The 56489-nt window shown below is 69.4% G+C and carries 47 protein-coding genes and 2 pseudogenes (2 of these 49 running past the window's edge); 26 read left to right on the forward strand and 23 right to left on the reverse strand.

The genetic code is table 11. The annotated features are described in order from the left end of the window. The 4 genes from ACWGJM_RS00775 to ACWGJM_RS00790 all read left to right on the forward strand — a co-directional run. Positions 1–64, forward strand: the 3' portion of a protein-coding gene (locus ACWGJM_RS00775) for a type I restriction-modification system subunit M (protein WP_453409495.1). 1946 nt of this gene lie to the left of the window's left edge; the window shows 64 of its 2010 coding nt (coding positions 1947–2010); its start codon lies off the left edge, out of view; it ends in the stop codon at positions 62–64. Continuing rightward, positions 61–1311 carry a restriction endonuclease subunit S gene (locus ACWGJM_RS00780; protein ID WP_453409496.1) on the forward strand — a complete coding sequence of 417 codons (1251 nt, stop codon included), beginning with the start codon at positions 61–63 and terminating at the stop codon, positions 1309–1311. The genes ACWGJM_RS00775 and ACWGJM_RS00780 overlap by 4 nt, the downstream gene beginning before the upstream one ends. A 2-nt stretch (positions 1312–1313) precedes the next feature. After that, complete coding sequence (locus ACWGJM_RS00785; protein ID WP_453409497.1) at positions 1314–4511, forward strand: type I restriction endonuclease subunit R; 3198 nt, start codon at positions 1314–1316, stop codon at positions 4509–4511. A 111-nt stretch (positions 4512–4622) separates the two neighbouring features. Continuing rightward, the gene (locus ACWGJM_RS00790) at positions 4623–5291 is read left to right on the forward strand and encodes a hypothetical protein (RefSeq protein ID WP_453409498.1); all 669 of its coding nucleotides are present in this window, start codon (positions 4623–4625) and stop codon (positions 5289–5291) included. An 80-nt stretch (positions 5292–5371) separates the two neighbouring features. Here the strand turns inward: ACWGJM_RS00790 and ACWGJM_RS00795 are convergent, their stop codons facing one another. Then, entirely contained in the window at positions 5372–5572 is a 201-nt protein-coding gene (locus ACWGJM_RS00795; RefSeq protein WP_453409499.1) for a DUF397 domain-containing protein, read from the reverse strand. A gap of 8 nt (positions 5573–5580) precedes the next feature. After that, positions 5581–6447, reverse strand: coding sequence for a helix-turn-helix domain-containing protein (locus ACWGJM_RS00800; protein ID WP_453409500.1), 867 nt, complete (start codon positions 6445–6447; stop codon positions 5581–5583). Between the two features lie 227 nt (positions 6448–6674). On the opposite strand from ACWGJM_RS00800, the gene ACWGJM_RS00805 reads away from it, so the two are divergent. Continuing rightward, positions 6675–7067: an ATP-binding protein gene (locus tag ACWGJM_RS00805; RefSeq protein ID WP_453409501.1), complete on the forward strand. Its 393-nt coding sequence runs from the start codon at positions 6675–6677 to the stop codon at positions 7065–7067. A gap of 139 nt (positions 7068–7206) precedes the next feature. Beyond that, entirely contained in the window at positions 7207–8793 is a 1587-nt protein-coding gene (locus ACWGJM_RS00810; RefSeq protein ID WP_453409502.1) for a serine/threonine-protein kinase, read from the forward strand. A 57-nt stretch (positions 8794–8850) separates the two neighbouring features. On the opposite strand, the gene ACWGJM_RS00815 is transcribed toward ACWGJM_RS00810, so the two are convergent. The 3 genes from ACWGJM_RS00815 to ACWGJM_RS00825 all read right to left on the reverse strand — a co-directional run bounded on the left by ACWGJM_RS00815 (position 8851) and on the right by ACWGJM_RS00825 (position 13617). Then, positions 8851–10524, reverse strand: a complete 1674-nt coding sequence (locus ACWGJM_RS00815) for a DUF262 domain-containing protein (protein WP_453409503.1) — start codon at positions 10522–10524, stop codon at positions 8851–8853. 593 nt (positions 10525–11117) lie between these two features. After that, complete coding sequence (locus ACWGJM_RS00820) at positions 11118–12107, reverse strand: BsuBI/PstI family type II restriction endonuclease (protein WP_453409504.1); 990 nt, start codon at positions 12105–12107, stop codon at positions 11118–11120. After that, a complete protein-coding gene (locus tag ACWGJM_RS00825; protein WP_453409505.1) occupies positions 12067–13617 on the reverse strand; it encodes an Eco57I restriction-modification methylase domain-containing protein in 1551 nt (516 codons plus the stop codon). The genes ACWGJM_RS00820 and ACWGJM_RS00825 overlap by 41 nt, the downstream gene beginning before the upstream one ends. 741 nt (positions 13618–14358) lie before the next feature. Between ACWGJM_RS00825 and ACWGJM_RS00830 the strand changes: the two genes are divergently transcribed. Together ACWGJM_RS00830 and ACWGJM_RS00835 are read left to right on the forward strand one after the other, a co-directional pair. Beyond that, the gene (locus ACWGJM_RS00830) at positions 14359–14580 is read left to right on the forward strand and encodes a hypothetical protein (protein ID WP_453409506.1); all 222 of its coding nucleotides are present in this window, start codon (positions 14359–14361) and stop codon (positions 14578–14580) included. A 407-nt stretch (positions 14581–14987) separates the two neighbouring features. After that, positions 14988–15302 (forward strand): hypothetical protein, encoded by a 315-nt coding sequence (locus ACWGJM_RS00835; protein WP_453409507.1) that lies wholly within the window; start codon positions 14988–14990, stop codon positions 15300–15302. Between the two features lie 88 nt (positions 15303–15390). Here ACWGJM_RS00835 and ACWGJM_RS00840 read toward each other — a convergent pair. After that, positions 15391–16133 (reverse strand): annotated as a pseudogene (locus ACWGJM_RS00840) (maleylpyruvate isomerase family mycothiol-dependent enzyme). Between the two features lie 89 nt (positions 16134–16222). Between ACWGJM_RS00840 and ACWGJM_RS00845 the strand changes: the two are divergent. From ACWGJM_RS00845 to ACWGJM_RS00855, 3 genes are all read left to right on the forward strand, one after another. Continuing rightward, a complete protein-coding gene (locus ACWGJM_RS00845) occupies positions 16223–16471 on the forward strand; it encodes a hypothetical protein (protein ID WP_453409508.1) in 249 nt (82 codons plus the stop codon). 12 nt (positions 16472–16483) lie between these two features. After that, a complete protein-coding gene (locus ACWGJM_RS00850; protein ID WP_453409509.1) occupies positions 16484–17698 on the forward strand; it encodes an SPFH domain-containing protein in 1215 nt (404 codons plus the stop codon). Positions 17699–17956: 258 nt separating this feature from the next. Next, the gene (locus ACWGJM_RS00855; RefSeq protein WP_453409510.1) at positions 17957–19060 is read left to right on the forward strand and encodes a hypothetical protein; all 1104 of its coding nucleotides are present in this window, start codon (positions 17957–17959) and stop codon (positions 19058–19060) included. 16 nt (positions 19061–19076) lie between these two features. Here ACWGJM_RS00855 and ACWGJM_RS00860 read toward each other — a convergent pair whose 3' ends face one another. Both ACWGJM_RS00860 and ACWGJM_RS00865 read right to left on the reverse strand, forming a co-directional pair. Continuing rightward, the gene (locus tag ACWGJM_RS00860) at positions 19077–20165 is read right to left on the reverse strand and encodes a WD40 repeat domain-containing protein (RefSeq protein WP_453409511.1); all 1089 of its coding nucleotides are present in this window, start codon (positions 20163–20165) and stop codon (positions 19077–19079) included. Positions 20166–20293: 128 nt separating this feature from the next. Next, on the reverse strand, positions 20294–20773 hold the full coding sequence (locus tag ACWGJM_RS00865) for a hypothetical protein (protein ID WP_453409512.1): 480 nt from the start codon (positions 20771–20773) through the stop codon (positions 20294–20296). A gap of 202 nt (positions 20774–20975) precedes the next feature. On the opposite strand from ACWGJM_RS00865, the gene ACWGJM_RS00870 reads away from it, so the two are divergent. The 3 genes from ACWGJM_RS00870 to ACWGJM_RS00880 all read left to right on the forward strand — a co-directional run bounded on the left by ACWGJM_RS00870 (position 20976) and on the right by ACWGJM_RS00880 (position 24018). After that, positions 20976–22067 carry a chitinase gene (locus tag ACWGJM_RS00870; protein ID WP_453409513.1) on the forward strand — a complete coding sequence of 364 codons (1092 nt, stop codon included), beginning with the start codon at positions 20976–20978 and terminating at the stop codon, positions 22065–22067. 153 nt (positions 22068–22220) lie between these two features. Then, the gene (locus tag ACWGJM_RS00875) at positions 22221–23114 is read left to right on the forward strand and encodes an SCO2400 family protein (protein ID WP_453409514.1); all 894 of its coding nucleotides are present in this window, start codon (positions 22221–22223) and stop codon (positions 23112–23114) included. Positions 23115–23574: 460 nt separating this feature from the next. Then, on the forward strand, positions 23575–24018 hold the full coding sequence (locus ACWGJM_RS00880; protein WP_453409515.1) for a DUF4232 domain-containing protein: 444 nt from the start codon (positions 23575–23577) through the stop codon (positions 24016–24018). A gap of 36 nt (positions 24019–24054) precedes the next feature. On the opposite strand, the gene ACWGJM_RS00885 is transcribed toward ACWGJM_RS00880, so the two are convergent. After that, positions 24055–24543 carry a hypothetical protein gene (locus tag ACWGJM_RS00885; protein WP_453409516.1) on the reverse strand — a complete coding sequence of 163 codons (489 nt, stop codon included), beginning with the start codon at positions 24541–24543 and terminating at the stop codon, positions 24055–24057. Between the two features lie 144 nt (positions 24544–24687). Here ACWGJM_RS00885 and ACWGJM_RS00890 point away from each other — a divergent pair, with 144 nt between their 5' ends. Next, positions 24688–25632 (forward strand): slipin family protein, encoded by a 945-nt coding sequence (locus tag ACWGJM_RS00890; protein WP_453409517.1) that lies wholly within the window; start codon positions 24688–24690, stop codon positions 25630–25632. Here ACWGJM_RS00890 and ACWGJM_RS00895 read toward each other — a convergent pair. Continuing rightward, entirely contained in the window at positions 25586–26797 is a 1212-nt protein-coding gene (locus ACWGJM_RS00895; protein WP_453409518.1) for an MFS transporter, read from the reverse strand. The two genes, ACWGJM_RS00890 and ACWGJM_RS00895, sit on opposite strands and share 47 nt — an antisense overlap. 71 nt (positions 26798–26868) lie before the next feature. Here ACWGJM_RS00895 and ACWGJM_RS00900 point away from each other — a divergent pair, with 71 nt between their 5' ends. Together ACWGJM_RS00900 and ACWGJM_RS00905 are read left to right on the forward strand one after the other, a co-directional pair. Continuing rightward, positions 26869–27891, forward strand: coding sequence for an ArsR/SmtB family transcription factor (locus tag ACWGJM_RS00900; RefSeq protein WP_453409519.1), 1023 nt, complete (start codon positions 26869–26871; stop codon positions 27889–27891). Then, positions 27888–28394 (forward strand): glutathione peroxidase, encoded by a 507-nt coding sequence (locus ACWGJM_RS00905; RefSeq protein ID WP_453409520.1) that lies wholly within the window; start codon positions 27888–27890, stop codon positions 28392–28394. The genes ACWGJM_RS00900 and ACWGJM_RS00905 overlap by 4 nt, the downstream gene beginning before the upstream one ends. 184 nt (positions 28395–28578) lie before the next feature. On the opposite strand, the gene ACWGJM_RS00910 is transcribed toward ACWGJM_RS00905, so the two are convergent. The 3 genes from ACWGJM_RS00910 to ACWGJM_RS00920 all read right to left on the reverse strand — a co-directional run bounded on the left by ACWGJM_RS00910 (position 28579) and on the right by ACWGJM_RS00920 (position 30887). Then, positions 28579–28770, reverse strand: coding sequence for a DUF397 domain-containing protein (locus ACWGJM_RS00910; protein WP_361443038.1), 192 nt, complete (start codon positions 28768–28770; stop codon positions 28579–28581). A gap of 192 nt (positions 28771–28962) precedes the next feature. Then, positions 28963–29820, reverse strand: coding sequence for a helix-turn-helix domain-containing protein (locus ACWGJM_RS00915; RefSeq protein WP_361805318.1), 858 nt, complete (start codon positions 29818–29820; stop codon positions 28963–28965). Positions 29821–30131: 311 nt separating this feature from the next. Continuing rightward, a complete protein-coding gene (locus ACWGJM_RS00920; RefSeq protein ID WP_453409521.1) occupies positions 30132–30887 on the reverse strand; it encodes a GOLPH3/VPS74 family protein in 756 nt (251 codons plus the stop codon). Positions 30888–31124: 237 nt separating this feature from the next. On the opposite strand from ACWGJM_RS00920, the gene ACWGJM_RS00925 reads away from it, so the two are divergent. Next, positions 31125–33860, forward strand: a complete 2736-nt coding sequence (locus ACWGJM_RS00925) for a D-alanyl-D-alanine carboxypeptidase (RefSeq protein ID WP_453409522.1) — start codon at positions 31125–31127, stop codon at positions 33858–33860. A gap of 187 nt (positions 33861–34047) precedes the next feature. Then, entirely contained in the window at positions 34048–35916 is a 1869-nt protein-coding gene (locus tag ACWGJM_RS00930) for an MFS transporter (protein WP_453409523.1), read from the forward strand. Positions 35917–35981: 65 nt separating this feature from the next. On the opposite strand, the gene ACWGJM_RS00935 is transcribed toward ACWGJM_RS00930, so the two are convergent. After that, positions 35982–36821 (reverse strand): hypothetical protein, encoded by an 840-nt coding sequence (locus ACWGJM_RS00935; protein WP_453409524.1) that lies wholly within the window; start codon positions 36819–36821, stop codon positions 35982–35984. Positions 36822–36911: 90 nt separating this feature from the next. Here ACWGJM_RS00935 and ACWGJM_RS00940 point away from each other — a divergent pair, with 90 nt between their 5' ends. Continuing rightward, on the forward strand, positions 36912–37700 hold the full coding sequence (locus ACWGJM_RS00940; protein WP_453409525.1) for an SDR family oxidoreductase: 789 nt from the start codon (positions 36912–36914) through the stop codon (positions 37698–37700). Positions 37701–37927: 227 nt separating this feature from the next. Beyond that, positions 37928–39499 (forward strand): sodium:solute symporter family protein, encoded by a 1572-nt coding sequence (locus ACWGJM_RS00945; RefSeq protein ID WP_453409526.1) that lies wholly within the window; start codon positions 37928–37930, stop codon positions 39497–39499. 22 nt (positions 39500–39521) lie between these two features. Here ACWGJM_RS00945 and ACWGJM_RS00950 read toward each other — a convergent pair whose 3' ends face one another. From ACWGJM_RS00950 to ACWGJM_RS00960, 3 genes are all read right to left on the reverse strand, one after another. Next, a complete protein-coding gene (locus tag ACWGJM_RS00950; protein WP_453409527.1) occupies positions 39522–40640 on the reverse strand; it encodes an ADP-ribosylglycohydrolase family protein in 1119 nt (372 codons plus the stop codon). A 127-nt stretch (positions 40641–40767) separates the two neighbouring features. Next, positions 40768–40941 (reverse strand): hypothetical protein, encoded by a 174-nt coding sequence (locus tag ACWGJM_RS00955; RefSeq protein WP_453409528.1) that lies wholly within the window; start codon positions 40939–40941, stop codon positions 40768–40770. Between the two features lie 2 nt (positions 40942–40943). Beyond that, positions 40944–41750 (reverse strand): helix-turn-helix domain-containing protein, encoded by an 807-nt coding sequence (locus ACWGJM_RS00960; protein WP_453409529.1) that lies wholly within the window; start codon positions 41748–41750, stop codon positions 40944–40946. 487 nt (positions 41751–42237) lie between these two features. Here ACWGJM_RS00960 and ACWGJM_RS00965 point away from each other — a divergent pair, with 487 nt between their 5' ends. After that, positions 42238–43050, forward strand: a complete 813-nt coding sequence (locus ACWGJM_RS00965; protein ID WP_453409530.1) for a helix-turn-helix domain-containing protein — start codon at positions 42238–42240, stop codon at positions 43048–43050. After that, a complete protein-coding gene (locus ACWGJM_RS00970) occupies positions 43047–43238 on the forward strand; it encodes a DUF397 domain-containing protein (protein WP_453409531.1) in 192 nt (63 codons plus the stop codon). Before ACWGJM_RS00965 ends, ACWGJM_RS00970 begins: the two co-directional genes overlap by 4 nt. Here ACWGJM_RS00970 and ACWGJM_RS00975 read toward each other — a convergent pair. Continuing rightward, positions 43226–46537 carry a tetratricopeptide repeat protein gene (locus ACWGJM_RS00975; protein WP_453409532.1) on the reverse strand — a complete coding sequence of 1104 codons (3312 nt, stop codon included), beginning with the start codon at positions 46535–46537 and terminating at the stop codon, positions 43226–43228. The genes ACWGJM_RS00970 and ACWGJM_RS00975 overlap by 13 nt on opposite strands. A gap of 93 nt (positions 46538–46630) precedes the next feature. Between ACWGJM_RS00975 and ACWGJM_RS00980 the strand changes: the two genes are divergently transcribed. Next, on the forward strand, positions 46631–47128 hold the full coding sequence (locus ACWGJM_RS00980; protein WP_453409533.1) for a DUF2165 domain-containing protein: 498 nt from the start codon (positions 46631–46633) through the stop codon (positions 47126–47128). A 919-nt stretch (positions 47129–48047) separates the two neighbouring features. Here ACWGJM_RS00980 and ACWGJM_RS00985 read toward each other — a convergent pair. Then, positions 48048–48869: a hypothetical protein gene (locus ACWGJM_RS00985; RefSeq protein WP_453409534.1), complete on the reverse strand. Its 822-nt coding sequence runs from the start codon at positions 48867–48869 to the stop codon at positions 48048–48050. 468 nt (positions 48870–49337) lie between these two features. Here ACWGJM_RS00985 and ACWGJM_RS00990 point away from each other — a divergent pair. Beyond that, positions 49338–49604: pseudogene (locus tag ACWGJM_RS00990) on the forward strand (DUF2165 family protein); the annotation flags it as partial. Positions 49605–49667: 63 nt separating this feature from the next. Here ACWGJM_RS00990 and ACWGJM_RS00995 read toward each other — a convergent pair. The 4 genes from ACWGJM_RS00995 to ACWGJM_RS01010 all read right to left on the reverse strand — a co-directional run bounded on the left by ACWGJM_RS00995 (position 49668) and on the right by ACWGJM_RS01010 (position 54842). Continuing rightward, on the reverse strand, positions 49668–50798 hold the full coding sequence (locus ACWGJM_RS00995; protein WP_453409535.1) for an FAD-dependent oxidoreductase: 1131 nt from the start codon (positions 50796–50798) through the stop codon (positions 49668–49670). 133 nt (positions 50799–50931) lie between these two features. After that, a complete protein-coding gene (locus ACWGJM_RS01000) occupies positions 50932–53517 on the reverse strand; it encodes a bifunctional FO biosynthesis protein CofGH (RefSeq protein ID WP_453409536.1) in 2586 nt (861 codons plus the stop codon). Positions 53518–53585: 68 nt separating this feature from the next. After that, positions 53586–53792 carry a hypothetical protein gene (locus tag ACWGJM_RS01005; RefSeq protein ID WP_453409537.1) on the reverse strand — a complete coding sequence of 69 codons (207 nt, stop codon included), beginning with the start codon at positions 53790–53792 and terminating at the stop codon, positions 53586–53588. A gap of 183 nt (positions 53793–53975) precedes the next feature. Continuing rightward, positions 53976–54842 carry an LLM class F420-dependent oxidoreductase gene (locus tag ACWGJM_RS01010; RefSeq protein WP_453409538.1) on the reverse strand — a complete coding sequence of 289 codons (867 nt, stop codon included), beginning with the start codon at positions 54840–54842 and terminating at the stop codon, positions 53976–53978. A gap of 142 nt (positions 54843–54984) precedes the next feature. Between ACWGJM_RS01010 and ACWGJM_RS01015 the strand changes: the two genes are divergently transcribed. Further along, on the forward strand, positions 54985–56489 hold the 5' portion of the coding sequence (locus ACWGJM_RS01015) for a CehA/McbA family metallohydrolase (RefSeq protein WP_453409539.1). Its footprint extends 37 nt past the window's final position; the window shows 1505 of its 1542 coding nt (coding positions 1–1505); it begins with the start codon at positions 54985–54987; its stop codon lies beyond the right edge, outside the window.

Below are 56489 nucleotides of genomic sequence, written 5' to 3' on the forward strand. Positions count from 1 at the left end.
CGACGCGGAGCTGAAGTCGCTGGAGGCGGAGATTCAGGCGCTTCTTAACGAGGTGACCGAGTGACCGCGTACGTTCCGCTCAAGAGGGTGGCCCGAATTCGCTACGGATTGGGACAGCCTCCTCCGCTTTCGGAGGAGGGCATCCCGATCATCCGGGCAACCAACGTGTTCCGAGGAAAGATCAGCGCCGACAACCTGCTTCGCGCTCATCTTCAGGACCTGCCATTGGACCGAGCCCCGCTGCTGCACGAGGGAGAAATACTGGTCGTCCGGAGCGGGGCGTACACCGGCGACTCGGCCCGTATCACCAGTGAATGGGCTGGCAGCGCTCCAGGATATGATCTGCGAGTGACGCCGCAGGCGGTGAACTCACGCTTTGCGGCTCACGCGCTACTGAGTACAGCCACACTCGATCAAATCAAGTTGGCGAGTACCAGGGCGGCCCAACCTCACCTGAACGCAGAAGAGCTGGGCGAGGTTAAATTGTGGCTGCCGTCGACGGAGGAGCAGCGCCGCATCGCCGACTTCCTCGACGCCGAGACCGCCCGCATCGACCAGCTCACTTCAATGCGAGACCGGCAATCAAAATTGTTGGATGACCGCCGACGGAGTCAACTCTCCGAGCTTGTTGAAAGCCTCACCCAACGATTCGGCTCTATTCGCCTACGACACGTGACGATGAGGATTGAGCAGGGCTGGTCTCCCCAATGTGAAGACCGCCTCGCGGAACACGGTGAATGGGGCGTCGTGAAGGCTGGTTGCGTCAACTCTGGGCGGTTCGATCCGACCCAGCACAAGGCGCTTCCCGCTGACCTGGAACCGCGCCGGGAGTACTTGCTCAGACAAGGCGATTTGCTTATGTCGCGCGCGAGTGGTTCCACCGACCTCATTGGTAGTGTCGGCGTCGTTCGAGAAATCAGCGACAACCTGCTGCTCTGCGACAAGGTATATCGGATCAGATTGGACTGGACGAGGGCGCGAGCTGACTTCGTGGCTCACGTACTGCGCGGTCACCAGGCTCGGGAGCACATCAAGAACGGAATTTCCGGAGCCGAAGGTATGGCCAACAACCTCCCGACGAGCGTCGTCAAAGACTTGCTCCTGCCGAAGGTACCCGTGAGCAAACAGGCTTCCATCTCGGACTCCCTTCATCAGAGCGCCGAGTCAGTTGCACGTGCCCGAGAGTCACTGCATCGCTCGATTCAGACCCTCACCGAACGCCGCCAGGCCCTCATCACCGCCGCCGTAACCGGCCAATTCGACGTAACCACCGCCAGCGGGCGTAACGTAACGGACGGAGTGAGCGCGTAGCCATGAGCCCGATCCACACGGAGTCCGCCTTCGGTGATGCCATCGTCGCCGCCATGGTCGAGCGCGGCTGGCGCGAGGCGCGCCCGCAGGACTATCGGGCCGATCTCGGCCTCGACACCAACGAGTTGTTCACCTTCATCGGGGCGACCCAGCCCGACGAGTGGAGCGAGCTACTCACCGTCTACGGCGGCGACCCGAACGAGGCGCAGCGCGGGTTCGCCGGTCGCCTCGATCAGGCCATCGCCACCGACGGGCTCCTCGATGTCCTTCGCAACGGCGTCAAGGACCGGGGTGTCCTGCTCCGCGTCGCCTACTTCAAGCCGAACCTCGTCGCCCACGACTCCGTGCTCGACGGCTACCGGGCCAACCGCCTCACCGTCGTCCGTGAACTCGAGTACGCGACGAAGCAGGCGGACTGGGGCAACAGGCTCGACCTCACCCTCTTCCTCAACGGAATCCCGGTTGCCACGGCCGAGTTGAAGAACCCGCTGACCAAGCAAGGGGTTGAGCAGGCCAAGGAGCAGTACCGCACCGACCGCGACCCCACCGAGCTGATCTTCACGCGCCGGCTCGTCGCGAACTTCGCCGTGGACCCGGACCTGGTCTTCGTCGCCACCCAGCTCAAGGGCAAGAACACCCGCTTCCTGCCCTTCAATACCGGCTCCAACGGCCCCGGCCAGCCAGGCGGCGCCGGCAACCCTGCCCCCACCGTCTACGGCACGTACGCGACCTCCTACCTCTGGGAGCAGGTCTGGCAGCCGGACAACTGGCTGGACCTGCTCCAGCGGTTCGTGCACCTGCACAAGAGCAAGACGCCCGGCGGCGGCACCACCAAGACGATGGTGTTCCCCCGGTACCAGCAGTGGGACGCGGTCAAGAAGCTCACCGCGCACGCCGCCACCCACGGCGCGGGACACGACTACCTGGTCATGGCCTCGGCCGGCTCGGGCAAGTCGAACACCATCGGCTGGCTGGCACACCGCCTCAGCGACCTGCACACCCCCACAGACCCCCGCGAACTTGACCCCGAGGCCATCGCCAAGGGCCTCAAGCCGGGCGTGCCGGTCTTCGACAAGGTCATCGTCATCACCGACCGCCGCAACCTGGACGCTCAACTCCGTGAAACGGTCGGCAATTTCGAGCAGACCGCGGGCCTGGTCGTGAAGATCGACGAGAAGCACGGGGCGAAGGGCGAGCAGCTCGCCAAGGCCCTCTCCCGCGACACCGGCAAGATCGTGACCGTCACCCTGCACTCCTTCCCGGCGCTGCTCGACTACCTCCAGCGCAACCCGACCGAGATCCAGGGCAGCCACTTCGCGATCATCGTGGACGAGGCGCACTCCTCGCAGTCCGGCGACGCCGCCACCGCCGTACGGTCCGCTCTCCGTGACCTCGGCCTGGACTCCGACTCGGACGACGCGGGCGCCACCACGGTCAAGGCCGAGGCCGCCACCCTCGACGAGCAGCTCAAGAAGCGGGCCGAGCAGCGTTCCCGCGCCGCGAACCTCTCCTACTTCGCGTTCACCGCCACGCCGAAGGCCAAGACCCTCGAACTCTTCGGCACGCTCCAGGACATCGACGGCAAGGCGGCCTACCGGCCCTTCCACACTTACTCCATGCGGCAGGCGATCGAGGAGGGCTTCATCCTCGACCCGCTGCGCAACTACGTCACGTACAACACGTACTGGAAGCTGGTGAACCAGAACCCCGACGAGCGGGAGGTCGACCCGTCGAAGGCGAACTCCCTGCTCGCCCGGTACGCGCTCACCCATGACTCGACGGTCGCCCAGCACGCCCAGGTGATCGTGGAGCACTTCGTGGCGCACAGCCTGGGCCGCCTCGGCGGGCGGGCCAAGTCGATGGTGGTGACCGCGTCCCGGCAGTCCGCCGTGCAGATGGCGCGTGCCATCAAGAGCTACATCAAGGACCGGGACTACGACACCAAGTACCCCGATCTGGGTGTCCTCGTCGCCTTCTCCGGCTCGCTCACCATCGACGGCGAGGAGACCACCGAGCCGAAGGAGAACGGCGGGCTGTCGGAGAGCGCGCTGCCGAAGGCGTTCGCGTACACGCGTGCCGACGACAAGGCCGCCCGAGCCGGCGGTGCGGGCCAGCGCGAGTACAGGATCCTGGTCGTGGCGGAGAAGTACCAGACCGGCTTCGACCAGCCGCTGCTGACGACGATGTACGTCAACAAGTCGCTGACCGGCATCTCCGCCGTCCAGACCCTGTCCCGGCTGAACCGGACCGCCGAGCGCAAGACCCAGGCCGACCTGGCGGTACTGGACTTCGTCAACGACGCCAACGACATACAGGAGTCCTTCCGCCCGTACTTCGAGGAGGCGAACACCCTCCCCTCCGACCCCAATCTGCTCTACACCGCGCAGAGCCGGGTCATGCAGGCCGCGATCCTGTCCGGCCAGGAGATGGACGAGTTCGCCGCCGCGTACTTCGCCGCCAAGGAGAAGGCGGCAGGCTCACAGTCCAAGTGGGAGAAGCTGCATGCCGAGCTGTACCGGCTGCTCTCCCCCGCCGTCGCCCGCTTCACCGCGCTGCAGGACAGCGACGACGAGGACGATCAGGAGACGGCGGAGGGCTTCCGCGCCGACCTCAACGACTACGTCAGGAAGTACGGCTTCCTCGCGCAGATCGTCCCCTACCGGGACGCCGAGCTGGAGCGGCTGCACCTCTACGGCCGCTACCTCCTCAACCGGCTGCCGCGCCGGGCGGACGGCGGCGTGGACATAGGCGAGGTCGACCTCAGCCATATGCGGGTGGAGAAGACGGGCGAGTACGACGTCTCCCTCACCGCCGAGGGGCCGACGACGATGCAGGGCTTCGGCGACGGCTCGGGCGGCGCGAAGGAAGCGGAGAAGTCGCTGCTCTCGCAGTTGATCGAGAAGTTCAACGAACGCTTCGGCACCGAGTTCACCGAGCAGGACGTCATCCGCCCGTTCGAGGAGGCCAAGGCCGACCCGAAGGTGCGGGCGGCGGCCGTTGTCAACGACGAGGAAAACTTCGGCCTCGTCTTCGACAACGTCTTCGCGGACAAGATGGCCGACCACATCGACACCATCGCGGGCATGGGCCGCCAGTACTTCGGCCCCGACAAGGGCTTCAAGTCCAGCCTGGACCGCAGCGCCCGCAAGGCCGCGTGGCGGATGATCCGCCGCGAGGAGGGCCTGGACGACGACGTCTGACGCTTACGCCCCGGCTGGTTACGCCGGCCGGGGCGCCCTTGAAGGACATCAAGACTGCGCGCAGTGCGAGTTGTCCTCTTCATGAGGCGCAACGGATCGGGAGGGGAAGTAATGGATCACGCGGCGGGCGAGCTCGAAGAGTCTCGGCTTCAGAAGGCCGTCGAGACGATCACCATCACACCGGAGGCGGCCACTGAGCTCGTAGGCGGTTACCGTGCGACTTTCGAGTCCAAGTTCAAGCGGCAGCCCGAAAGCCTGGACGACAAGCGCCGGATCGCCGCCAAGATCATTGGCCGGTACTCCAAACTCTCGGCAGCCGCTGGGGCGGTCACTGCAGCCCCGAGCGTGATTCCGGGGGTCGGGACGGCGGTCGCAGTCCTGGGCGGCGGTGTCACGGATATCGCCATGACACTCAAGCTCCAGGTCGACATGTGCATGTGCCTGGTCGAGGTGTACGAGACCGAGCTGAGCAGTGAGGACAAGAAGCACCTCGCCTTCACGATCGCGTTGGCGGGTTCGGTAGAACAAATGGCAACAAAGGGTGGCAAGGCAGCGGTACAGAAAATCGCCGAGAAGTTGGTCTACCAGTACCTGAAAGGGCCCGCTCTGGTCACGATCAAGCAGTTGTTCAAGCGGGTGTCCATCACCTTCACCCAGAAGGCGATGGCCAAGGCGATTCCGGCCGGTGTAGGTGTCGCTTTCAGTAGCTCCACCAACTACGTCCTGACGACGGTGGTGGGCAGGGTTGGCGTCGCCGTCCTGGCCAAAGAGGTGAAATAGCCCCCGCCCCTCACCCCGACAGGACGCGGGTGCCCAGCCGCCAGTGCGACTGGGCCCCACGGGGGTTGTGAATGTACGGCTCAGATGGTCTGGTCGGCGGCCAGTCGGACGAGCCCGGCCCACGCGTCGGGGGCGACCGTCAGAACCGGTCCGGATCGGACCTTCGAGTCCCGGATGTGTACAGTTCCGGCGGCATCAGCAACCTCGACGCACTCCCCGCCCTCGCCGCTGCTATAGCTGCTCTTGAACCAGGCCGACTCCGGCACCGTCGGCTCAGGCATCTGGTTGCTCATTTCTCTCCCAGCAGTTTCTCGACACAGGCCAGCGATTCATGTGGAGTCAGCGCCTGAGCCCGGAGGATCCCGTACTGCTCCTCGATCTCCCTGACGGCCGACCTGTCTGTGTGGAGGCGGCTGTCCCGCTGGACCTCAACGTAGGCCATCCTCCGCCCGTCGCGGTTCTCGATCAAGGTGAAGGGTCCGGCCAGACCGCAGTGCTCCGTGCGCTCGTTGGGCATGATCTGGACCTCTACATTGCGTCGGTGCCCGTGCAGCATGATCTGCTCAAGCTGTCCTCGCAGTACCGCCCAACCGCCGATGGGACGTCGAAGTACCGACTCCTCGATCACGAAACTCAAGGTCGGCATCGGCCTGCGGGAGAAGATCTCCTGTCGAGCAAGCCGGGCTGCGACTCGTTGCTCGACAGTGTCTTCGTCAAGTAGCGGGCGCCGCATGGCGAACACGGCGCGCGCGTACTCGTCGGTCTGCAACAGGCCAGGAACAGCCTGGGCCGCGTACACGTGGAGAGCCACCGCCGCCGCCTCCAACCGCGCCATGTCCCGGAAGAACGCCGGATACTGTGCCCGCCCCACCTCCTCCTTCAGCGCCTTGAGGACGCCCCCGGCCTCCAGTACCTCGTCCGCGCGGTCGATGAACCTGGGCGAGGGAATCCGCCGGCCCTGCTCGAAGGAGGCGATCGACTGCCCCGCGTATCCCACCAGCTTCCCGAACTCCGCCCGCTCCAGGCCCGCCCGTACCCGCAGCAGCTTCAACTGCCGCCCGAAGGCCGTCACCACGCCCGATCCCGGCTCGTCCTCCGGCCTCGGCCCGGCGTCTTCCCGCGCACCCTCGGCCTCGCCCTGCTCCACCGACTCCATCGGCTCCACCGCCTCCCCGGCCCAGTTCCCCGGCCCAACGCGCCCGCCCCGAGCCGGTCACGCGGCGCGTCTCGTACACCTGCCGCCCCGTCGCGTACAACCGGCATGCGACGGCGCGTCACCACTGGTCACGCTACGCCACCGCCGGGAGCGTTGAGGGCATGAACAATGAGATCGCTGCTCCTTCCCGTAACGGTCAACCCATTGGCCCCACAGGTCACTTCGAGATGCGGTTCAGCTCCACCCCGCGCGGCGCGCGGCTCGCCCGGCGTCTTGCCGGGCAGCGGCTCGACGCGTGGGGCATCCCCTACGACTGCGACACGCACCACGCGCTGACGCTGATCGTCGCCGAGCTCGCCGCCAACGCCGTGCGGCACGGCCGGGTCCCCGGCCGCGACTTCCACCTCGCGCTGGCCCGTGACGCCACGACCGTACGGATCGAGGTCACCGACACCCGCACCGAAGGCGTACCGGTCGTGGCGACGCCCACGGACCTCCGCGATACCGGCCGCGGCCTGCTCCTGGTGGAGCACCTAGCCGACCGCTGGGACTGGCGCCCGCGCCCCGACGGCCCCGGCAAGACGGTCTGGGCGGAGTACGTCCTGCCGGCGGGAGGCTGACCCGCCGCCGCACCGTCCTGCCCGTCGTCCACCGCCGCGCCCAAGCCCATGTCGCACCGCGACCGCTGGACGGCATATCGACGCAGCGGTCACACTTGACCCCTGACCGTGACTGTTCATCACGCACACCGGGGGCAAGGTGCCGCAGGAGGCGATCTCCGACCGTTACGAACTCCTGGAAGAGCTCAGCCACGGCGGCATGGGGGACGTGTGGCGCGGCTACGACAGCGTGCTCGACCGGCCCGTCGCCGTGAAACTCATCCGGCAGGCGTCGGTCACCTCCCCGCAGCTGGCCGAGGAGTTCGCCAAGCGCTTCCGTCGCGAGGCCCGTATCACCGCGCGCATCCAGCACCCCGGCGTGCCGCAGGTGTACGACGCGGTGCTCGACGCATCGTACGAGCGGCTGTTCCTGGTGATGGAGCTCGTCGACGGCGTACCGCTGTCCGCCTACCTCGACCCCGGCCGGCCGCTGCCGGTCAGCTGGGCGGCCGCCGTCGCCGCGCAAGTCGCGACCGTGCTGTCGTACGCGCACGACGTGCCGGTGATCCACCGGGACCTCAAACCGGGCAACATCCTCGTCGCCCGCGACGGCACCGTGAAGGTCCTCGACTTCGGCATCGCGGCGATCCTGCGCACCGACGTCACCAAGCTGACCGCCACCGGCAGCCCCATCGGCACCCACCAGTACATGTCGCCCGAGCAGGTCCGCGGCGGACGCATCACCCCGCAGACCGACCTGTACGCGCTGGGCTGTGTGCTGCACGAACTCCTCAGCGGGCGCCTCGCGTTCGAGGCGGAGAGCGAGTACCTGCTGATGTACCAGCACGTCAACGCCGCCCCCACCCCGCTGCGACAGCTGCGGCCCGACGTCCCCGAGGCGCTGGAGGAGCTGGTCCTGCACCTGCTGCGCAAGGCGCCCGAGGCACGGCCCGCCGACACGCAGGAGGTGTACGCGCGGCTGCTGCCGTTCCTCCCGCCGCCGGGCGGAGAACCCGGCACGGCCGATGCCGGGCCGGCCGGCGCGCCCGACCCGACGGGCGTGTTCCGTCACCCTTTCGCGCCCCGCGCCCGCGCCCAGGCCCCCGCACCCGGCGGTTCGGCGCCGACCGCCGTCCTCCCGGGGGCTCAGCCGGTGCCCGTCCCCGCCCGGCTGCGCGAGGACATCAAGGAGGCGTACGCCCACTCCGACGCCCTGCTGGAGGAGGAGCGGTTCGCGCAGGCCGCCGAGGTGCTCGGCGAGGTCATCGAACCCGCGGCCCTCGCCCTCGGCTCCGAGAGCAAGCAGGTCCTGGCGCTGCGCCGCCAGCGAGCGGCGATCCGCCTCCTCGGCGGCGACTACCGGGCCGCCCTGCCCGAGTTCGACGCCCTCGCCGACGCGTACGCCCGCATCGCCGGACCCACCGGAGAGCAGGCCCGCGCCTGCCGCGCCCAGGCGGCCCGGTGCCGCGCCGAACTCGGCCAGGTCACCGACGCGCTCGCCGCGCTCCAGGGCGTGCTGAACGTCGTACGGGCCGTCGACAGCGACGTGAGCGAGGAAGCCGTGGAGCTACGGCACAACATCGGGATGCTGCTGCTCGCCCAGGGCCGGGCCGCCGAAGCCCGGCAGGTCCTCGAACCGCTCCACCAGGACATGTGCATGGTGTTCGGCCCCGACGACGAGATGACCGTCGAGATCGCCGAGGCACTAGCCGTGATCCGCCTCGGCCTCGACGGTTCGGCTTCCTGACCCGCCTCCTCGAGAAGCGGCACCGGCCGAAACCACGCTGCCCGCGACGAGTTTCCCTTACAGATCCCACTCGTCGGCCAGCAGCCCCACGAGCCGCTGCTGCCGCTTCTGCAGCAGTTCCGGCTTCCACTCCTGGTGCTGCAGCACCTGGCTGGTCAGGGCGAACGTGGAGACGCCGTGCCTGCCGGTGAAGTACTTGGCCTTCTTCTCGGTGAAGTCGTAGTTCTGGGCGTAGGCGTTCTTCGTCCGGTTGAGCAGGACGAGGTTGCCCAGCCGGTGCGTCCACCGACCACGCTGCTCGTCGGTGAAGTGCCGCAGCCACTGCGACTGCTGCTTCGGGTTCTGCGGCAGCACGTGCTCGACGGTGATCAGGGTGTGGTCGTACGAGACTCCGGGCTTTCCGGCCAGCATCTCGTCCAGGCGCAGCAGGACGTACTTACGGGTCTTGGTGACGAGGTATATGTCGCCGTCCAGACGCGCGAGAGTCTCGGCCTTCTCCGTGTCCGTCAGGGCGAAGGAGGTCGCGTCCATGCCCTTGCCCGCGTTGAGTTCACGCAGGAGGTCCGCGTAACGCGTGACGCGGGGAGTGGTGTAGACGCGGCGGATGAACATGCTGGCCGCCAGCCGCTCCAGTGCGCCGAAGAACCTGTCGAGCCAGGCCGGGTCGTCACCGTGGTTACGCAGCGCCCACAGGGCAGCGGGCCGCCAGTCGTTGTTGTCGATCTGCTGGAGGCGTTTGAACCAGGCGTTGACCTGCTCCGCTCCAGAGGCCGCCGGATAGCTGGCGTCGCGGATCTGCACGTAGGCGTCCGCGTACGGCACGACGACGTCATTGACGAACGACTCTGCCTTGCCGGGCAGATAGTGGCTGAGCACCTGCTCGGGAAACTCCTTGAGCAGTTCCCGCTCTGCCCGCTTCATGGCGAACACCATGCGCAGGTGAAGGAAGAGGTCGGCGAAGTCGTCCCGCCCCAGGGCCTCCTCCGCGTCTTCCCACTTGCGGGCGCACTCCTCCGAGGTCTTCTCATCCAGAGCACCGATGATGTGCGACTTGAAGATGTCCGTGGGCGAGAGGTCCATGCCCCGGGAGTTCATGACGCTGAAGATGCGGTGCGCGCTGTCCAGATCGGGGGTACTGACGACGACCAGGAAGGTGCGCTCGCCAAGCATCTGCACGAGATCGAGCCGCCGCTCCTCCGACCACTCGGCGAGATTCGTGTACAGCGCCCTGGCGTTGCGCAGAACGGCCTTCTGCGCGTCCGTCGGCAGCGTCTCCTCCTTCAGGATCCGCAGTGCCTCGGTGGCTCCCTTTGTCTGGACGTACTTCTGGAAGAAGCCGGCGTCGCGGAATCGCAGGGTGAGCCTGGGCTTGGGATCGAGCCGGCGGACCTTGTTGCCGGGCTCTGTGACCAGTTTGTCGAGATCACTGCGGAGGTCAGGGTCCTCCGCAAGGTCGCGAAGGAGAGCGAGCAGGATCGTCAGGGTGGTGAGGCGCTGCTGGCCGTCGATGACCTCGGCGGGCGCGTTGCCCTTGGCCTTGACGAGGACGATGGAGCCGAGGAAGTACGGCTCGTCCGTCCCCCTGTCCAGCGACTCCTCCAAGTCGGTGAGCAACTGAACGGCCTGCTCGACGTCCCAGGCGTAGGGCCGCTGGTAGTCCGGAATCCGGAAGTCGTAGTCGCTGCTGAAGACCTTGTGCAGGGACACTTCCTGCGCCTCTAGTTGCTGCATGTACCAAGGATGTACGGGCCATTGACGCCGCGTCTCGAGAATCCCGCGAGTTGAACGATGCTTGTGGTCCTGTCCTGGGCACAGTGACGTCTCGGACACCGCAAGGGCTGGGGCTGGGCTTCGTCGCCGTCGTACGAGTGCGGCTACGTCGGTCGGCCCGAGATCCGCCCGAGCTCTCGGGGCCCGCAGTCAGCTCGAGCCGCTCCTGCGTCAGCGGCCCGGGCAGCGTGGCCGCGCGGACGGTCGAGAGCCCCGACACCCTGCTGTAGGCCGCCTCTGTCGCCCCCAAGGTCTGTGCGGTGCTCAGGGCTTCGAGGGCCGCGGCTGAGCTCGGCCGTCTCCCCCGCTTTCCTTCCCACGGCCTCGTGGGGCCCTCATGGGAACGTCATGGGAACGGAAGGCCGTGTAAAAGCGGGGAAGGATCAGACAAGGGCGGAAGACCGCACCCCGCTGACCAGCAGGAACGGTCAATCCAGGGAAAACTCGCCATGAGCTTGCGGGGCCATGATCACTCGCCCCGAAGCAGCTCCAGCCCAAAGCCGCTCCACCGACCTCGGTGGACTGGTCACAGAAGCCATGAACGCCAGGCGCTGCTAGGAGTACGGCCCCAGGAACCGTTCTCCGTTGAAGTGCACCATGTGGGTCTTGTTCTCCGCGATCCACACCTCGGTCTCCCACGCGATATCCCGGGCGAATCTCCTGAAGGTTGCCTTGTCAGGGAATGCCGTGACGAGTACGAGCCCAGGCTTCGCATCCTTGAACAGCCCCTTCAGTTCATCGACCCGCTTACCATCCATCGGTCCGTGGGACGTAACAGCCTCGACCAGGACCAGCCAGTCCCGGTCCGTATAGTGGAGAACAACGTCGGGCATCTTGCCGTGAGCATCGACCGTGATACCGAGCTGCCGAAGGTAGTCGTCCTTCTTCACGATCCACTTGTCCCCGGTATCTCCGAGGTACACCACGGCCGCACCGGGTGTGAACTCCATGCGGAAGGATTCGACGACTGCCCGGATCAGTTCGCTGTGCTTTCCCGGGCTGAGGGTGATGTCCTCTTCATCGCCAGGCAACGCCACGGATACCCGGCGCGACTCACGCTCTGCGTCCCACCGTTCCCGCAGGATTCCGTACTCGTCGTGAAATCGCTGAAGGCCGGCCTCCCACTGGGGGGTGCCAAACGTGGCCAGTGCTTCCAGCGCTATCGCTGTCGGTTCATAACGGTTGTTCTGGTCATTGACCGTTCGGTCAGGCATGTCCGAGTTCGCGACGAGGACGCCAGCGGCAATCAACTGCTGTACTGACTTGCGCCTGATCGATTCCCGACTGTTCGGCTTGTAGCGCGTCGGGTCCGTGCGGCCCTTCTTGACGAGCGGGTAGTGGACCGCCATCCAGTCCATGCACTCCGTGATGCCGAGCGTGTTGGACCGCACGGCCGGCCAGGGCTCTTCCGGCTCCAGGCCGAACATCGCCAGCAGCACCAAGGCAGTACGTGTCGACTGCTGGGCCTTCGGCAGGCCGAGCTCTTTCAGGATCTGCTGCGCCTCACGAACTTTCCGATGCTGCGCTTCCGACGCCGTCGGCATTCGCCCTCCCCAGGTCCAACTCTGGCACCACTTCGGCCAGCGCGGCGTCGACCCTACCGGGAGTCACTGACAGCCCGACTCTCACTCCAAGTTCCTTGAGTTGCTGAAGACTTGGATACTTCAGACTCCGCAGGTCACCGGCGTTGATCTGCGTGTGCCCACTGAAGATCCGCACGTACTGGTCTACGACGGAGCTGTTCAGGTACGCGGTCAGCCCGGCGGCCAAATCGGGGTCGAGCCCGTGGTGCGCCTGGTGGAAGACGTTGATGTGATTCTCGACCGCGACGTCCTCCCCGTTGATGTCGTCCGGCAGGAGCAGGCTCGCCGAGACACGCCGCGGTTCCTCCTTCGCACTGAACCGCTTCACCAGGCAATAGGTACCTGAAGGCAGCACCAGGGGCCGGGTATCCGCGTTGTCAACCAGCGCCTGAGGCTTGCGGCCGCCAGACGCTGGCCACACCACGCGGCCGGCACTCAGGTTCACCGGGTAGAGGAGCGGTACCGCCCCCTTCGCGGGACTGCCGAGCAGATTCTCCGCTGTGCGGAAGTCGACGACGCGTCCCGTGCTCACTTGGACGCCGAGATCGCGCAAGGTCGCCGGCAGCTTGGCCATGCGTCCCGCGGTGGCGAGATCATCCGCGTTCGTGGCGATGTGAATGAATTTCTGCGGGTCGCCCTCGTCAACGACCTGCTCGTACGGCACGGAGTGACGGACCGGCCAGTCTTCGTAGCCGCCACTCACCGACACGATCACGTCGCCCGGCGCCTGGTCCGCAGTAGCGTGGAAAATGACGTTCTCCTGCAAGACCTCCGAGTCGGAGAACACCCTGTCACGGCGCTCGAAGACGTGGAGGTGACGCAGACGCGTGCGCTTCAGCAGGTCGTCACGGAACTTCCGGAAGTAAGCACCGTTCGCGAAGCTCCGGGGCGTGATCGCCACGAGCTGCCCCTCCGGGGCCAGGAATCGCAGCGCCAACGCCACAAACGCGGTGTAAAGGTTGCTGGTCTCGATCCCGCAAGATGCCAGGAGACCACGCTCGGCACTCTTGGAATTGATCTTCCGGTAGGGCGGATTCATCACCACCAGATCCCACTGAGGCAGGTCCCTGCCCTCCGTGAGAGTCGCGGCTGCCCATGTGATGAAGTCGGCGGTGTGCTGCTCGTAGGTCATCGAGTGAGCGTCGGCACACTCGTCCAGTGTCACGGTGAGATCTCCGCTGACCTGCTCGTCGATCTCAAACGTGGTTACGTCCAGCTTCAGGTCGGGTGCCACCATGGCCGCGCGGGCAACCAAGGCGGCAGTGAGGCTCCCCACGCCCGCACCAGGGTCCAGGACACGTAGGACACCGGTCTTTGGCAGGCTCGGCAGACCCGTGATCAGTGCAGCAGCAGTCGACGGTGTGAAGTACTGCCCCAGATCGGCCCGCGTCGCAGCATCAAGCGCGTTGGAACGCGTGACGCGGCGGGTCTCGGTGCGCTCTGTGAGGACCTCTGGAAGCAGTTTGCTCATGTGCTACATGATGCCGGAACTCCCCCGACGGCTCGTTTCCCCTGGGGAAAGTCGCCGATGCGCGAGTAAGTGGCTGAGTGTCCAACTGCGTGACAACGCCAACGGTTCGAATCCCGCCGGGGGCGCAGAACGAAGGGCCAGCTCAGGAGGGTTTCCTCCCAGGCTGGTCCTACGTTGTTTCGGGCGCCGTGCCACCCGCGTGCCACTAGGTCCGCTCGGCACCCTCTCCGGAGGAGCCCGAAGCCCTCCCCCACCGCCGCGGATCATGGCCCCGAGCCGGTCCGCGAGCACCTGGGCGAGGCGGGCCCGGGCCGGCGCGTCGCCGGCCGTACTCGCTGCGGTGATGGTGCCGATGATCTCGGTGACAGCCCGGGTGCTCTGGTCCAGCAGCCGCGAGCAGGCCGCCGCAGCTCCCCGGCGCCGCCTTGCGGCCGGGCAGGTACGCCCGGCCTACCGCACCCGGGGCCGGTCAGGCGCTGGTCCGCGTTCGGCCGGCGACTGTCGCAGCCGCGCATCCGTGCAGCATGCACAGCCCTCTGCTTCATCGAGGGCGTCGGTTCGGGTTTGGCATGATCGTGCCAGGCTCGGGGTCCAGCCACGGTCAGTGAAGGGGATCTGCGGTCCAGTTTTTGCCTCGCCAGGTCTTGAAAACCCCAGGTCAGTGGCGTGAAGCGGTTTCTCCCGTCCGGATCTGTGCCGACGGCCACAGCAAACGGGACACGCGTAGGCCCATACTGAACCATGACGAAGCCCGCTGCACCGAAGCGTCACTTGCCTACCAGCCCCTTCAAAGCCCCGGTCACACCGGCTCCCAAGCACTTCGCCGTGGGCGACCAGGTCACCCACGACATGTACGGCCTGGGCCGAGTAATCGGCATCGAGGACGGAATCGCGGCTCTCGTGGATTTCGGCTCGGAGCCGATGCGGATCTTGAGCCCCTACGCCAAGATGACCAAGCTCTAGGACCACTGCGCCCGGTGACGGCATACCAGGGCCCTTCAGGGCCCTGCAACGAAAGCGAGACCTCTCATCGATCCGACATCACTGTTCTCCGCCCCGGAAGAACAACCCCGCTGCTCCACTTCGGCATCGCCGCCTCCGGCAACCAACCCCTTTCAGGCCCCTGACTTCGGGAACGACGGGACCTTGCAGTTCGAGGACGCACAGGATTCCGTCTCGGACATACGTCCGGCGCGGCCCAGGGCGGCTTAGCTCCATGAATGACGGTCGCTCCGGCAACTGACCGCGCGCCGTCTTCCGTGCTGCGGCGAAGAGTGCGGCCGTCTCGGTTTCGGTCTTGCCGTCTCGGTTTCTGTGAGGTGTTGCGACCTCCTGTCGACAACGTCCGCCGCCCTGACCATGATTGGCCAATGCCCGAGTTCAGTTGGCCGGACCGCTCCCTGGTGCCGGCCTCGGATCTCCTAGACCAGAGCTGGCCGGCAACAGTCTCCGCACTGCCCCTTGGATCTCACGTCAGCGGACGGGTCATCGGCCGACAGCCGTTCGGCGTCTTCCTCCTCCTCGACGGCGTGCCGAACGCAGTCGGCCTTGCCGAGATCACCGCCATGCCTCACCGCATGGAGCTACCTGCCTTGGGTGCCACCGTCGCGGGTGAGGTGATCTGGCACGTGGAGCACAACCGTCAGGTGAAGATCCGCCTCGACGAATGGCACGTGCCCAGCTGATCACTTCGTGGTCGCCGAGGTCGACGTAGCAGCGCCCAGGCGGTTTGCCCAGGTCAGCGCACTACGGGAGGTGGCGCGTCGGCACGTCCTACGCCTCCGGCTCCCAGGCCTGGAGCAGGTCGAAGAGGCGTCGGTCGCCGTCGAGCTCGAGGGAATCCACGGGGATACGGCCGTAGAGGGGGTCAGGACCAGCTCGCCGGCCGTGCCCCGGGCGGAGGCGTCGGCTGCGGGGTCGGGCGTGGGGAGGCGGGTGGTGCGGGCGCCGTCGGCGGAGAGGCTGAGGCGCCAGGAGGGGCCCTCGGTGCTGTGGAAGTCGACGGCAGCGGGCTCGTGCGGCCAGGCTTCCGTCGTTGCGCAGCAGGTGGACAGGAACTCGTCGGTACCGTCGAGTGCCACCTCGTCCGGCAGCGGCTGCGGGGCGCCCAGGGTGATCTGGGCGTCGTAGGTGTGCACCGCGATCTCCTGGAGCTGGTGTCGGGCGACGGCACCACAGGTCTGCGGCGACTGCGACGCACCCCACCACGTCCAGCAGCCGCGGTCCCGGCCGGCCTCCCGCAGCGCGTCCAGCAGCTGCTGCGTCGACGCGGCCGACCAGGCCAGCAGGGCCTCGCGCTCCCGGGGCGCAGCCGGCGCGCCCTCCGACGTGGACTTGGCAGTGGCGGCAGGCCCTGCGGCGACGGTGGCGGCCCAGGAGTAGCGCCCCTCCCCCAGGTGCTGCACCAGATCGAACAGCGTCCACCCGGGGCAGGTCGGCACCTGCGCGTCGGGGCTGGGCGCGGCGGCGACCGCGGTGCGGAAGGTGGTCGACCGTTCGTCGATCAGCCGCAGCAGCGCAGGACGGGTCCTCCTGCCCGTTGGGTCCCGGCCTTAGTAGGTCTATCGTCGGAATCATCGGGCCAGGACGAGGAGGACGGCCGGTGATGCCGCAGGACGAGGCCGTGATCGGCTGCACGGGGAAGGTGCTCATCGGAACGCGCGGTTCCACGGGCCCCGGCGAAGTCCTGGTGCGGGTCAGAGGCGGCTCCGAGACCTTCCTCGCCTGGTCGGAGGAACCCCTGCCCGTGGGCGCGACGGTGCTCGTGATCGAATCACGGGGATGCCGCGAGGTCGGCGTCATCGAGTGGGTGGATCCATTGGACGCGCTCGGCGACATCGCCGAGGCCGGCTGAGGAGTTACAGGAATGTTCGGATACCGCGTACCCGCTCCCGACGAGGCGATGTTGATCTCGGGGGGCAGGCGGGGACTGGGGGGCGCGCCGTTCCGAGTGGTCACGGGGCACGGCAAGTTCGTGCTGCCGGTCTTCCGGAAGGTCCGGTTCCTCACCCTGTCCATGTGTGAGTCCGAGGTCACCGAGACCTGTGTGACCAGGCAGGGCATCTCGTTGCACGTCCGCGCGGTCATCGCCTTCAAGGTCGGCAACGACCACGAGAGCATCATCAACGCGGGCCAGCGGTTCCTCTCCGACCAGGAGCAGATGTCGGTGCTCACCGGCCGGATCTTCGCCGGTCACCTGCGGGCCATCATCGGCTCGATGACGGTCGAGGAGATCGTCACCGAGCGGCAGAAGCTCGCCGCGGAGGTGCTGGACACGTCGAAGACGGAGATGGCGAAGATCGGGCTGATCGTCGACTCGCTCCAGATCCAGTCCATCGACGACGGCGACACCGGCTACATCGACGCGATGTCCGCCCCGCACAAGGCGGCCATCCAGCGGCAGGCGCAGATCGCCCAGGCGCAGGCCACCCAGGCCTCGGTCGAGGCGGAGCAGGTGGCGGCCCGCAACCAGGCCGAGTACGCCCGGCAGACCGCGATCGTCAGGGCCGAGTACTCGGCCGAGGTGGACCGCGCCCAGGCGCAGGCCGCGCAGGCCGGACCGCTGGCGCAGGCGCACGCCCAGCAGGAGGTGCTCGCCGCCCAGACTGAGCTGGCCCAGCGCCAGGCCAAGCTGCGCCAGCAGCAGCTGGTGGCCGAGGTCGTGAAGCCCGCCGAGGCCGAGGCCGAGCGGGTCAGGATCCTCGCGGCCGCCGAGGCACAGCGGATGAAGATCCAGGCGGAGGCGGCTGCCTCGTACGACCGGGTCGCGCTCGACCGGATGCTGATCGACCAGCTCCCGCAGATCGTCAAGGAGGCCGCCGGCGGCCTCGCCGGCGCCAACGTCAACGTCCTCAACGGCGCGGACGGTCTTGGTGAGATCGCCGCCGGCCTGGTGTCCCAGGGCCTGACGATCCTCGATTCGGTCCGGCAGAACCTGGGCGGACAGGAGTCCGAGGGCAACCGAGCCGGCGGCAACCGGCCCGACGGCAACCGCTCCGGGGAGGGCGGGAACAACGGCCTGCTTCAGCTGCCCACCAGCAAGGAGAGGAAGTCGAACGACGGTCCGGTGGACGTCGACTAGGAGCGGCGGCAGTTCTCCGGCCGCGCTCGCCCGTCCGTCCGCCCATATGCCCGTCCGCCCGTACGTCCGTACGTCCGTACGCCCGTCCGCCCGTCCGCCCATACGCCCGCCCACGGGACAGTGCCCCTCCCCGGCCGACCTGCGTGGTCACCTGCCCGCGATCGGCAGCCGTCCGCGCCGAGGCGGGCTGTGTGATGATGCACGGACGATGACCGGCCCTGGGGAGGGACCGGGTGCACGGGAGGGGACTGAGCCATCGTGGGCAAGGGCGGGGATTCCATACCGGACGAGGAGTGGGAGCGCTTTCTGAGGGAGGCCGAGGCCGGGACTCAGGGTGCGCCCAAGGAACCCTCGGCGCGGGCTCGGATGGTGGCGGGGCGGTTGCGGGAGGAGTCCGGCCGTCCGGAGGGGTGGCGGGCTCACCAGCCGGCCCGGCGGCGCCGGGGCAAGGGCTGGTACGCGGTCGGGCTGGTGGCCGCGGTCGGCCTGCTGGCCGTGGCGCTGGCGCCGGGGCGGGTGGCCGGTTGGTTCGGGGGCGGTGGCGGCGACGGCGACAGTGCGCCGCTCGCCGTTGAGTCGAAACGTCCGGATCAGGCGCCGCCGACCGAATCGGCCGGCCAACTGCCCACGCTGAAGCAGCCGTTCAGGGGTTCACCCGCGGTGCGGTGGGGTGACGGGACGGCGGGGATCGGTATGCCCGCGGCGCGGGCGACCGGCTGGATGAGCAAGGCGCAGGTGGCGCAGACGCTCGACCGGACCCGGGACTTCCTTGCCGAGTCCAGTCTGGATCCCGGGGTGCTGCGCGGGGAACGGCCGCGGAAGGCCATCGCGATGATCAATCCGCGTCAGCAGGACGTCCAGGACTACCTCGCGACCGCGTTCCGCTCGCCCAGCCGGAAGGACGATCCTCTGCTGCTGTTCAGCCGGTTCCAGAAGGCGAAGGTGCGGCTCGTCGGGAACGTGGTCAAGACCCGGGGGCGGGTCACGTACCGGGAGGGCAAGCGCGGTGCGGTCGAGGTGAGCACCGATGTCACGTACGTCTATCCGGTCGTACGCGCCGCGGCGGGCAGCGACGAGGTAGAGCGGACCATCGTGCGCCGCGAGGTCGTGATGAGCTGGGACGACCCGGCGAAGGTGGTCATCGAACCGGGGACGTTCTCCCTGGTCTCCTACAAGGTGGACACCACCAACGGCGGCTGCGACACCTTCACCGGCTACCTCACCCCCGAGTTCGGCGCCGAGCGCGAGACCAAGGGTCCGGGCGACGGTCCCGAGGTGGACCCGTACGACCGCAGCAAGTCGATGGACGAGCGTATGCGGGAGGCCGACGACGCGGGGTGCGGGACCGCCACCCGGTCGTGAGCGAGGAGTGACGCACCTAGGTCGTAGGCGGAACGACCCAGAGCCTGACGGTTCCGTCGTTGCCACCGGTGGCGAGAACGCGGTTGTCCCCCGAGAACGCCACGACGGTGACGGGCTTCAGGTGGCCGACCAGAGGCGCGCCCATCTGCTTGCCCTGACGGACATCCCACAGGAGGACTTTCCTGTCGTTCGCGCAGCTGGCCAGGACGCGCCCGTCGGGGGAGAACGCCACCGCGTTCACGCGCCTGCTGTGGCCGACGAGGGGGTCACCGACCTGTTGGCCGTCTTCCACGTTCCACAGCCGCACTGCCCGGTCGTTCCCGCAGGCGGCGAGAATGCGACCATCCGGAGAGATCGCGAAATCCTCGAAGCAGACCGCTTGCCCTTTGAAGAACAGCGATGTCAGCAGGTTGCCGCAGTGGACCGTATCGCCCAATGGTGTTCCGACAGCCTCTCCACTCACGACGTCGAAGAACAGGATATTGCTACGGTCCCGGTTCGTTGTGGCGATGAACTGCCCGTTCGGCAGGTAGCCGAGCAGCGCCTTCGCCGGCGAGGTGGTACCGCCGTCGGCTGCCTGTCCCAGGGTCCGGTACCGCTTGCCGGTGCTGATGCTGAGCAGGTGAACACGCCAGTCGCCGACCACTCTTGCCGCGAGCGTCTCTCCGTCCGGTGAGAAGGCCAGGGCCTGCACGTTCGATCCGGTCTCGAGACGTCTGATCGGCTTCCACGTGTCGAGGCGCCACAGGTCCACGAAGCCATAGCTGTCGGCAGCACCGACAGCGAGGATCCTGCTTGTCGGCGACAAGGCCATGGCTCTTCCGAAAGCGGTGATGGGCACGCCGGTCGGCTTTAGATCGACAGCGTTCCAGAACCGTACGTTCCCGCTCCCGTCGCAACTGGCGACGCTGCCGTCATCGCTCAGGAACCCTAGGCTCGCGATGGACGCGCCATGGCGGCGAGATGTGATGAGCGGGGCAGTGCATCCCTTCTCCCAGACGTGTGTGAGGATTCCGCTCGCCAGCGCGCCGCTCTTGTCCTGCACGGCTTCCGCACTCGACTCCGCCGCACTCGATTCCTCTTCCTTCCTCAACTCCTTCTTCAAGGAAGGCGGATGTATGTGCTGAATCAACTGGCCGATCTGAGCAGCGGACACAAGGGAGGCGCCGTCGGGGTACGCCGCGGTGGCGCCACCGTCCGCCGGAGATCGCGGGCTTGGATCGGCCGGCCCGCTCAGCCCTGGGGCGGGTCCGGCAAACGAGGGTTGCCGAGCTGGACTCCTCCATGCACGACGGCGGCGGCAACACTGCCGTGGTCCGCCTTGATGTTCACGTCCCGGTGAGCAGCGGCGCCGCCCTGTCCGGACACAGCCCCGGGAGCGGCCGCCACGTACGCACTGAACAGGGTGCGCATTTCGGTCGCGACCCGATGCCGTTCGGCCTCGCCCAGGTCCTCCAGCAGGTCCGCGAAACGGCCGCGCCACGCCGCCTCTTCCTGGATGCGCAACGCCTCGGCTTCTAGGCCGCGGGCAGCCGCCAGGGCACCCGCGGTTCTGTCCAGTCGCTCCTCCACGGCCTGCTCGCGCCCGGAGTCCCCGCGGCCGACCAGCCGCACGAGTCCCTGCCTGAGACCCGACCACGCATCCGTCCCCGCTGCCTGCACCACGGCGGCACCACCTGCCGCGGCCAGTGCCGTGAACGCCTCAGCCAGCATCCCGCACCGTTCCCCTCCGATGACATGCGATGTCCGGACGATACGCGCGCGGCCCGGGCGTAAGTGCCGTTTTCCACCAAGTCCCTCCCTCCCGCGTCCTCGCCTTCAACTCCGGTCAGTTAACTGTCAAGAACCTTGACAGTCTATTGGTCTAGTCCAAAGATGGGCGCGCCCCGCTCGCACTTTCACCTTGGGAGCGTCAATGAGACGACCTGGTTCTCTTCGTGCACTGCTGTCCTGTGCGACCGTCACCGCCCTGTCCGCCGGGCTCGTCGCCCTCGGAGGCGGTGGTGCGGTCGCCGCGCAGGGCGCGCCCTCGCATCACGCCGAGCCCAAGCCCATGCCCACGCACGTCGCGGCGCCGTACGTCGAGACGTGGACCGGGGAGAGCCCGGCGGCGCTCGCCGCCGCGTCGGGGAACAAGTACCTCACGATGGCGTTCCTCCAGACGGACACCGCGGGCTCGTGCACCGCGTACTGGAACGGTGCGCCCACGCAGCCGGTCTCCCGGGCGAGCTTCGGCGGCGACATCGCCGCGATCCAGGCGCGCGGCGGCAACGTCATCCCGTCCTTCGGCGGCTACAGCGCCGACACGACCGGCACCGAACTGGCCGACAGCTGCACCAGCGTGGACTCCATCGCCAAGGTGTACGAGAGTCTCGTCACGACGTACGGCGTCACTCGGATCGACCTCGACGTCGAGGCCGACTCCATCGACAACACCGCCGGGATCGACCGCCGCAACAAGGCCATCGCCGAGGTCCAGCGCTGGGCCCGGCACACCGGCCACCGCGTGCAGTTCTCCTACACCCTGCCGACGACGAACACCGGACTCGCGCCCAACGGTGTGGCGCTGCTGCGGAACGCCGTCGACAACGGCGCGCGCGTGGACGTCGTCAACATCATGACGTTCGACTACTGGGACGGCGCCACCCACGACATGGCCGCCGACACCGAGACGGCCGCCACCGGGCTGCACGACCAACTGGCCGCGCTCTACCCGAAGAAGAGCCCCGCGAAGCTGTGGCGCATGATCGGCGTCACCGAGATGCCCGGCATCGACGACTACGGTCCCGAGGAGACCTTCACCATGCGGGACGCCGTCACGGTGAAGAAGTGGGCGGTCGCCAAGGGCATCAACACCCTCTCCTTCTGGGCACTCCAGCGCGACAACGGCGGCTGCGTGGGCACCGCCGGCGCCAACTCCTGCTCGGGCATCGCCCAGGACACCTGGTACTTCAGCCACACCTTCGAACCGTTCACGCGTGGCGCCGGCGCCGGCGCCGGCCGGTGACGCCCAGGGGATCCTCGCAGGAGCATCACAGAGACTGCACACAGTCTTGCGAATGACTCGTTAGCGTGCTGGCCATCCGATCCCACGTGTGAACGTGATCCGCTCGCGGCCCGCTGGGACGACAGCACGTCAACCCAGGAAGACCGCAGACAGATGGACTACTGCTCCTCGTGCCGTCGGCATCTGAACGGCGCCCTGATGTGTCCTGGGTGCGGTGCCTACGCTCCGGACCTCGCCGCCGACATAGCCGCCCTCACCGCCGACGCCCGCCCCGCCCCGGCCCGCACCGCCGAGGCGGCGACGGGGACCGCGGCGACGGGGACCGCGACGTGGGAGGCCGCGGACTGGGAGGCCATGGCCGAGGTGCCGCAGACCGTCCCTCAGACCGGCCCGCAGACCGTCCCTCAGACCGGCCCGACGGCCGATCCGCAGACCGGCCCTCAGGACGTGCCGCCCGCGCCGCAAGGGCGGGCGGCACGGCGTCGCCAGATGGCCCGTTGGAAGAAGAACCAGCGCCGGGCCGTGGTCGCGACCGCCGTCGCACTCGTCGGAGGCGGCCTGACCGTCTCCATGATGGACCGGCACTCCACCGACCGGGCGCAGGCCGCCACGACGCCGGATGTGCCGAGCATGGCGACCACGCCCGCGGCGGACGAACCGGCGACGCGGGACACCCGCTCGACCGTGACCCGGCCCGACGCCCACCGGTCCTCACCCGCCCGTTCCGCCCAGTCGCCCACGACCGGGCTGCCGCAGGGGCAGTCCACCCCTGCCCCGCTCCGTACCACCCTGCCGAGCACCGGTTCCCCGCCTGCTACGACTCACCCGACTCCGGCGACTCGTACGGCGGCGACACCCGCCACGCAGCAGCACGCCGACCCTCCGTCCTCCGGCGGAGCGGCTGCCGATCACACCGGTACCTCGGCACAGCACACCTCCACACCCGCGGCCGGTGACGGCTCGGACCCGGGAACGCCTCAGGCGACCCCCGCCCCGGCGACGCCCTCGTCGCCGGAACTCTGCCTGCTCGTGGTGTGCCTCGGCTGACGCCGCGGTGATGTCGCGGTGATCCTGCTCGGATCTTGTCACCGCCGCGTCACAGGTCGTCTCCCGGAAGAACCCCCGTGCCCGGCCGGCCCGTCTGCCAGGACAGGTGCCGGCGAGGGCCGGTACCCCGTGAGATCCGACATCGGGGGACGACATGCAGTACACCAAGGGCATCCGCAGAACCGTGCTGGCGATGGTCGCGGCCTCGGCCGCCGTGATGGTGGCCGGGTGCCAGTCCGACGGGGGCGGCGCGAAGGCGGGCGGGTCGCCGTCCGGCGGGGCCGGTGCGTCGAGTGCATCGGCCTCTCCTTCCGGCGCTCCTTCCGGCGCTGGTTCGCCGGGCTCCGCCGCCCCGGTCGTTCCGGCGGCGAGCGTCTCTTCCGGATCAGGGGCCGGGTCCGGGGCCGGAACCGGGTCGGGAGCCGGAACCGGGTCGGGATCCGGGTCGTCGGGCGGAGCCGTGAGGACGTGTACGGCGAGCAGCGTCGAGGCGGCCGCGTACCAGGCCGCCGATCGTCCGGACGGCACGGGGACCGGAGCGGCGATCGTCGAGTTCACCAACGTCTCGAGTCACCCGTGCGTCCTCAAGGGGCATCCGTCGGTCGCGGGGGCCGGCAACGGCTCCCCTGAGCACAATTCGCCGCTGTCCGTGACAGCCACGGGATCGGCGTCGCCGGTGCAGGTGTCCCCGGGCGGCAAGGCCTGGGTGAAGCTCACCTTCGTACAGGTCCAGGGCGAGGCCGACGGCTACTGCAAGTCCGGCGCGGACCCCGTGGTGTACCCCACGCTGGTGGTCGGCCTGCCGGGCTCGGGGTCGCACCAGGTCGCCCTGAGCGACGGGCAGTTCGCCGAGTGCGACAACAAGGTGACGGTCACCGCGGTGTCGGCGGCCAAGCCGTCCTGACACCGACATCGAAACCGACACCGACGGGGCGCACGGCTACCGGCCCCTCCCGCGGCGCTTCCGGTTCGGCCGGTGCGGTCGCTGGAGGGTGTCCAGTGCGCCGACGGCCGCGCGCGTGTGGTCCGGGTCCTTCGGGGCGGGGCCACCCGCGCACCACCATGCCGGCCCGTCGGAGCCCTGCCCCACGTGCATCCCCAGGTTGTGGACGGGACAGACCGGCCAGACCTGCCAGAGGCACTCCATGACGGTGTCCTGGGCGGCTTCGGCCACGGCGGAGACGGCGGCCTCGATGCTGGTCGCCGAGTCGGGCCACAGGGGCTGGCCGTGAGGGGAGGCGCCGTCCGCGAGGGAGACGTACACCTGCTCCGGTTCTCCCTCCGCCCAGGGGGCGTGGGCCAGCAGGCACAGGGGCCGCTGATCCGGGAGGGTCGCCGCCAGATCGCGGTTCACCAGGGCCAACGCCTCGTCCCAGAGCGGGTGTTCACCGGGGAGCAGCGGGCGCGGCGGCGGGGTGTCGAAGGGCACGTGCCAAGTGTGCCTGGTCGGGTGCGGCCCCGTCGTCCGGCTTCTTTACGTATTCCTGACGCCTTCCGGCGCATCCAACGGCCACCCGGCCGGTGTCCTCATCCGTGTCTCGAACGGTCGAGTCAGCAGAGGGAATGGAGTGCCATGGAAGGCACCGTAGTCGCAGTCGTGGCCGTGGCCGTGCTGGCCCTGTTGGTACTGCGCAGTGGGATGCGGGTGGTCAACCAGGTCGAACGCGGAGTCGTGTTCCGCCTGGGCAAGGCGCTGCCGTCGTACCGGCAGCCGGGCATCACCTTCCTGATCCCGTTCGCCGACCGCATGCGGAAGGTGAACGTGCAGGTGATGACCATGCCGGTACCCACACAGGAGGGCATCACCAAGGACAACGTGTCGGTGAAGGTCGACGCCGTCGTCTACTTCCGGGTGACGGACCCGCTGCGGGCCGCCATCGAGGTGCAGGACTACGTCTTCGCCGTCGGGCAGGTCGCCCAGTCGTCCCTGCGGTCCATCATCGGCAAGAGCGACCTGGATGACCTGCTCTCCGACCGGGAGCGGCTGCACGAGGGCCTGGCGCTGATGATCGACAGCCCGGCCGCCGGGTGGGGCATCCACATCGACCGCGTCGAGATCAAGGACGTACAGCTGCCCGAGTCGCTGAAGCGGTCCATGTCCCGGCAGGCCGAGGCCGAGCGGGAGCGGCGGGCGCGGGTGATCACCGCGGACGGTGAGTTCCAGGCCGCGCAGCAGCTGGCCAACGCCTCCCGGATCATGTCCGACACCCCCGAGGCCATGCAGCTGCGCCTGCTTCAGACCGTCGTGGAGGTCGCCGCCGAGAAGAACTCGACGCTGGTGATGCCCTTCCCGGTGGAGCTCCTGCGCTACTTCGACAAGGCGGCCCAGCAGTTCGCGGCCCCGGCGGCCCCCGCGGCCCCCGCGACCGCCTCGGCCCCAGCGACCGCCGCGGCCCCTGAGGCTGTTGAGGCTCCTGACGCCGCCGCTCCCGAGGTACCCGCCGCTCCCCCGGCTCCTGTGCTCCCTCCCGCTACGCCGGCTCAAGCCGCTCCGGTGCCTTTCGCCGAGCAGCCGTAGCCAGCGTCAGCGTCACCCCGGTCGAGGCGAGGGCCATGACCGTCATCGCCGTGGCGGGCGAGGTGAGCTGTGCCACCGAGCCCGCCAGCGAGGCGCTCACGCCCTGCATCGTCAGCATGCCCGCCGAGTGCAGCCCCAGGGCGTGCCCGCTGAGTTCGTCCGGGGTCAGGGCCATCAGGTGCTCCTGCTGCACCAGGCTCGCCCCGAAGCCGACGGAGGCGACGGCGGCCAGGGCCGCGGCGAGCGGCAGGGGCGGGTGGCCGAAGAAGACGAGGTACGGCGCCGCCAGCAGCAACAGCAGCGGTACCGCCAGCCGCGCCCGCACGCCGGGCGGCAGCAGCCGGCCCAGGGTCACGTCCCCCACGAGCATCCCCAGCGCGGCGCAGGCGAAGAGCGTGCCGGCGGCGTCGGGGTCGTAGGAGACGAAGAGGGACTCGCAGCCCACCACCAGGCCGTTGGGGATCCACAGGCCCAGATAGACCAGCCGGCGCGGACGGGCCGACCACAGCAGGGCGTTGGTGCGCCAGGTCGCGGCGACGGAGGGGCGGCCCGCGGTCCGGGGCGGGCGCCGGGTCAGGCCGAGGCGGGCCCCGAGGGCCGCCGCCAGGTACAGGCCCGCCGACGTCAGCAGGGTCACGCGCGGGGACAGCGCGGCCACGAGGATGCCACCGGTCGCGTATCCGGTGATCTGGGCGATGCCGCTCATCATGTTGAACACCGAACGGCCCAGCAGGTAGCCGTCCTTGGCGAGGATCTCGTTCAGCAGGCCCCAGCGCACTCCTCCGCCGAGCGAGGCGACCAGCCCCTGGGCGAGCAGGACGGCGAAGACCGCTGTCACGGACAGCCCGGGCAGCGCCAGGAGCGCGGTGCAGGCGGCGAACGCGAGGGGGATGCCCGTCATCGCCGCCCGCGGCGGCAGACGGTCCGCGCCCGACAGGAGCAGGGTCGCACCCAGCACCTGCGCCAGGGAGGGGCCGAACATGCTGACGGCGGACAGCAGCGGCGAACCCGTCGTCCGTAACACCAGCGTGCCGAGCGCCAGACCGCCCACCGTCTGGGCGGCGGTGTGTGCGGCGGAGACCACGAAGAGCGGGGTGAACTCGGGCGTGCGGAAGAGGTGCCGATAGCTGCGCGGAGTCGTGTCGGGAATCGGACGGGAAGTCATACGGGGAGTCTGTGGAGCCCCGCCGCCGGGCGTTATTGTTTCGCGCCCACGCGAAACCCCCGGAGGTGCCCATGGGCTGGTGGCAGCTCAACGCCGACACGCTCGCCCGCAGCCGGTTCGTGCTCTCGCCGTACGTGGAGACCTTCGCGTGCCTGAAACTGCTGCACGCGGGCGAGGCCGCGCACCCCGGGGAACGGGACTGGCTGCGCGCACACCTGCCCGCGTACCGGGCGCGGCTGGCCGCCGACCCGGTCACCGCGCTCCTGATACGGGCGGGCCTGGGCCGGACCTGGACCGCCGACTTCCTCACGCCGGCGCCCCGGGACGGGGAGACCTTCACGGAGGCCCTCACCCGGGTCCGGGCGACCGACCCGGCCGAGGCGCGCGCCGACCTGCGGGTGGCCCTCGCCGGGCCGCTCCCGGACGCCCTGGACCGGGACGACCTGCCCGAGCGGGCGGCCACGCTGCTGGCGTACCTGTGGGCCGAGGCCGTACGACCGTACTGGGACCGGCGCCGGCGGATCCTGGAGGCGGACGTGGTCGCGCGGACCGCGCAGGTGAGCCGGGGCGGCTGGGCGGCGGTGCTGGACTCGCTGCGGCCGGGCACGCGGTGGCTCGGGGACAGCCGGCTCCAGATCAATCTGCACGAGTACCCGCCACGCGAGATCTCCGGCGCGGAACTGCTGTTCGTGCCGGTGACGCCCCAGCGGCACGGATGGGTGTCGTGGGAGGAGCGCACCCGGTACGCCGTCGTCTACCCGTGCGACGGCGCGCTCACCGACGGAAGCGGCCGGGCGGTGCCCCGCAGCCTCGGGGCGCTGCTCGGCGCGGCCCGGGCCGAGATACTGGTGCTGCTCGACTCCCCCATGTCCACCACCCAGCTGACCGCGGTCACCGGGCAGGGGCTCGGGTCGGTGGGGCGCCATCTGAAGGTGCTGCGGGAGGCGGGGCTGGTGGAGCGCCGACGGGCGGGCAGGTCGGTGCTGTACGCGCGGACGGCGGCGGGGCAGGTGCTGATGGAGGCGGGCGGGGAGCGGGGCCTTGGGGAACCGGTCACCGGCCGGACACTTACCGGAGCTAGCATCCGCTTATGACTACTACTGACCACAACGGCTCCGTACTGGACACCGAGATCGGCGCCCTCCAGGGCGGTTCCGCGGACCTCTCCCAGTACGCGGGCAAGGCCGTGCTCGTCGTGAACGTGGCCTCCAAGTGCGGGCTGACCCCGCAGTACACCGGCCTCGAGCGCCTCCACGAGCGCTACGCCGAGCAGGGCTTCACCGTGCTCGGGGTGCCGTGCAACCAGTTCCTCGGGCAGGAGCCCGGCAGCGCCGAGGAGATCGCCGAGTTCTGCTCCGCGACGTACGGCGTGACCTTCCCGCTGACCGAGAAGGTCGAGGTGAACGGCGAGGGCCGGCACCCGCTCTACGACCGCCTGGTCGGCTTCGCCGACGCCGAGGGGCACACCGGGGACATCCGCTGGAACTTCGAGAAGTTCCTCATCGGGCGGGACGGCCAGGTCGTCGCCCGCTTCTCCCCGCAGACCGAGCCCGAGGCGGCCGAGATCGTGACGGCGGTCGAGGCGCAGCTGGCCTAGGGCCTCACGGGGTGCCGCTGCGCCCACCCGAGGGGGGACCCGGCGGCACCGCCGTGCACCGCTACGGCGGTGGGAAAAGGGGAGCCCCCTCGGCAAGGACGGCGGGCTGGTCGAGAGGGCTCTGGGTGGTGCTTGTGGAGTTGTGGTCGTCGGGAGTCGGGTGGGCGTGGGTCAGGGAGGCTCCCTACGCCTTGACCGAGGCCACGAAGGCGTTCCACGCGTCGGCGGGGAAGGCCAGGGTGGGCCCCTCGGTGACCTTGGAGTCGCGTACGGCGAGTTCCGCGGTCGCGGGCGACTTGACCTCGACGCACGCCCCGTTCCCGGCGGAATAGGAGGACTTCGTCCACGTCTCGGTGGCGCCCTGAAGCAGTGCCATGTCCACTCCTGTTGCGAGTTGCTCTGTAGTGCGATTCACGCCAACCATGTCGAGCGGTTGGCGTGATCGACGCTACTCGGCAACATCCCCTCCTGGAGCACTCGTTCACTCGACCGGGTGGCATATTCCAGTAGGGACTTACGCTGGGACGTGGCACGGATGTATGATCCGCCGCCCCTCACGCCGGAAGGCTCAACGAGCGTACTCTTTGGCCACATCCGAGATGCATTGACGGGATTGGTCCACATTCAGGGACTGCGCCCGCAGATGTTCGTACATCACGGCGTACTTCTGCACGTCCTGCGCCTTCTCCAGATACAGATCGCTGGTGACGCCCTCGAGGTACACCACGCTGGAATCGGCCGCGTCGGCGAACTCCAGGATCGCGTACTGGCCGTTGAGCCCGGGATGCGCGCCCACCTCGAACGGCAGCACCTGCACGGTGACGTGCGGCAGCTGGGACATCTCGATGAGGTACTCCAGCTGCTCCCGCATCACGAGCTTGCTGCCCACCACCCGGCGCAGCGCGGCCTCGTCGAGCACCACCCACAGCCGGAGCGGGTTGTTCTCGGCGGTGATACGTTCCTGTCGCCGCAGCCGCACCTGTACGCGCTTGTCGATGTCGGCCGTCGAGGTCTCCGGCAACGCCCCCTGTACGAGCGCCTCCGCGTACGCCCGGGTCTGCAACAGGCCGGTGACGAGCTGGGGTTCGTACACCCGCAGCGACTCGGCGTCCGTCTCCAGACCGATGTAGACGCTGTACGGGATGTCGCCGAACGCGTGCCACCAGCCCTGCTGCCGGGAGTCACGGGCCATCTCCATCAGGGAGTCGACGATCCGCTGGTCCTCGACCTCGTACACCCCGCACAGATCACGGACGTCGCGCTGGCTGATGCTGCGCCGGCCGTTCTCCAGACGGCTGATCTTCGACTGCGACACCAGCAGTCTTTCCGCCACTTCTTCGGCCGTCATGCCCTTGAGCTCGCGCAGCCTGCGGAGCTCCTGGCCCAGCCGGCGCCGCCTGACGGTGGGATTGACATTGGACGCCACGGGACGTGCACCTCCGGCTGACTGCCTGTACCTACCACTTTGCGTATCTGCTGTTGAGCAGACTGCCACCAAGGAGCTTCCTACCGCTGGGAAACGGTGGATATGCGGCGCGTACGCGTCAGTTCGGGCGCAAGAACGCAAGAACGCAAGAACGCAAGGAGAAGCGGTCGAGCGGGGTGGTAAGACCTCAGGGTCTCACCACCCCGCTCGAACCAGCGGCTCCCGAACCGGGTCTGGGGACGGCTGTGCGGCGATGCGGTTGTGCGACTGCGCGGCGGTGCTGTGCTGCGTGGGTGCCGTGGTACTGCGGCTCAGTGGGCCACGACGCGCGCCATGGACCCGTGGCGCGGTTGCATCGGAACGCCCCGCGCGGGCTCCGGTGCGGGCCTGGCTCCTGGTCCGGCCTGACGGCCGGCCGGGGCCGGGCTGCGGCGCGGCTGGGCCGCCGCACCGTTCTGGACGTCCATCACGGCGTGCGCGACGAGACCGCCCATGGGGTCGTGCCTGATCAGATCCCTGAGCCGGGACCGTGAGGACCGTCCCTCATTGCCCGGATACAGGTGTTTGCCGAGGCCGACCGCGTGCGCCAGGGCGGCGAGCGCCGCGGTCCGCGGGTCCGGCGGTACGCCGGTGCGGATCGCGGAATCCAGCCGGGCACGGATCTCCCGGCTGATGTCGTTGTCCGTCGCCTGGTAGCGAGTCGTCGGCAACACCCCGCACATCTGACCCGGCACGGCGGCGACCATGCCGCACCGCTCCAGATGCGAGAGGTAGGTCTGGCGGAGCCCGAGACGCGGCCCGCCGATCCAGTGGACGGCCCGTACCGGAGCGCCACGCCTTCGCAGCAACTCCAACGCGCAGTCCAGTGTTGGATCTCCAGTCGGCCGTGGTGCCACCACGGCGATACGATCCCCGTCTGGGGCTATCCGTCCGGCCAGCGCCAGCTCCACTAGCTGTGCTCCGGCCAGACCGAGGTCGAGCGACTGCGGCTGTGCAGTGGTACCCGTGGCCGGGTCCAGTGCCAGCAGCAGAAGCTCCTCCGGAATTGTTCTGCGGCTCCTGCCCATCCATGCCTCCCCGCGTGGATGAATGACAGGGTGACCCCTCTCACATTGGTCTGTCGAGAGCGCGTGACCTCTTTGTAAGGGAACCAGTAGGTATGTCGTTCTCGTCTACCGCAGGGGACAAGCCCGCACACAGGACACTGGTACATGGTTCGGACAGTGGCGGGGAGGCCTTGTCCGGGCGGGTGTTCGGCCGTCGGACGGCGGTCGGTTCGACAGGCGTACGGTGACATACGTCACATGGAGGAGGCATCGGTGGCGGGCGAGTCCCCCGACAGGTCGAAGCAGCGCGAGTCGTCGGTTGAACCGACGTCGGGGAAGGCGGGGCCGGTTCCCGAGGCCCGCGATCCGCGATCCGCGGTGTCCCGCGAGTCCGACGAGCGCGGCGGCGTGGACACGGCGACCAAGGTCCTCTCGACCCGGGACCTGAAGTCCGACGCCGAGGCCCCCGCCCAGCCGGAAGACTCCCGCCTCCGCGAGGCCGTGGCAGCGTGGGTACGGTCCGGAGACCCGGCCGACGGGGAGAAGCCGACGGAAGACTCCTCCCGCACCGATACCTCCGGGACGGAAGACGCCGAGGCGAAGACCTCCGGGACGGAAGACGCCGAGGCGAAGGCCTCCGAGGCGGAAGACGCCGAGGCGAAGGCCTCCGAGGCGGAAGACGCCGAGGCGAAGGCCTCCGAGGCGGAAGACGCCGAGGCGAAGACCCCTGGGGCTGAAGCCGCCGGGACGGAAGACGCCGAGGCGAAGGCCTCCGAGGCGGAAAGCGCCGCGACGCAGGCCGTCGAGGACGAGAAGGCCGGGGACGATGACGTCGAGGGCGCCGTGCGGGCGGCCGAAGGCAGCGAGGCCTCGCAGGACGACGCGGGCGAGGACGACGAGGCTGCCGCGCGGGCCGGCTCGGACGCCGAGACCGACGTGACGGACGTGGTGGACGAGCGCGAGGACGCTGCCGCGGACTCGGACGGGCCCGCGGACACCGACGAGGGCGACAGCGCCTCCTCCGGCTCGGACGAGCGCGAGGACGCTGCCGCGGGCTCGGACAAGCCCGCTGACACCGAGTCGGAAGCGGGCGCCGACGCCACCGGCGAGGCCGACGCCGCCCCCGAGCCCGAGGCCGCCGACGGCGATTCCGCCCCGAAGGGGCCACCCGCAGCCGACGACGAGAGCCGCACGGGTGGTGCGGGTGGGAACACCAGGGCCGAAGGCGAAGCCGAGGCCACTGACAGCGAGCCGGAAGCGGACACCGACGCCACCGGCGAGGCCGACGCCGCCCCCGAACCCGAGGCCGCCGACGGCGATTCCGCCCCGAAGGGGCCACCCGCAGCCGACGACGAGAGCCGCACGGGTGGTGCGGGTGGGAACACCAAGGCCGAAGGCGAAGCCGAGGCCAAGGCCAAGGCCAAGCCCGTCGATCAGCCCACCGCCGTCTTCAAGGCCCCGAAGCGGCAGGTCGATCAGCCGACCACCATGCTCAAGCTCGGCGGCAAGTCGAAGGCCCCCGAGTCGGACCCCGAGCGCACCAGCAAGTTCGTCGCCCTCAAGCCCCTCGACGACCCGTCCACCCGCAAGCCGACCGCCCCCAAGCCCGCCCCCGAGGCCAAGCCCGCCCCCGAGGCCAAGCCCGCAGCCGCGTCCGCGCCCGCCACCACCCCCGTCCCCCAGATCGGCCCCGAGCGCACCACCCAGCAGCCGCTTCCCCCGAAGCCCCCGCTGGACCTGCTCGCCGAGCTGACGAACACGCCTCCGCCCCCGGAGACCCCGGTCCGCACGATCGTGCGCCGGGTCAAGATCTGGACCCCGCTGGTCCTCCTGCTGGCGGTCATCTTTGCGGTCGTACAGGCTATGCGCCCGCTGCCGACCCCCACCCTCGCGCTGAGCGCCGAGAAGACGTACACGTTCGACGGCAAGACCAGCCTCCCCTGGCCCGGCGAGGGCCAGGGCTGGATGGACGTGGCCGGCATCGGCACGATGAGCAACTTCGGCAAGCAGACCCCCGTCGCCATCGGCTCCGTCGCCAAGACGATGACCGCGTACATCATCCTCAAGGAGCACCCGCTGAAGGGGAGCGCCGAGGGTCCGTCCATCACCGTCGACGCCACCGCCGAGAAGGAGGGCGGCTACGACAAGGACGGCGAGTCCACCCTCAACACGGTGAAGGAGAACGACAAGCTCACCGAGAAGCAGGCGCTCTCGGCCGTCATGATTCCGTCCGCGAACAACATCGCGCGTCTGCTGGCCCGTTGGGACGCGGGCTCCGAGGCGGCGTTCGTCAAGAAGATGAACGCCACCGCCAAGAAGCTCGGCATGACGCACACCACGTACACCGACCCCTCGGGGCTGAAGGAGACCACCGTCTCCACCGCCGAGGACCAGGTGAAGCTCGGCAACACGGTCGTGAAGATCCCTGCCCTGACGTCCATCACCAGCGCGGCCAGTTGGACGGACCCCTCCGGCAAGAACTGGCCGAACCCCAACACGCTCCCGTACGTCATGGGCGCGATCGGCATCAAGACCGGCAGCACCACCGCGGCCGGCGGCAACCTCCTCTTCGCCGCCAGGAGGGAGGTCGGCGGTGAGACGGTCACCGTCGTCGGCGCGATCCTCGGCCAGCACAAGGCTCCGATCCTCGGCACGGTCAACGCGGTCAGCAAGACCGCGCTGGTCGCCGCGAAGGACGCGCTGACCTCGGCGAAGATCCTGAAGAAGGGTGACGTCGTGGGCTATGTGGACGACGGTCTCGGCGGCCACACCCCGGTCGTCGTCACCAAGGACGTCACCGCGGTCGGCTGGGCCGGCCTGAAGGCGAAGCTGTCCTTCGCCGCCGACGAGGTACCGCACACCGCGAAGGCCGGCACCAAGGTGGGCACGCTCACCGTGGGCGACGGCAAGAGCGGCGCGGTGAAGGTGCCGGTGGCCCTGAAGAAGGACCTCACCGAGCCGGGCCTCGTCAGCAAGCTGACCCGCATCGGCTGACCCGCGGCGCCCGGTTCGCCACCCTCGCACCCCGCCGACCGAGCCCCTCGGCGGGGTGCGTGCTAGCGTCACGAAACGGGGCGGGTAGTCGGCCGAGGGGAAGCGGCCGCCAACCGGACAGGAAGCGGCCGGGAACATCGACCGAAGCGGCCGAGAACAGAAGACGGGACACGGGGAGTGCCTTCAGGTGGCCACTGCGGAGCCGACACGCGCCGACGACACCGATACGGGCCCGGGGACCGGCCCGCGAATACGCCTGTCCGCGGCTGACCCGGCCATGGACGGCTCAGTCGCGGACGGCCCCGTCGGCCGCCGGGCGCGGCTGCTCGCCGCCGCCGAACCGCTCCGGCAGCGGCTGCTCCTGCACCCCGCCCTGTCCATGACCGCGCTCTCCGGCGTGCTGCACGTCATCTGGTTCTTCACATTCGCCAACAGCGGCGGCGACCTCGCGGCGCAGGACGCGTGGGCGGAGTTCGTCGGCCGGCACCCGGACTCGGCGTACAACCTGGCCTGGTACGGCGGTATGCACCCGGTGTCGTACAGCGTGGTGTCGCCGTATCTGATGGCGGTGCTCGGTGTCCGTACGACGTTGATGATCGCGGGGACGCTGTCGGCGGGCCTGCTGACGGTGGTCCTCATCCGCAGCCGGGCGGTGAAGAACCCGCTGTGGGCCGCGCTGGCCGGGGTGTTCGCGCTGATCTGCAACGCGATCTCGGGCCGGGTGACCTTCGCCCTGGGCACCGTGTTCGCGCTGGGCGCGGTCGCGGCCGTGTTCTGCTGGCCTTACCGCTGGCGGTACAAACGCTGGGCGAAGGCCCTGGTCGCGGCGCCGCTCGCCGCGCTGGCCACCATGTCGTCGCCGGTCGCGGGCCTGTTCGTGGGCCTGATCGCGGCGGCGCTGTTCCTCCAGAAGCGGCGGCCGGGCGCCTGGGCGCTGGGGCTGGCGCCGTCGGCGGTGGTCGCCGTGTCGACGTGGCTGTTCCCCTTCTCCGGCACCCAGCCGATGACGATCGGCTCGGTGGTCATGCCGCTGCTGTACGGGCTGCTCTGCCTGTTCCTCGTCCCCAAGGAGTGGAAGACCGTACGGCTGACCGCCGCCGTCTTCAGCCTCGCGGTGGTGCTGGTCTGGCTGTTCAGCTCGCAGATCGGGTCGAACATCTCGCGGTTGCCGATGCTGTTCGCGGGTGTGACACTGATCGCGGCGCTGCCGTTCACGGTGCCGCGCTCGCGCAAGTGGTACACGACGGTGCTGGCGTTCCTCGGCTTCGTCGGGTGGATCGGCTACAAGTCGGTCGACGACATCATCCACACGACCCCGGACGCGTCGTGGGCGCGCGAGCTCGCCCCGCTCGTCAACGAACTCCAGCACGTCGGCGCCGAGAAGGGCCGCGTCGAGGTGGTCCCGGCCCGCTCGCACCGCGAGGCCTCCGCGCTCGCACCGTACGTCAACCTGGCCCGGGGCTGGCTCCGCCAGGCCGACATGGAGCGCAACCCGCTCTTCTACGACGGCACCCTCGACTCGGCGAACTACCACGCATGGCTCCAGCGCTGGGCCGTCCACTTCGTCGTCCTGCCCAAGGACGAGCCGGACGGCGACGGCGGGGAGCGGGAGCGGGCCCTCGTGCGGCGCGGGATGCCGTACCTGACGCAGATCTGGGGCGATGCCAACTGGCAGCTGTTCCGGGTGACCGACCCGGCCCCGCTCGCCGAGCCGAACGCGGTCGTCGACCGGGCGGAGCAGGGCGAGATGACCATCGAGGTCCGCAAGGCCGGCCGCATCCTCATCCGCATCCCCTACTCCCCGTGGCTCAGCATCGTCGACGCCAAGGGCAAGAAGATGAAGCCGCCCCAGGAGACCCAGGCCTCCAAGCACCGGGCCGACGGCACACCGAAGACGTACGACAACGTCAACGGCTGCCTGATGGAGACACCGGAGGACGCCAAGGGCGACAAGTGGACGATGCTGGTCGCGCCGAAGACGGGGACGTACCGGTTCGCCGCGCCTTATCAGCTGCCCAGGGGTACGCCGTGCCCGGACGAGCTCAAGGAGCCGTGAGCCGCCTGGGCCGACTGGGCCGCGCGAGGCCGCCCCGGCCCGCAGGCCCGCCGGCCCGCTGACGCTCAGCGGAGCTTGTCGACGTACCTGTCCGTCCCCGGCACCGTCGGGATGAACGGCGCCACCAGCTCCACCCGCCCCAGCCCCGTCTCGGTCACCTGCTCGTCGAGGCCCGCGAAGTACCGCTCCCAGCACTCCCGCGGGTCCGCCTCCAGGAACCACAGCAGGGTCAGCCGGGTGTCGACGCCCTCGACCTGCTTGACGTAGGTCATGCGGTCGCCGGGGAGGGGGGTGGGCCGGAAGACGGTCACCATCGCCGCCGGGGAACCCGCGACGCGCTTCGGCAGATGGCGGGAGCGCAGCCACTCCAGCAGTTCGGCGCGCTGCCCGGCGCTGTCGGCGTCGACGACCTCGAGGACCAGGCCCGCGTACGGGTGGTCGAGGGCGTGGAAGTCGCGGGGGCCGGCCGCGCCGTCCCGGTACACCGTGGCCTCGTGGTCCTGGAAGGCCGTGAAGACGTGGGTGCGGTCCTGGTAGACGCGGGCGTCGCGGTTGAGGCGTCGGTTGATGGCGACGGTCCACTTCATGTGGTCGTCGTAGCGGCCGTCGGTGACCCAGTAGGTGGAGAGGTAGCAGCCGGCGGTGACGGGCTGGGCCACCGCCGACTTCTCCGGGTAGCGCAGGAGCTGGAGGTCCCGGGTGGCGACCCAGCGGCGGCCCGCGTACATCCAGGGCATGGCCATCGCGCCGGCGTAGTAGTGGTCGTCCTCGTACCAGCGGTTGTACGCGTACTCGTGGCCCGGGTGCGGTTCGACCATGGTGATAAGGGCGTGGCCGGGGCGCACTCCGTACGGGCCCACGGCGGCCAGTTCGGCGTACGTCTCGCTGCGGGTCTCCTCGCTCATGCCGTTCCCCTTCCTTCCTCTTCCTTCCTCCGCCGGACGCCCATACTCTGACGCCCCGTCAGGTGATTCGCCATCCCCCGGGAGGCCCGGATGTCACTGCTCGAGGGCAAGACGGTCGTCGTGTCGGGCGTCGGGGCCGGACTCGGCCATCAGGTGGCCGCCGCCGTCGTACGGGACGGGGGGAACGCGGTGCTCGGCGCCCGCACCGAGGCGAACCTCGCCAAGAGCGCGGCCGAGATCGACCCGGCGGGGACCCGGACCGCGTACCGGACGACCGACATCACCGACGAGGGGCAGTGCGAGGCGCTGGCCGCGCTGGCGCGGGAGCGGTTCGGCGGGCTGGACGCGGTGGTGCACGTGGCCGCCTGGGACTCCCACTTCGGCGGCCTCGAGGACGCCGACTTCACGACCTGGCAGTCGGTCATCGACGTGAACCTGCTGGGCACGCTGAGGATGACCCGGGCCTGCCTGCCCGCCCTGAAGGAGGGCGGCGGCGGTTCGGTGGTGTTCATCGGCACGCAGTCGGCGGTGGCCGCGCCCACCCAGGTGAAGCAGGCGGCGTACGCGGCCTCCAAAGGCGCCCTGACCAGCGCGATGTACTCCCTGGCCCGGGAACTGGGCCCGCACCGGATCCGGGTCAACACCGTGCTGCCGGGCTGGATGTGGGGGCCGCCGGTGCAGGCGTACGTGCAGTTCACGGCACACACTGAGGGCGTGCCGGAGGCGGAGGTGCTGGGTCGGCTGACCGGCCGGATGGCACTGCCCGACCTGGCGACGGACGGGGACGTGGCCGACGCGGCGGCCTTCCTGGCCTCGGACCGCGCGCGGGCCATCACCGGGCAGTCGCTGCTGGTCAACGCCGGGGAGCTGATGCGCTGACGCTGACCACCCGCCATTTTCAGCCACTTAAGCTGTTCATATAGATGAACCGAGGTCAACAAGCCGAACATTTTTGCCTGCTCTTGACCTTACGCTCGCTTGTCGTGCCCGTGGAACCCCACCCACGATGAGCGGGCACTTCGCGGCCTTCCCCGTCCACGCTCCGCTTATGCGAAGTGCCAGCCAGCTGAGCGGAGTTCACAAGGCGGACCCTGGGAGGGGAGCGCATGAACAGTCTCGACTGGGTCGTGCTCATCGGCTACTTCGGCGTGATGGTCGCGATCGGCGTCTGGTCGCACAAACGCGTGGACGACGTCAGCGACTTCTTCACGGCGGGCGGAAAGATGCCGTGGTGGCTGTCCGGCATCTCGCACCACATGTCGGGCTACAGCGCGGTGATGTTCACCGGATACGCGGGCATCGCCTATACCTACGGCGTCACCTCCTTCGTCACCTGGTCCTTCCCGATCGCCCTCGGTATCGCCATCGGCTCCAAGCTGTTCGCGCCGCGCATCAACCGGCTGCGGTCGAGGCTCCATGTCGCCTCGCCCCTCGAATACTTGAAGAACCGCTACAACCTGCCCACCCAGCAGGCCCTCGCCTGGTCCGGCATGCTGCTGAAGATCGTCGACGTGGGCGCGAAGTGGGCCGCGATCGCCACACTCCTGTCCGTCTTCACCGGGGTCACCCTCAACCAGGGCATCCTCATCACCGGCGCCATCACCGCCGTCTACTGCACCATCGGCGGCCTGTGGGCGGACGCGCTCACCGAACTCGGCCAGTTCGTCATCCAGTTGCTGGCGGGCGTGTCCATGTTCGTCGCCGTCGTACTCAAGCTGAACGACAAGGGCATCGGCATCTTCGAGGCCTTCGACCAGCCCGCCCTGCACGGCCACGGCAAGGCCCTGGTCGGCCCGTACGGAACCGTCTTCCTGCTCGCCTTCCTCTTCATCAAGCTGTTCGAGTACAACGGCGGCATGCTCAACCAGGCCCAGCGCTACATGGCGACGGGCAGCCCGCGCGAGGCCGAGCGTTCGGCCCGCCTGTCGGCGGCGCTCTGGCTGGTCTGGCCGGTCGTCCTCTTCTTCCCGATGTGGATGTCACCGCTCCTGGTGCACGCCCAGAAGCCGGACGGCTCCGACTCCTACGGCCTGATGACCGAGCAACTCCTCCCGCACGGCCTGCTGGGACTGGTCATCGTCGGCTTCTTCTCCCACACCATGGCCATGTGCTCCTCCGACGCCAACGCGATCTCGGCCGTCTTCACCCGGGATGTGGCACCGGTGCTGTCGGCGCGGGCCCGGGCGTGGGGCCGGCGGTCGGGGCTGGTCGCGGCCCGGGTGACCACGGTGGTCTTCCTCGGCCTGTCCATGGCGGTGGCCACGCAGGTCAACTCCCCCACCTTCAAGGACATCATCACCGTCGTCATCAAGTGGGTGGCCGGCCTGATGGGCCCGATCGCCATCCCGATGATGCTGGGCCTGCTGCGCGCGTTCCGCCGCTCCGGCCCGACGGCAGCGCTCACCAGCTGGTCGATGGGTCTGCTGGCCTTCTGGCTGGTCAACTACCCGATCAACTGGAACGTCGACGGCGGAGTCCCGCTCCAGTACCAGGTCTCGGTCCCGCTGGCCGTCTCCCTGGTCCTGTACATCCTCGTCGGCTACCTGAAGCCGGAGGACACCCCGGACCGCCTGGCGGTCATCGAGCGGATCAACACGGACGGCGACGGGGCGATGGCGGCGGTGCCGGCACCCGCCGGCGCGGGGGACGACATGGTGGGCACCCCGGTCAAGGACTGAACCCGCACCGGACCGGAGTGCGCTACCCGCCCCTCGGGTACCGGGCCAGCCACCCCGGGGAGGACCCCGCGGGCCCGTGCAGCGCGGGCCCCTGGGTCATCTCCATCGCGAAGTCGTCGGCCAGCTCCAGAATCGTGGGACGGCCCTCCAGCTCGGTCAGCCAGGCCGGCGGGAGGGCCGTCTCGCCGTGCAGGGCCCCGAGCAGCCCACCGGTCAGCGCGCCGGCGGCAGCGGAGGGCCCGCCCTGGTTCACCGCCAGGCACAGCCCGTGCCGTACGTCCTCCCCCACCAGCGCGCAGTACACCGCACCGGCCAGCATCCCGTCCGCCGCGCCGTCCCCCACCAGCTCCTCCACCCGGGCCGGCGACGGCATCCCCTGCCGTACGGCACCCAGCGCGTGCTGAAGGGCGTCGGACACGGGCTGATGCCCCGGCCGGGCGGCGAGCAGGGCCAGCGCCCGCTGCACGGCGCCGTCCAGGCTCTCGCCGCGGGCCAGCGCGTGCACGATCACCGCGTACGCGCCCGCCGACAGGCAGGCGGTGGGGTGCCCGTGGGTCTGGGCCGCGCACTCCACGGCCAGCTGCACCACCAGCTGCGGCTCCCACCCGACGAGCAGCCCGAACGGCGCGGAACGGGCCACGGCCTCGGGCCCGAGCTCCCCCGCGTTCTTGGGCGACTCCAGCGTGCCCATGTTCTCGTCACCGAGTCCCAGCAGCAGCGCCCGCGTGGGGTCCCGCCGCGCGTACAACCACTCCTCCCGCGCCAGCCACCCATCTTCCTTGCGCCGCTCGTCGGGGCCCCAGTCCCGCTGCGTCGCCGCCCATCTCAGATATGCCCGGTGCAGATCGGTCGGCGGGTGCCAGGCCCCGGTGTCCCGCCGCACCTGGGCCCGTATCAGCCCGTCCACGGTGAAGAGCGTGAGCTGCGTGTGATGGGTGACGGCACCGCGCCGCCCGTACCCCACCGCCAGATCGACCAGGCCCTCCACCCCGTACCCGGCCCGGATCTCCTCCACCGAGAGCCCGTCGACCGGCGCCCCCAGCGCATCCCCGACCGCAACCCCGAGCAGCGTCCCCCGCACCCGGCCACGAAAGTCCTGCTGCTCGGCACGCCCCCAGACGGCCCCGGATGTCGCCACCATCCTGACCTCCCACGTGGCACCGTCCGTACGTACGACGCCCAGAACTGTAATCGAACGGGGACGGTCGGTAGAGGGCCGGATCAGGGGACGGAGTGTGGGTCGGGTGAACGCGAGCGGTCGGTTCCGGTCAGGGGCGGGCGTGCGGGACTGCCCTTGCCGGTCGGCCTGCCTCTGCCTCCGCCGCCTCGCGGATCGCGTGGATCTCGACGATGGCCGCGGAGGGGTCCACGCCACCGGCGTCCACGATCGGGGCGATTCGGGCGACCGCGTCCCTGAGCGCGTCCGGAGTCGGTTCCGGCATGGCTATGCCACCTTCCGTTCGGATGTCCGGCAGTCGCGGCAGTGGCCCGGGGCGGGGGCGCGGAATGCGCGGTCGCAGCGGTCGCAGGTCTGGAAGGGGGTCGGCCGGGTGGGCTCCGGCGCGGGTTCGAGAGCCGGGGGCAGGAGAGCGGTGAGGCGGTGGGCCAGGAAGCCCGCCGGATGGCGCACACCTTCCGGTGGGAGCCCCGCACAGAGCGTTCGCCGTACGTCGTCGGGATCGACGCCGCGTTCCAGCCAGGCGACCACGGCGGGAACGAGACGGCGTACGTCGCGCTCGGCCAGGTGGAGGCGAGGGTCACTCAGGCGCAGGCCTGCCAGTACCGCACGGGCGGTGCGGTGGGCGGGCAGGTCGGATGCGGCCGGGGTCGGTGGTTCCGGCTCCTTGGTGTCCGGGGCCGGTTCGCGGCGAGGGGCGGGCGTCACGGGAGCCGTGCGCGTCCGGGGCTTGTTGTAGGAGGTCGTGCGCGTCACGATCCGCCCCGACGGCAGACGCTCCTTGGTGCGGGCCAGATAGCCGTGCTCCTCCAACTCCCGCAGCGCCGAGGCGATCCGCGTCTCCCCCTCGGGAAACTTGGCCGCCAGGACCTTGATGCCGACGAGGGCTCCGGTGGGGAGCGACTGGATGTGGACCGCCAGCCCGATGGCCGTCAGTGACAGATCCGGATGCTGCGCCAGATGGTTTCCGACAACGGTGAACTCTTCGTCGTGGTGTTCGTCCACGTGGGCAACTCCGAGGCGGGAACGGACGGTCCGGGCGCGTGCATGCGCGCTAAGGTGCTGCTCAGTCATCGGGAAGCGCTGCTCTTCCTGGGTGATCAGGCCCTCGTCCGGGATGGCAGTCCCGACGGGGGCCGTTACGTGTGTGTCGAGGCCGACGCTGCCTCACCGATTCGCCGACGCGCCAGGTGAACCGACCGCGATCACCCGACCGAGTGACCAGGGGTGCGGTGGACGACGGGCTGGGTGGGGTGGGTTTGGTTCTTTCCCCGGTTCTTTGTCTTTGGCGTCGGGCCCGCCCGGGTCATCACTCCGCCCGATCCGGTGTCAGCTCGGCCCACACCGTCTTGCCTCCCGCCGGGGCCGCCTCCACGCCCCAGCTCTGCGCGTCGCGGAGAGCAGCACGGTGAAGTGGCGTACGGAGAGGGCGGTTTGGGCGATTCCTGGATCACGTCACTGAGCGTGGTCGCTCCGCTCTACTCTGAAACAGACAGGTGTGGAGAGTGACTGTCCGGGTGCGCTCCGGCGTCGTTCGGCCAGGTACGCGGAGGTGGGCGGTATGGAGGACGAGGAGGCCACGGCCGTACTCAAGGCGGTCGGACGGCAGATCAAGGTCTGGCGCGAGGCGGCAGGTATGCGGCAGGCGGAGTTCGGTGCCGCCATCGGATACAGCGAGGAAACGGTCTCGTCCGTAGAACGCGGGCGGCGGGTCCCCAGACCGGAGTTCCTCGACCATGCGGACGACGCGCTGAGCGCGGGCGGGAAGCTGGCCGCGATGAAGGAGGACGTGGAGAAGGCCCGTTACCCGAAGAAGGTGCGGGACTTGAAGAGGCTGGAGGACGAGGCGGTCGAGCTGGGCGCCTATGCGGCCCTCCACATCCACGGTCTGTTGCAGACGCCGGAGTACGCGCAGGCGTTGTACGAGATGCGGCGACCCTCGTACACGGAGGACGAGATCGAACGCCTCGTCGCCGCGCGCATGGCGAGGAAGACAGTCTTCGAACGTGTACCCCGGCCACTGGTCACCTTCGTCCAGGAAGAGGTGACGCTACGGCGGCCGATCGGGGGGAGAATGGCGCTGCGGCGACAGCTCGAACACCTCTTGGCCGTCAGCAAGTTGCGGCACGTAGAGGTGCAGGTGATGCCCACGGACCAGGACGACCACGCGGGCATGATGGGTTCGTTCCGACTGCTCAAACTCCCGGACGGCAAGACGCTCGGGCACTCGGAGGGCCAGCTGCACGACCGAGTGATCAGTGATCACCGCGAGGCCCAAATCCTGGAGATGCGCTATGGAATGATCCGGGCGCAGGCTCTCACGCCCCGCGAATCGCGAGCCTTCATTGAGAAATTGTTGGGAGAAGAGACATGACCTCCGCCCTCCAGTGGTTCAAGAGCAGCTACAGCGGCAACGACGGCCCCGACTGCGTCGAGGTAGCGATAACCCCCGCCGCCACCACCATCCACGTACGCGACTCCAAGGACAAGCAGGGCGGCCGCCTCGCCTTCACGGGCGCCTCGTGGGCCGAGTTCGTGGTGTTCGCGGGTCATTCCGCGTAGCGGGCCTGGACGGCGTCGCGGGCCGCTACGACCGCCGCCAGGCGGGGGGCGAGAAGGACGCGGTCGGCTCCGGGGCTGCTCATCAGCTCAATGAGGAAGTCCGCGAGGTCGGCCAGGACATTCCAACCGGGATGCGTTGCGAGGAGCCGGCCCATTCCCCGGTCGGCGCCGGCCCAGTCCTCGAGCGCCCAGCCGATCACGCACAGCGCCAGTGCACGCGGTGCTTCGTCCAGCTCCTGTCGGTCCAGCATGCGCGCCAACTCGTGCCACAGAGACGACGCGGCGCTCAGCCCGTCGGCAGCTCCCACGGTCAAGGCAAGCTGCAGTGTGCCGTCCAGCGGGTCAACCGCGCGCATCCGTTCGCTTGCGGCGCGTGCAGCGGCCCATCGCCCGGCCTGGCGGTGCGCCCGGGCCATCACCTCGTCCCAGTCGCTGTCCTGCCCCATGGCCTCGTCCACGGCGGCCAGCCGGGCCATCGCCTCGTCCCACCGTCCAGACCACATCAGCAGCTGAAGGATGTTACGGCGCGCCCAGTTCGCGTCCTGTCCCAGTCGGACGCACTGCTCCAGGTCCGCAAGCGTTGGGGCGACGCGTCCCATCGCCCGGAATACTCGGGCCCGTTGAGCGTAGGCCCACCCGTAGTCCGGGGCCTTCGTCAGCGCGCGATCCAGGTGACCGAGGGCCTCGGGATAGTCCTTCAGGTCACTGTGGGTCGCTCCGCAGCAGGCCAGAGCCCATTCATAGTCCGGATCACGTTCCAGAACGCGGCGGAAGACGGCGAGGGCCTCCTCGAGGCGATCCGCGAGCCAGTATGCCTCCCCCAAGTTGACGTGTATCCAGTTGGCATCGGGATCGGCCGCGGCGGCTCGGCGTAGGTCGTCGAACATTCCGTCCATGTCACCCAGACCGCGCCTGACCCGGGCCCGTGTCACCAAGGCCCAGGAATAGTCAGGGTCCAGTTCCACGGCCCGGTCGAGGTCGGCGAGAGCCTCATCCGCATGGCCCAGCCCATGGTGGGCCGCTCCGCGACTCGCCAAGACCGAATCGTTCTCAGGGTTGAGGGAGATGGCTCGACCGAGTTCGGTGACCGCCTCCTCGAACCGGCCGGCCAGCCGATAGGCATCGCCCCGCTCCGACGCTATCCAGGCGGAATCGGGCGCTAGACGGGCCGCCCGGTCGAGATCGTCGAACGCCTCGTCCCACTCATCCCGTGCCCGGCGCAGGCGCGCCCTGCGTACGAGGGTCCAGAGGTCATCGGCGTCGAGAGTCAAAGCCCTGTCGAAGTCGGCGAGCGCATCGTCGTACTGTCCGAGGGCGTGTCGGCATACCGCCCTGCACGCGAGGGAGTCGGCGTCGGTCGGGTCGATCGCCAAGGCATGGTCGAACTCTGCGATGGCCTCCTGGAACCGCTGGGCCAGCCGCAGTATCTCTCCGCGCCCGGACACGATCCAGGGTGTATCGGGAGCTAGTTCATCCGCACGGTTGGTGTCGGCCAGCGCGGCCGTCGTGTCACCCAGCAGTGCGTGGGTGAAACCACGACCGTAATAGGCCCAGGCAAGCTGGGGATCCAGCTCGACAGCCTGGTGGTAATCGTCCAGGGCGCGCCTGATCTCTCCCCCGTTCCGCAGTTCCCGCCCCCGGAGCGTGTGCGCCAGTGCCCGTCCCGTCCGGTCCAGCCAGGGGCGGGACAAGAGCAGGTCCATGGCTTTGCGCACCCCGGCGGCTTCGTCCGCGAGTGCTCCGCCCAGCAGCCTGCCGCAGTCCCGCAACACGGAGGTGTCTGTTACCACGCCCGCGTCGTCCAGCATCCGTGCCCAGACGCCTCCGAGCCCCCGCCCGTGACGGCATGCCTCGACCAGGCTGTGCAAGGCCCGACCGAGTGCCGCAGACGGGCGGGCACACAGCAGGTGATACGTCTCCTCAAGGTAGAGCTCACGCCACGGCTCATGCTTCCAGAGCTCGTCGGGCCGCAGGTCATTCGCCGTCTCTTCCCGCCAGCGGGCGAAGACACCCGCCAGCCGTTCATGTACTTCCGCCCAGCGGCGCGGCGCGTGTCGTCGCTGCAATCGCAGTATCGGCCCACGTACGACGTCGTGGTACCGCAGCCCGTCTCCGTGCTCGCCAACGAACGGCATGCTCCTCAGCCACGTGAAGAGCGCGTCCGCCTCTTCCTCGGGGCAGTCCACAGTCGTGCGGAAGACGTCCGCGTCCAGCCGCCGGGGCAGCGCTCCAGCCAGCGCCGCGGCCCGGCGCACAGGATCCCGCTCCCACTTCAGAAAGCGTTCCACGGCCGTCTCGCTAGGGTCCCCCACGTCGTCCGGATCCTCGGGACGAGCCTCGGCGAGTGTGGAGACCAGCACCGGCAGCCCGCCGGTGAGCCGCAGGACCTCCTCGACCACGGGTTCCGCCACGACGCCTTTGGCGGCGAGCAGCCCTCGTGCCTCGTCCTTCGTGAACGGCTGGAGCGGCACATCCTGCACGAAGTCCGCGAAGCCGCTCCAGCTAGAGGGATCCAGGCGACGCTGGCCGGCGGTGACGACGACGGTGTTCGAGGGAAGGGAGGCGCCGTACCGGTCCGTCACCATGACGTCGTACAGCCAACCGTCGAGGAAGGAGGCGGTCACCTCGTAGGTGTCGAAGAACAAGACGATCCACGGCGCCAGAGAAGCCGCTTCCGACAGCTCGCCGAGCATGACGGGAGTGAGGACTTGCTCCGGTGACAGCACCAGTTGGACGTCGTCCTGGCTGCGGAAGCGGGCACTGAGGCCCGCCCGCAAGCGGTCCGTCTGCTGGGCGAGCCGGGCGGCGTCGAGTGCCCCCGCGAAGGCGCCGACCCCGGGCACCATGCCCAGACCGACCAGCCCGGCCCGCGCCACCGCCAGACTGCCCGCCGAGGGCTGCTCCGGCCCGGGCTCGAGCGTGGCGCTCACCGTTCCCTCCGCCTCGTGCCGTCGCTCCCGGTGTGCCGCCAGCAACCGGTCAAGCTCCTTGAAACGCCCTCCCTGCGCGGACACTTGACGACTGATCGCCGCCATAGCCTCCGGCACACTCCCGAACCCCTCGTCGACGTACGCGGTCAGAGCCCCGTGATCCCGTGCGATCTGCTCCATCTCCCGCACCAGGAAGGTCTTCCCGATGCCCGCGTCACCGTGCACGTGGAACAGAAAACGATGACGCTCGTTCTCGGGCGGATGGTCGAAGTTCTCCCGAAACGCGGCCCGTTCGGCTCCCCGCCCCACGAACCCGGCCCGCCTGCGCTGCCGGATCAGCTCCTGCATCGACGGCCGCGCCTGCGCCATCCGTACGCCCCCTCGCCGCTGGTGGTCGGCCCGTCCCCATTCTGGCTCAATGTGGACGGGACGCGGTGGCCGCACGAGGGAAAGAGACCGGTCATGACCACATCAGCCACACGTGCCCCATGGCTCGCAGCCACTCTCCTGACCGGTACCGTCGCCCTCTACATCGCCCTCGTCGCCTTCGGCAACATCACCGACTTCGGCACCAACCAGCAGTTCGTCCGTCATGTACTCGCGATGGACACGACCTTCAAGGACGACGACCTGATGTGGCGTGCCATCACCTCGCACGCCTGGCAGGACGCGGCGTACGTGGCGATCATCGTCTGGGAGACGCTCGCGGCGCTGATCCTGACAGCGGCGACATATCTGTGGGCCCGCCACCACCCCCGAGCCCGGCAGGCCTCCACCAGCGGCCTGCTGATGCTCCTGCTGCTGTTCGGCGCCGGGTTCATCGCGATAGGCGGGGAGTGGTTCTCGATGTGGCAGTCCAAGACATGGAACGGACTGGACGCGGCCACTCGGGTGATCGTGCTGACCGGGGTGGCTCTGCTGGTGACGTACCTGCCGGGGGCGGCCCGGGAGAACGACTGATCCCTTCACACACACGGCGGGACGGGGAGGATCTCCACCTCACGACAGAGCGATCGCTCCTCGCGGTGTTCCCATGGGTACGACATCTGTCGGCGGAGGAGACGAAGCAGCTCGTTGCCGAGCTCATCGACGGCACCCGCGACGTGGCCCAGGCGGACGTCCACCCAGCCTGCACCGAGTCGTCGCCCGCCGGTTGTCCCACGAAGATCATGGCGAGTTGACCGAGCCGGGAGTCCGAAACGTGGTGACGACATCCAACCACCGCCGGTCGGCAATCCACCGTCCCCACCGATCCCGACCGCCAGCACCGGCTGCGCGGGCGCCTGGCCACGGGCAGCCTGGGCGGTCGAGTACCCCGGCCCGAGTACGAAGTGACGGCAGGGGTCGCGTGTCCCCGGCAACCGGTGCACGAGAGCCTGGTCTGCCGGGCGCACCCAGCACAGGATTTGCACGACTCGGCCAGCACACGGGGACCGATCAGGCAGCAAGAGCTGCGTTACGTCGCGGGTGTAGCAGCGAGCCGCCCCGAGCAGGCCGGAAGGTCCGGTTCCCAGGGCGGCTGTTCAGCTCACGGTGACACCATCGGTGGAGCTCCGCTGGTAGCTCGCCCAGTCAGCGGTACAGCTTCCTGCGCACCCAGAGGAACCCAATCACCCCGCCCACAACGGCCATGTACGCAGTCAGTGGTCCGTCATTCAGGACGAGCCCGGGCATGGCGACGACGGCCACGATCAGAAGCCATCCACATCCAGCCACAGCAAGGTCGGCTGAATCAGGACGGTGTCGTTCGTTTTCCACCCGGTCCCCATTCACTGGCCTGCGTCTGATCGGTACGTCACGTCTATGGTCGGCATGCGCAACATCGCTGCCATAAACTCTACGCCGCTGGGTCATGGCGGACCCTGGCGGGGACGGCATGCTACGCGCAGTGGATCGTGGCCGTATCGGACGAAACGTTGTGGTCCCCCCAATAACCGTTGCTGTTGCGCAAAGTCGCATTGCCTATGTCGCTGCGGTATCTCCAGCCACTCGTGGTAAGCCGCGAGCATTCGAAGCGCAGGGTGACCGGGAAGTTCTTGCCTTGCTCGTTCGTGTATCCCCGCACGTCCTTGGTCTTCCAGATGCCGAGGCCCTGGTACTGGCGCAGCGAGGCTGCGAAGTTGCCCTTGCCTTTTTGGTCGCAAAGCATTGCGGCGTCGGCCTGGATGTGCAGGTCGCCCCCGTGCTTATAGGGCTTCTTGCTGTAAGTGAGCTGGCAGTGGGGTTCTGCCGCACGAGGGGCGGCAAGAGCTGGAGTGTGCGCGGCTGCGATTCCCTGTTCGTCGACCGTCGTCGCCCAACGCACGAGGGTCTCCGTGCTGTAGGGGTTCTGTGCGGCGGTGGCCGGAGCCTCCCACAGTGTCAGCTGACCGTCCTTGGACAGGGTGCTGATCCTGGTGCCCTCGTTACCGACGGCGGTGAACAGCTGGCTGCCGCTTGGCAGGGTGCGGGTGCTCGTCTCATCATCCTCGGATGAGAGCACTGACGACGGCACGTCCCCGTGGATGGACAGACGGGTGACGTTGAGTGGGTGCGCGTAGTTCCCGTCCCCGAGGCTGAACGTGAGCGTCTGGCCGACCGTTTCGTAGTCCGACACAGCAGGTGCCTGGAACAGCTCCAGCCCGGTCGTCTTGGTCAGTAGGTCTGTGAGCTTCTGTGCTTCAGCACCCTGCGCCGGGGAGACTTCCCCGATGGGGGCCATCGACTGAGGGTCCGCGCCGCCTTCCGCAGAATATTCGGACAGGCTGACAATCTGCGGTTGATTGCCGCGGACCTCGACTGAGAATCATCGGCCGCGAGTGCGCCGGCAGCCGTACCGGCCACAACTGCGGCAGCGAGCAGGGCTACAGCACCCGTCCGCGCAGCGCAACGGGCAGTTTCCCTCTTCAAGTTGTTTCCCCTCGTAGAATCCCGCCGTCCGTCACCCAGCGCTGGTCAGGCACCGACGTTCGGCCGATCGAAGGTCAACTTATCTGATCAACTAGCAGCGATACACTGATTTGACGCTGTCGTGTCAAATGCGCCCACCAGCGCGATGCTGTCGCCGAGCTGCTGGTGGGCGGCGTCCCTCGCAGTCAGACCACGCCCATCGAAATGTCGCATGCCTCCGGGGTACATTCACCACAAAGATCACCGTTCCCCCGAACCGAAAACCTCAGTCGCCTCGGCGACGCTCGCGGCCCTGGGGTTGATCGTGGCCACCTACCTGTGGGCCCGCCAACGGCACGCCTCCACCATCGGCCTGCTGATGCTCCTGCTGCTGTTCGGCGCCGGGTTCATCGCGATAGGCGGGGAGTGGTTCTCGATGTGGCAGTCCAAGACATGGAACGGACTGGACGCGGCCACCCGGGTGATCGTGCTGACCGGGGTGGCTCTGCTGGTGACGTACCTGCCGGGGGCGGCCCGGGAGAACAGCCCTGCGGGGTCGGCCGGGTGACCCCGCAGGGCGAAATTCAGAGCTCGGGCGGTAAGGAGAGCGTCAGTTCGGGGCCTGAGTGGCTCATTGGCCCTGCTCGGTGAACATCTTGATCAGATCGTGGGCCGTGTTGTGTTCGGAGTCGATCCGGTAGCGCTCGCCATCTTCAAGAGCGGCGACCTCGGCGCTACGGCGGAACATGTCCTGCTCGTACTCGGTGAGCGCGGCCTCGATGTCGTCGGGGTGCTCGGCGAGGGCTCGGCCGAGTTCGGCGCCGTCGAGCATGGCCAGGTTGGCGCCCTCGCCGTTCGGGGGCTGCACGTGGGCGGCGTCGCCGAGCAGGGTCACCCCCGGCACCCGGTCCCACCGGTGCTCGGCCGGCAGAGCGTGGAGGGGGCGCAGTACCGGCGCGGTGTCGCTGTCGGTGATCAGCGCGGTGAGCTGCGGCGCCCAGCCGTCGAACTCCGCCGCGATCCGCGCGGTCGCCGCGGCGGCATCGGCGAAATCGATGGCGGCGAACCAGTCCAGCGGCTTGGACAGCGCCACGTAGGCGTGCAGGGTGTCGCCGCTCTCCCGGTGAGCGAAGATCTCCCTGCCCGGTGAGGGCGCCATCATCGACCCGCCGCCGACCGCCTTAGCGGTGGCCGCGTGCCGGGAGTCGGCGTCGAACAGGTAGGTCTCGACGACCGACGTGCCGACGTACCCGGGTGTCACGTCGGAGAGCAGCGGCCGCACCCGTGACCAGGCGCCGTCCGCGCCGACCAGCAGGCCGGCGTCGACGGTGCCGCCGTCGGTGAAGGTCACCTCGTGACGACCCTCGCCGAGGGTACGGGTGCTGCTGACCTTGTGCCCCCACCGGACGGTGCCGGCCGGGAGCGAGTCGAGCAGGATCCGGCGCAGGTCGCCGCGCATCGCCTCGGGGCGTCCGCCCGTGCCGTCGTCGGCCTGCTCGAACAGGAGGGTCCCGTCCCGGTCGAGGACCCGCATCGCCTGGCGGCCCTCCAGGACGATGGCGTGGAACTCGTCCATCAGACCGGCCGCCTTGAGGGCGAGCTGCCCGTTGTAGTCGTGGATGTCGAGCATTCCGCCCTGCGTGCGCGCCGACGGGGAGGCATCGGCCTCGTAGACCGTGGCCGGGATGCCGTGGACGTGCAGGACGCGGGCCAGCGTGAGTCCGCCGAGTCCGGCGCCGATGATCGTGACTGGGGTGTGCATGATGGCTCCTCGGGATCGGGCCGCCCGGTGAACTCCGGGCGGCCGTCTCCAGAAAGATGCCAACCCCCGCCGACGCGCCGCCGATATCCGACCGACGGCCCCCCGACATGCGACCGACACCGCAGATCGACGGTCAGTCCAACACCGGCAACAGCTCCGGCAGATGACCGTCCGAAGCCGCCGCGGCCCGCTGTCGCTCCCCCGGTACCTCCCCGTACAGCGTGCTGCGGGGCCTTGCCGGACGGCCCGCCGCCTCGGCTACGGCGATCAGGTCGCGTACCGACTTGTAGGAGCCGTAAGAAGAGCCCGCCATGCGGGAGATGGTCTCCTCCATCAGGGTGCCGCCCAGGTCGTTCGCGCCGGAGCGGAGCATCTCCGCCGCGCCCTCGGTGCCGAGTTTCACCCAGCTGGTCTGGATGTTGGGGATGTGCGGGTGCAGGAGGAGGCGGGCCATGGCCGTGACCGCCCTGTTGTCCCTCGTCGTCGGGCCAGGCCGGGCGATGCCCGCCAGGTACACCGGCGCGTTGGTGTGGATGAAGGGCAGGGTGACGAACTCGGTGAAGCCGCCCGTCTGTTGCTGGATGCGGGCCAGGGTCCGCAGGTGGCCGAGCCAGTGGCGGGGCTGGTCGACGTGGCCGTACATCATCGTCGAGGAGGAGCGGATGCCCAGCTCGTGGGCTGTTGTGACCACCTCGATCCAGGTGGCCGTGGGCAGCTTGCCCTTGGTGAGCACCCAGCGGACCTCGTCGTCGAGGATCTCCGCCGCCGTGCCCGGGATGGAGTCGAGGCCCGCCTCCTTGGCCGCCGTCAGCCACTCGCGGATGGACATCCCGGTGCGGGTGGCGCCGTTGACGACCTCCATCGGGGAGAAGGCGTGCACGTGCATCCCGGGGACGCGGGACTTCACCGCCTTGGCGATGTCGAAGTACGCCGTCCCCGGCAGGTCGGGGTGGATCCCGCCCTGCATGCACACCTCCACCGCGCCGACCTCCCAGGCCTGCTGGGCCCGGTCGGCCACCTGCTCCAGGGAGAGGGTGTAGGCGTCGGCGTCCGTGCGGCGCTGGGCGAAGGCGCAGAAACGGCAGCCGGTGTAGCAGACGTTGGTGAAGTTGATGTTCCGGGTGACGATGTAGGTGACGTCGTCACCGACGGCCGACTTCCGTACGTCGTCCGCGATCCGCGTCAGCGCGTCCAGCGCCGGGCCGTCCGCGTGCAGCAGGGAGAGGGCCTCCCCGTCGGTGAGGCGCGTCGGGTCCTCGGCCGCCGTGCGCAGGGCCTGCCGTACGTCGGTGTCGATGCGCTCGGGCGCCATCCCGGGGGCGGCGGCCTCGCGCAGGGCGGACCAGTCGCCGTACACCTCGTCGAAGTCGTCGCGCCGGTCGGACGTACGGCCCTCGGTGTCGATCGACGTGTGCAGATCCGTACGGCCGGAGGCGACGAAGGCCTCCTCCGGCTCCTGCCACGGGTGTCCCTCGACGACGGCGTCCGACACCGCCAGCCCCGTCTCCGGATCCGCCAGCGCCCGTACGTGCGGCAGCAGCCGCGGGTCCAGCCAGGGCTCGCCGCGCGTGACGAACTCCGGGTAGACGCAGAGACGTTCCCGCAGCTCGAACCCGGCCGCCTCGGACTTCCGCGCCAGCTCATCGATCTGCGGCCAGGGGCGTTCGGGGTTGACGTGGTCGATGGTCAGGGGCGACACCCCGCCCCAGTCGTCGATGCCCGCGCCGATGAGCCGCTCGTACTCGGAGTCGACGAGGTTGGGCGGGGCCTGGAGGCAGGCCGAGGGCCCCATGATGTGGCGGGCCACCGCCACCGTGGCGACGAGGTCGTCCAGTTCGGCGTCCGGCATACCGCGCATGGCCGTGTCCGGCTTGGCGCGGAAGTTCTGGATGATCAGTTCCTGGATGCCGTGGTAGGCACGGGAGACCTTGCGGAGCGCGAAGAGGGAGTCCGCCCGCTCCTCGTACGTCTCCCCGATGCCGATGAGGAGCCCGGAGGTGAAGGGGACGGACGAGCGCCCGGCGTCCTCCAGGACGCGCAGCCGGACGGCCGGTTCCTTGTCCGGGGAGCCGTAGTGCGGGCCGCCCGGTTCGGACCAGAGGCGGGTGGCGGTCGTCTCGAGCATCATGCCCATGGACGGGGCGACCGGCTTCAGGCGCTGGAAGTCGGTCCAGGTCATGACGCCGGGGTTGAGGTGGGGCAGCAGCCCCGTCTCCTCCAGGATGCGGATGGAGATGGCGCGGACGTAGGCGATGGTGTCGTCGTAGCCGTGCGCGTCGAGCCACTCGCGCGCTTCCGGCCAGCGGTCCTCGGGCTTGTCGCCGAGGGTGATCAGGGCTTCCTTGCAGCCCAGGGCGGCGCCCTTGCGGGCGATGTCGAGCACCTCGTCGGGGGACATGAACATCCCGTGACCGGCCCGGCGCAGCTTGCCGGGCACGGTGACGAAGGTGCAGTAGTGGCACTTGTCCCGGCACAGCCGGGTGAGGGGGATGAAGACGCTCTTCGAGTAGGTGATGACACCGGGCCGGCCCGCCGCCTCGAGGCCCGCGTCCCGCACCCGGGCGGCGGACGCGGTGAGGTCCTCGAGGTCCGCGCCGCGCGCCTGGAGCAGCACGGCTGCCTCGGCGACGTCGAGAGCGACGCCCTCGCGGGCACGTTTGAGGGCGCGACGCATGGAGTTCTCGGTGGGGCCGGTTCCGGAGGTCGCGGAAGTCGTCATCCTTCGAGCATACGAGTGCGGTGACCAGGGCAGTCAGGGCTGCCCCCGCGCCCCACCCGCCGCCGTGCTCAGTGGAGGGCGAGCCAGCCGATACCGACGGCACACACGAGGCCGCCGGCGATCATGTCGGCCGGTGTGCGGCGGCGCAGTGCGGACCCGATCATCAGGGCGCTGAGCAACACGGCGACCGTGCCGACCGTGCCGAGCAAAGGTCCCTTGCTGTAACCGAATTCGTTGATGTGCAGCACGAGGCGCACCAACCAGTAAAACCTCATGACGCGACCGTGCCCAAGTGAAGTCTCCCCCCGCCGCACTCCTCTGCCTGCCGGGCGGTGTGCCGCGACAGGACGAACGGGCCGCACCCTTCGATCGGCGATGGTCAGACGCCGATCCGATGCGAACCCGAGTCGATATTTTACGGTCAGATCCGCGCTCCGGGGGAACTCCGTCCCCGGCCGCTACACCGCCTCGCCGACAGCGGTCACGTAGGCCCCGTACCCGTCGAGCGCGCGCAGTACCTCCGTCTCCCCGGCCGGCGGCAACTGCACCACGACCTCCTCGATGCCGAGTTCGGCGTAGTGCGCGAGCTTGCCCGGGCTCGGCTGGACGGCGTACGGCACGACCTGGAGGGCGGCGGGGTCGCGGCCGGCGTCGGCCCAGGCGGCGCGCAGCACGGGCAGCGACTCGGTCAGCCCGCGTCCGCCGATCGGCAGCCACCCGTCGGCATACTCCACGATGTGCGCGAACAGCTTGGGCCCGGCGGTCCCGCCCACGAGCGTCCGGGGTCCGACGACCGGCCCGCGCGGCTTCTGTACGGGCTTGGGGTGGGCGTGGCTGGGCCGCACGCCCCCGAAGTCGCCTTCGTACCCGGTCGGCTCCTCGGCCCACAGCGCCCGCATGAGCGCCATCCGGTCCCGGACCAGCTCCCGCCGCGTGCCCCACTCCACCCCGTGGTCGGCGGCCTCCTCGACGTTCCAGCCGAAGCCGACGCCGAGGGTGAACCGGCCGCCGGAGAGGTGGTCCAGCGTGGCGGACTGCTTGGCGAGGTCGATCGGGTCGTGCTGGGCCACGAGGGTGATGCCCGTGCCCAGCCCCAGCCGCTCCGTCACCGCCGCCGCCTGGCCGAGCGCGACGAAGGGGTCGAGGGTACGGCCGTACTCGCGCGGCAGCTCGCCGCCGGCCGGGTACGGGGTGGTCCGCTCGACCGGGATGTGGGTGTGCTCGGGCAGGTACAGCCCGGCGAACCCGCGCTGCTCCAGCTCACGGGCGAGCCGGATCGGGGTGATGGTCTCGTCGGTGAGGAAGATCGTGACGGCGATTCGCATGTCCCACATGTACCGGGGCGGGGATGGACTGTCCATACCGACTGGTCGGCACATCCACCCGACCGCGCGTCCATGACAAGCTGTCAACTCGCCATTCCCTTGCATACGAGGAGAGTTCACGCCCGCACAGGACGGTGACCCCATGTGTGATGACGCGCACGGCATCGGAAGACGCGCCCTGTTCGTGACGGGAGCGGCGGCCGCCCTTACGTTGGGAAGCGTGAGCTTCGCGGCGGCGGACGACCAGGGCCAGGAGACCCGCACGGTACGCGGCACGCTGCCGCCCGGCTCCCCGGACTTCGTGTACGTACCCGTCGAAGTCCCCTCGGGCGTACGGGAGATCAAGGTCTCCTACACCTACGACAAGCCGTCCGTCCCGGCCGGCACCCAGGGCAACGCGCTCGACATCGGCATCTTCGACCAGCACGGCACCGAACTCGGCGGCCGGGGCTTCAGGGGCTGGTCGGGCGGCGCCCGCACCGAGTTCTTCATCCGCGCGGACGACGCCACGCCGGGCTACATCCCCGGCCCGGTACGGGAGGGCACCTGGCACATCGCCCTGGGCCCCTACACGGTGGCGCCGCAGGGCCTGACCTACGAGCTCACGATCACGCTGACATACGGCGAACCGGGCACCACGGCACCCCCGGCGTACCCGCCCTCCCGGGCCAAGGGGCGGGGCCGGGCCTGGTACCGGGGCGACTGCCACCTGCACTCCTGGTACTCCGACGGCCGCCGCACCCCGGCCGAGATCGCGGCCCTCGCCCGGGCGGCGGGCCTGGACTTCATCAACAGCTCGGAGCACAACACGCACTCCTCCCACGCCCACTGGGCCGACCAGGCGGGCGACGACCTGCTGATCATGCTCGGCGAGGAGGTCACGACGAGGAACGGCCACGTCGTGGCCCTCGGCACCGACCCCGGCACCTTCGTCGACTGGCGCTATCGGGCGCGGGACAACCGCTTCGGGCGTTTCGCGAGCCGCATCCGCCGGGCCGGCGGCCTGGTCGTCCCCGCCCACCCGCACGCCACCTGCGTCGGCTGCGGCTGGAAGTTCGGCTTCGGCGAGGCGGACGCCCTGGAGGTGTGGAACGGCCCGTACACACCGGACGACGAGGTGACGCTGGCCGAGTGGGACAACTTGCTCGTCGCTTATGTCCGGGAGAGCCGGGAGGGGCTGGAGGGCCGGGTCGGCGGCCGGGTGTGGCTCCCGGCGATGGGCAACAGCGACGCCCACCGCGACCCGGACGTGGTCGGCAGCCCCCAGACCGTCGTCCTGGCCGACGACCTGACCCGCGAGGCCGTCCAGGAAGGCATCCGCGCGGGCCGCTCGTACGTCGCGGAGTCCAAGAACATCTCCCTGACCTTCACGGCGACGAGCGACCGGGGCCGGCACGCGGGCATCGGGGAGCGGCTGGAGGCCGACCCCGACACCCCGGTGACGGTCCGCCTCGACGTATCGGGCGCCCCGCGCTGCACCGCCCGCATCATCACCGACCAGGGAACGCTGCTGACCAGCGACCCACTGCCGGTGTCCGGCTCGGGGGTGGTGGAGTGGCGCACAACCCCCGCCTACGCCGCCTACGCACGGGCCGAGCTACGCCACGAGACGGCAGCGGGCACGGTACCGGGCGCGCTGGCCGCCTT

The organism is Streptomyces sp. NPDC054834, assembly GCF_053611185.1.

Coding starts and splice junctions, on each gene's coding strand:
- ACWGJM_RS00785 (WP_453409497.1), top strand. CDS start 1,314: ATGAGCCCGATCCACACGGAGTCCGCCTTCGGTGATGCCATCGTCGCC.
- ACWGJM_RS00790 (WP_453409498.1), top strand. CDS start 4,623: ATGGATCACGCGGCGGGCGAGCTCGAAGAGTCTCGGCTTCAGAAGGCC.
- ACWGJM_RS00795 (WP_453409499.1), bottom strand. CDS start 5,572: ATGCCTGAGCCGACGGTGCCGGAGTCGGCCTGGTTCAAGAGCAGCTAT.
- ACWGJM_RS00800 (WP_453409500.1), bottom strand. CDS start 6,447: ATGGAGTCGGTGGAGCAGGGCGAGGCCGAGGGTGCGCGGGAAGACGCC.
- ACWGJM_RS00805 (WP_453409501.1), top strand. CDS start 6,675: ATGCGGTTCAGCTCCACCCCGCGCGGCGCGCGGCTCGCCCGGCGTCTT.
- ACWGJM_RS00815 (WP_453409503.1), bottom strand. CDS start 10,524: ATGCAGCAACTAGAGGCGCAGGAAGTGTCCCTGCACAAGGTCTTCAGC.
- ACWGJM_RS00820 (WP_453409504.1), bottom strand. CDS start 12,107: ATGCCGACGGCGTCGGAAGCGCAGCATCGGAAAGTTCGTGAGGCGCAG.
- ACWGJM_RS00825 (WP_453409505.1), bottom strand. CDS start 13,617: ATGAGCAAACTGCTTCCAGAGGTCCTCACAGAGCGCACCGAGACCCGC.
- ACWGJM_RS00830 (WP_453409506.1), top strand. CDS start 14,359: ATGACGAAGCCCGCTGCACCGAAGCGTCACTTGCCTACCAGCCCCTTC.
- ACWGJM_RS00835 (WP_453409507.1), top strand. CDS start 14,988: ATGCCCGAGTTCAGTTGGCCGGACCGCTCCCTGGTGCCGGCCTCGGAT.
- ACWGJM_RS00845 (WP_453409508.1), top strand. CDS start 16,223: ATGCCGCAGGACGAGGCCGTGATCGGCTGCACGGGGAAGGTGCTCATC.
- ACWGJM_RS00850 (WP_453409509.1), top strand. CDS start 16,484: ATGTTCGGATACCGCGTACCCGCTCCCGACGAGGCGATGTTGATCTCG.
- ACWGJM_RS00865 (WP_453409512.1), bottom strand. CDS start 20,773: ATGCTGGCTGAGGCGTTCACGGCACTGGCCGCGGCAGGTGGTGCCGCC.
- ACWGJM_RS00870 (WP_453409513.1), top strand. CDS start 20,976: ATGAGACGACCTGGTTCTCTTCGTGCACTGCTGTCCTGTGCGACCGTC.
- ACWGJM_RS00875 (WP_453409514.1), top strand. CDS start 22,221: ATGGACTACTGCTCCTCGTGCCGTCGGCATCTGAACGGCGCCCTGATG.
- ACWGJM_RS00890 (WP_453409517.1), top strand. CDS start 24,688: ATGGAAGGCACCGTAGTCGCAGTCGTGGCCGTGGCCGTGCTGGCCCTG.
- ACWGJM_RS00895 (WP_453409518.1), bottom strand. CDS start 26,797: ATGACTTCCCGTCCGATTCCCGACACGACTCCGCGCAGCTATCGGCAC.
- ACWGJM_RS00900 (WP_453409519.1), top strand. CDS start 26,869: ATGGGCTGGTGGCAGCTCAACGCCGACACGCTCGCCCGCAGCCGGTTC.
- ACWGJM_RS00905 (WP_453409520.1), top strand. CDS start 27,888: ATGACTACTACTGACCACAACGGCTCCGTACTGGACACCGAGATCGGC.
- ACWGJM_RS00910 (WP_361443038.1), bottom strand. CDS start 28,770: ATGGCACTGCTTCAGGGCGCCACCGAGACGTGGACGAAGTCCTCCTAT.
- ACWGJM_RS00920 (WP_453409521.1), bottom strand. CDS start 30,887: ATGGGCAGGAGCCGCAGAACAATTCCGGAGGAGCTTCTGCTGCTGGCA.
- ACWGJM_RS00925 (WP_453409522.1), top strand. CDS start 31,125: ATGGAGGAGGCATCGGTGGCGGGCGAGTCCCCCGACAGGTCGAAGCAG.
- ACWGJM_RS00935 (WP_453409524.1), bottom strand. CDS start 36,821: ATGAGCGAGGAGACCCGCAGCGAGACGTACGCCGAACTGGCCGCCGTG.
- ACWGJM_RS00940 (WP_453409525.1), top strand. CDS start 36,912: ATGTCACTGCTCGAGGGCAAGACGGTCGTCGTGTCGGGCGTCGGGGCC.
- ACWGJM_RS00945 (WP_453409526.1), top strand. CDS start 37,928: ATGAACAGTCTCGACTGGGTCGTGCTCATCGGCTACTTCGGCGTGATG.
- ACWGJM_RS00950 (WP_453409527.1), bottom strand. CDS start 40,640: ATGGTGGCGACATCCGGGGCCGTCTGGGGGCGTGCCGAGCAGCAGGAC.
- ACWGJM_RS00955 (WP_453409528.1), bottom strand. CDS start 40,941: ATGCCGGAACCGACTCCGGACGCGCTCAGGGACGCGGTCGCCCGAATC.
- ACWGJM_RS00960 (WP_453409529.1), bottom strand. CDS start 41,750: ATGACTGAGCAGCACCTTAGCGCGCATGCACGCGCCCGGACCGTCCGT.
- ACWGJM_RS00965 (WP_453409530.1), top strand. CDS start 42,238: ATGGAGGACGAGGAGGCCACGGCCGTACTCAAGGCGGTCGGACGGCAG.
- ACWGJM_RS00970 (WP_453409531.1), top strand. CDS start 43,047: ATGACCTCCGCCCTCCAGTGGTTCAAGAGCAGCTACAGCGGCAACGAC.
- ACWGJM_RS00975 (WP_453409532.1), bottom strand. CDS start 46,537: ATGGCGCAGGCGCGGCCGTCGATGCAGGAGCTGATCCGGCAGCGCAGG.
- ACWGJM_RS00980 (WP_453409533.1), top strand. CDS start 46,631: ATGACCACATCAGCCACACGTGCCCCATGGCTCGCAGCCACTCTCCTG.
- ACWGJM_RS00985 (WP_453409534.1), bottom strand. CDS start 48,869: ATGGCCCCCATCGGGGAAGTCTCCCCGGCGCAGGGTGCTGAAGCACAG.
- ACWGJM_RS00995 (WP_453409535.1), bottom strand. CDS start 50,798: ATGCACACCCCAGTCACGATCATCGGCGCCGGACTCGGCGGACTCACG.
- ACWGJM_RS01000 (WP_453409536.1), bottom strand. CDS start 53,517: ATGACGACTTCCGCGACCTCCGGAACCGGCCCCACCGAGAACTCCATG.
- ACWGJM_RS01005 (WP_453409537.1), bottom strand. CDS start 53,792: ATGAGGTTTTACTGGTTGGTGCGCCTCGTGCTGCACATCAACGAATTC.
- ACWGJM_RS01010 (WP_453409538.1), bottom strand. CDS start 54,842: ATGCGAATCGCCGTCACGATCTTCCTCACCGACGAGACCATCACCCCG.